General features: G+C 56.4%; 42 protein-coding genes (1 of these 42 only partly in view). 16 read left to right on the top strand and 26 right to left on the bottom strand.

Translation table 11 applies throughout. The features are described from left to right. Window positions 1-289: 289 nt before the first annotated feature. The gene (locus AC2FGB_RS15725) at window positions 290-1,033 is read left to right on the top strand and encodes a LytTR family DNA-binding domain-containing protein (protein WP_271950522.1); all 744 of its coding nucleotides are present in this window, start codon (window positions 290-292) and stop codon (window positions 1,031-1,033) included. A gap of 6 nt (window positions 1,034-1,039) precedes the next feature. Here AC2FGB_RS15725 and pdeM read toward each other — a convergent pair whose 3' ends face one another. The 15 genes from pdeM to AC2FGB_RS15650 all read right to left on the bottom strand — a co-directional run bounded on the left by pdeM (window position 1,040) and on the right by AC2FGB_RS15650 (window position 16,267). Further along, the gene (pdeM, locus tag AC2FGB_RS15720) at window positions 1,040-1,702 is read right to left on the bottom strand and encodes a ligase-associated DNA damage response endonuclease PdeM (RefSeq protein WP_142638200.1); all 663 of its coding nucleotides are present in this window, start codon (window positions 1,700-1,702) and stop codon (window positions 1,040-1,042) included. Window positions 1,703-1,744: 42 nt separating this feature from the next. Beyond that, window positions 1,745-4,156, bottom strand: a complete 2,412-nt coding sequence (locus AC2FGB_RS15715; protein ID WP_496694280.1) for a ligase-associated DNA damage response DEXH box helicase — start codon at window positions 4,154-4,156, stop codon at window positions 1,745-1,747. Window positions 4,157-4,196: 40 nt separating this feature from the next. Then, window positions 4,197-5,504: a DUF8689 domain-containing protein gene (locus AC2FGB_RS15710; RefSeq protein ID WP_142637954.1), complete on the bottom strand. Its 1,308-nt coding sequence runs from the start codon at window positions 5,502-5,504 to the stop codon at window positions 4,197-4,199. A 118-nt stretch (window positions 5,505-5,622) separates the two neighbouring features. Continuing rightward, a complete protein-coding gene (locus tag AC2FGB_RS15705) occupies window positions 5,623-6,159 on the bottom strand; it encodes a prepilin peptidase (protein WP_496694279.1) in 537 nt (178 codons plus the stop codon). A gap of 3 nt (window positions 6,160-6,162) precedes the next feature. Further along, the gene (locus tag AC2FGB_RS15700) at window positions 6,163-7,014 is read right to left on the bottom strand and encodes a tetratricopeptide repeat protein (RefSeq protein WP_142637958.1); all 852 of its coding nucleotides are present in this window, start codon (window positions 7,012-7,014) and stop codon (window positions 6,163-6,165) included. A gap of 29 nt (window positions 7,015-7,043) precedes the next feature. Then, a complete protein-coding gene (locus AC2FGB_RS15695; RefSeq protein WP_185956705.1) occupies window positions 7,044-7,625 on the bottom strand; it encodes a tetratricopeptide repeat protein in 582 nt (193 codons plus the stop codon). Window positions 7,626-7,631: 6 nt separating this feature from the next. Then, the gene (locus AC2FGB_RS15690; protein WP_142637960.1) at window positions 7,632-8,609 is read right to left on the bottom strand and encodes a type II secretion system F family protein; all 978 of its coding nucleotides are present in this window, start codon (window positions 8,607-8,609) and stop codon (window positions 7,632-7,634) included. Between the two features lie 10 nt (window positions 8,610-8,619). Beyond that, window positions 8,620-9,588: a type II secretion system F family protein gene (locus AC2FGB_RS15685; RefSeq protein ID WP_142637962.1), complete on the bottom strand. Its 969-nt coding sequence runs from the start codon at window positions 9,586-9,588 to the stop codon at window positions 8,620-8,622. An 11-nt stretch (window positions 9,589-9,599) separates the two neighbouring features. After that, window positions 9,600-11,042, bottom strand: a complete 1,443-nt coding sequence (locus AC2FGB_RS15680; protein ID WP_142637964.1) for a TadA family conjugal transfer-associated ATPase — start codon at window positions 11,040-11,042, stop codon at window positions 9,600-9,602. A gap of 24 nt (window positions 11,043-11,066) precedes the next feature. Next, the gene (locus AC2FGB_RS15675) at window positions 11,067-12,302 is read right to left on the bottom strand and encodes a CpaE/TadZ family protein (RefSeq protein WP_281973278.1); all 1,236 of its coding nucleotides are present in this window, start codon (window positions 12,300-12,302) and stop codon (window positions 11,067-11,069) included. Between the two features lie 194 nt (window positions 12,303-12,496). Continuing rightward, the gene (locus AC2FGB_RS15670) at window positions 12,497-13,126 is read right to left on the bottom strand and encodes an OmpA family protein (RefSeq protein WP_282027744.1); all 630 of its coding nucleotides are present in this window, start codon (window positions 13,124-13,126) and stop codon (window positions 12,497-12,499) included. Window positions 13,127-13,143: 17 nt separating this feature from the next. Beyond that, on the bottom strand, window positions 13,144-14,550 hold the full coding sequence (locus tag AC2FGB_RS15665) for a type II and III secretion system protein family protein (RefSeq protein ID WP_142637970.1): 1,407 nt from the start codon (window positions 14,548-14,550) through the stop codon (window positions 13,144-13,146). A 194-nt stretch (window positions 14,551-14,744) separates the two neighbouring features. Continuing rightward, window positions 14,745-15,626: a Flp pilus assembly protein CpaB gene (cpaB, locus tag AC2FGB_RS15660; RefSeq protein WP_271950513.1), complete on the bottom strand. Its 882-nt coding sequence runs from the start codon at window positions 15,624-15,626 to the stop codon at window positions 14,745-14,747. Window positions 15,627-15,769: 143 nt separating this feature from the next. Next, window positions 15,770-15,979, bottom strand: a complete 210-nt coding sequence (locus AC2FGB_RS15655) for a hypothetical protein (protein WP_142637974.1) — start codon at window positions 15,977-15,979, stop codon at window positions 15,770-15,772. Between the two features lie 81 nt (window positions 15,980-16,060). Continuing rightward, window positions 16,061-16,267 (bottom strand): hypothetical protein, encoded by a 207-nt coding sequence (locus tag AC2FGB_RS15650; protein ID WP_142637976.1) that lies wholly within the window; start codon window positions 16,265-16,267, stop codon window positions 16,061-16,063. Between the two features lie 352 nt (window positions 16,268-16,619). On the opposite strand from AC2FGB_RS15650, the gene AC2FGB_RS15645 reads away from it, so the two are divergent. Beyond that, the gene (locus AC2FGB_RS15645; RefSeq protein WP_271950510.1) at window positions 16,620-17,486 is read left to right on the top strand and encodes a lytic transglycosylase domain-containing protein; all 867 of its coding nucleotides are present in this window, start codon (window positions 16,620-16,622) and stop codon (window positions 17,484-17,486) included. 43 nt (window positions 17,487-17,529) lie between these two features. Here the strand turns inward: AC2FGB_RS15645 and AC2FGB_RS15640 are convergent, their stop codons facing one another. The 5 genes from AC2FGB_RS15640 to tldD form a co-directional block, all read right to left on the bottom strand. Then, window positions 17,530-18,156, bottom strand: a complete 627-nt coding sequence (locus AC2FGB_RS15640; protein WP_142637980.1) for a 3-oxoacid CoA-transferase subunit B — start codon at window positions 18,154-18,156, stop codon at window positions 17,530-17,532. Then, entirely contained in the window at window positions 18,156-18,860 is a 705-nt protein-coding gene (locus AC2FGB_RS15635) for a CoA transferase subunit A (protein WP_142637982.1), read from the bottom strand. Before AC2FGB_RS15635 ends, AC2FGB_RS15640 begins: the two co-directional genes overlap by 1 nt. A gap of 91 nt (window positions 18,861-18,951) precedes the next feature. Beyond that, complete coding sequence (topA, locus tag AC2FGB_RS15630) at window positions 18,952-21,585, bottom strand: type I DNA topoisomerase (RefSeq protein WP_496694278.1); 2,634 nt, start codon at window positions 21,583-21,585, stop codon at window positions 18,952-18,954. Window positions 21,586-21,735: 150 nt separating this feature from the next. Continuing rightward, window positions 21,736-22,866 (bottom strand): DNA-processing protein DprA, encoded by a 1,131-nt coding sequence (dprA, locus tag AC2FGB_RS15625; RefSeq protein ID WP_496694277.1) that lies wholly within the window; start codon window positions 22,864-22,866, stop codon window positions 21,736-21,738. 238 nt (window positions 22,867-23,104) lie between these two features. Next, window positions 23,105-24,526: a metalloprotease TldD gene (gene tldD, locus AC2FGB_RS15620; RefSeq protein WP_142637988.1), complete on the bottom strand. Its 1,422-nt coding sequence runs from the start codon at window positions 24,524-24,526 to the stop codon at window positions 23,105-23,107. Window positions 24,527-24,702: 176 nt separating this feature from the next. On the opposite strand from tldD, the gene coxB reads away from it, so the two are divergent. The 11 genes from coxB to AC2FGB_RS15565 all read left to right on the top strand — a co-directional run bounded on the left by coxB (window position 24,703) and on the right by AC2FGB_RS15565 (window position 34,667). Further along, the gene (coxB, locus tag AC2FGB_RS15615) at window positions 24,703-25,614 is read left to right on the top strand and encodes a cytochrome c oxidase subunit II (protein ID WP_142637990.1); all 912 of its coding nucleotides are present in this window, start codon (window positions 24,703-24,705) and stop codon (window positions 25,612-25,614) included. A gap of 87 nt (window positions 25,615-25,701) precedes the next feature. After that, window positions 25,702-26,658: a heme o synthase gene (gene cyoE, locus AC2FGB_RS15610; protein ID WP_496694276.1), complete on the top strand. Its 957-nt coding sequence runs from the start codon at window positions 25,702-25,704 to the stop codon at window positions 26,656-26,658. After that, window positions 26,655-26,816: a cytochrome c oxidase system small membrane protein gene (locus AC2FGB_RS15605; RefSeq protein ID WP_185956706.1), complete on the top strand. Its 162-nt coding sequence runs from the start codon at window positions 26,655-26,657 to the stop codon at window positions 26,814-26,816. The genes cyoE and AC2FGB_RS15605 overlap by 4 nt, the downstream gene beginning before the upstream one ends. Then, entirely contained in the window at window positions 26,816-27,391 is a 576-nt protein-coding gene (locus tag AC2FGB_RS15600; protein WP_142637994.1) for a cytochrome c oxidase assembly protein, read from the top strand. The genes AC2FGB_RS15605 and AC2FGB_RS15600 overlap by 1 nt, the downstream gene beginning before the upstream one ends. Before the next feature lie 22 nt (window positions 27,392-27,413). Then, the gene (locus tag AC2FGB_RS15595; RefSeq protein WP_142637996.1) at window positions 27,414-28,229 is read left to right on the top strand and encodes a cytochrome c oxidase subunit 3; all 816 of its coding nucleotides are present in this window, start codon (window positions 27,414-27,416) and stop codon (window positions 28,227-28,229) included. 155 nt (window positions 28,230-28,384) lie between these two features. Further along, entirely contained in the window at window positions 28,385-29,062 is a 678-nt protein-coding gene (locus tag AC2FGB_RS15590; RefSeq protein ID WP_496694275.1) for an SURF1 family protein, read from the top strand. Beyond that, a complete protein-coding gene (gene thrC, locus AC2FGB_RS15585; RefSeq protein ID WP_496694274.1) occupies window positions 29,059-30,447 on the top strand; it encodes a threonine synthase in 1,389 nt (462 codons plus the stop codon). The genes AC2FGB_RS15590 and thrC overlap by 4 nt, the downstream gene beginning before the upstream one ends. Further along, complete coding sequence (locus AC2FGB_RS15580) at window positions 30,444-31,706, top strand: M16 family metallopeptidase (protein ID WP_496694273.1); 1,263 nt, start codon at window positions 30,444-30,446, stop codon at window positions 31,704-31,706. Before thrC ends, AC2FGB_RS15580 begins: the two co-directional genes overlap by 4 nt. Continuing rightward, window positions 31,706-32,290, top strand: coding sequence for a GNAT family N-acetyltransferase (locus AC2FGB_RS15575; protein ID WP_271950493.1), 585 nt, complete (start codon window positions 31,706-31,708; stop codon window positions 32,288-32,290). Before AC2FGB_RS15580 ends, AC2FGB_RS15575 begins: the two co-directional genes overlap by 1 nt. Window positions 32,291-32,394: 104 nt before the next feature. Then, window positions 32,395-33,213: an MBL fold metallo-hydrolase gene (locus AC2FGB_RS15570; protein ID WP_496694272.1), complete on the top strand. Its 819-nt coding sequence runs from the start codon at window positions 32,395-32,397 to the stop codon at window positions 33,211-33,213. 38 nt (window positions 33,214-33,251) lie between these two features. Continuing rightward, window positions 33,252-34,667 (top strand): FAD-binding oxidoreductase, encoded by a 1,416-nt coding sequence (locus tag AC2FGB_RS15565; RefSeq protein WP_496694271.1) that lies wholly within the window; start codon window positions 33,252-33,254, stop codon window positions 34,665-34,667. Between the two features lie 12 nt (window positions 34,668-34,679). Here the strand turns inward: AC2FGB_RS15565 and AC2FGB_RS15560 are convergent, their stop codons facing one another. Continuing rightward, entirely contained in the window at window positions 34,680-35,219 is a 540-nt protein-coding gene (locus AC2FGB_RS15560; protein ID WP_142638010.1) for an adenine phosphoribosyltransferase, read from the bottom strand. 312 nt (window positions 35,220-35,531) lie between these two features. Between AC2FGB_RS15560 and AC2FGB_RS15555 the strand changes: the two genes are divergently transcribed. Then, window positions 35,532-35,705, top strand: a complete 174-nt coding sequence (locus AC2FGB_RS15555) for a hypothetical protein (RefSeq protein ID WP_496694270.1) — start codon at window positions 35,532-35,534, stop codon at window positions 35,703-35,705. A gap of 4 nt (window positions 35,706-35,709) precedes the next feature. Here the strand turns inward: AC2FGB_RS15555 and AC2FGB_RS15550 are convergent, their stop codons facing one another. The 3 genes from AC2FGB_RS15550 to AC2FGB_RS15540 form a co-directional block, all read right to left on the bottom strand. Next, complete coding sequence (locus AC2FGB_RS15550) at window positions 35,710-36,339, bottom strand: LysE family translocator (protein ID WP_142638012.1); 630 nt, start codon at window positions 36,337-36,339, stop codon at window positions 35,710-35,712. A 51-nt stretch (window positions 36,340-36,390) separates the two neighbouring features. Next, window positions 36,391-37,407: a DUF418 domain-containing protein gene (locus tag AC2FGB_RS15545; RefSeq protein ID WP_496694269.1), complete on the bottom strand. Its 1,017-nt coding sequence runs from the start codon at window positions 37,405-37,407 to the stop codon at window positions 36,391-36,393. Between the two features lie 100 nt (window positions 37,408-37,507). Beyond that, window positions 37,508-38,380, bottom strand: a complete 873-nt coding sequence (locus AC2FGB_RS15540; RefSeq protein WP_496694268.1) for an S-methyl-5'-thioadenosine phosphorylase — start codon at window positions 38,378-38,380, stop codon at window positions 37,508-37,510. Window positions 38,381-38,681: 301 nt separating this feature from the next. On the opposite strand from AC2FGB_RS15540, the gene AC2FGB_RS15535 reads away from it, so the two are divergent. Next, window positions 38,682-40,316, top strand: coding sequence for a SulP family inorganic anion transporter (locus tag AC2FGB_RS15535; RefSeq protein WP_142638018.1), 1,635 nt, complete (start codon window positions 38,682-38,684; stop codon window positions 40,314-40,316). A 30-nt stretch (window positions 40,317-40,346) separates the two neighbouring features. On the opposite strand, the gene AC2FGB_RS15530 is transcribed toward AC2FGB_RS15535, so the two are convergent. Both AC2FGB_RS15530 and AC2FGB_RS15525 read right to left on the bottom strand, forming a co-directional pair. Continuing rightward, window positions 40,347-40,985, bottom strand: a complete 639-nt coding sequence (locus AC2FGB_RS15530; RefSeq protein WP_496694267.1) for a CatB-related O-acetyltransferase — start codon at window positions 40,983-40,985, stop codon at window positions 40,347-40,349. Continuing rightward, a complete protein-coding gene (locus AC2FGB_RS15525) occupies window positions 40,985-41,590 on the bottom strand; it encodes a flavin reductase family protein (RefSeq protein ID WP_496694266.1) in 606 nt (201 codons plus the stop codon). The genes AC2FGB_RS15530 and AC2FGB_RS15525 overlap by 1 nt, the downstream gene beginning before the upstream one ends. A gap of 71 nt (window positions 41,591-41,661) precedes the next feature. Between AC2FGB_RS15525 and AC2FGB_RS15520 the strand changes: the two genes are divergently transcribed. Beyond that, window positions 41,662-41,990, top strand: partial view of a GNAT family N-acetyltransferase gene (locus AC2FGB_RS15520; protein WP_142638024.1) — the 5' portion only. It continues 166 nt past the right edge of the window; the window shows 329 of its 495 coding nt (coding positions 1-329); it begins with the start codon at window positions 41,662-41,664; its stop codon lies beyond the right edge, outside the window.

Raw genomic sequence — 41,990 nt, 5'->3', positions numbered from 1 at the left:
ACAATCGCATGCCTGCTGGCCAACACCCTGACCGCCGCATGCCGCGCAAACAAACTCCCCGAACCAGAAGGCCTGACTGTGTGACCCATAGCGGACAGTCGTGCATGTAGATTTTCAGGGCCGGGGAACTCCCCGGCCTAAAATTTGTTAATATGTAAACTAAGTGTGAGATTACGGGCATTGAATGTGCCTGTATTGGTGATAAACTTTCTATTCCAGCCGGTTACGTTGTAATATGGCAAGTCCCCGGTAGTATTGGCTGGACCCGGAGAGTTGTTGTCGAGTGTTTATGTTCACGAAACTGCGCCCAGTTTTCGCCGAAATAGTAGGGTACCGGTTGATTGCCGGGCTGGTTTTCCTTCTGCTATTGTCCTTCGTATTCCAACCATTTCAGGCCATCGAAGTAACCTTTCCTTGGCGCTTGGCCTTCTGGATCGGGGTGATGGCGCTGGCGCTAGGAGTGACCTGCGTCGCAAGAAGATTGTTGCGTAGGTTGTTCGCTGAGACCGAGTTTTCTGGGCGCGACCTTGTGCTGATATCTTTGGTTTTCGTCCTTTTCGTTCCAAGCCTTTGGTTGATGGTCTGGTTGCTGTTTTCGGCCAACGGACTGCCGTGCCCGGATATGTTATCCGTAACATCTTATGGCGCCTTGCTGTCGGTGGGCTTGATCCTGGTGCGGCGTGAGGCATCGAAACCTCAATCCGAATATGCTGAAATTCCGCTGCCGCGCATGTACAAGCGGTTGCCGGGATCCTTTCAGGGCCGGGTCTATCGCTTGACGGTCCAAGACCACTATGTGGATGTGGTGACTTCTGAGGGCACGTTTACGATCCGGTCGCGTTTTACCGACGCCATAGAGGAAATGGAACCTATACCGGGCCATTGCACGCACAGATCGCATTGGGTTGTCGATGACGCCATTGCTGGGGTCGAACGTAAGGGTGGCAAGATCATGTTGCGCCTGAAGAACGAAGAGCTTGTTCCGGTCAGCAGGAAATACCGTCCGTTCCTAGAGGAAGATGGTCTGATCTGAGCCGCCCTATCTGGGCATTGGGATCATTTGCGGGATTTTCCCTGTCAGGATCGCCATTGCCTGATCGCTCATCAAGGCGTCCAGAACGTGATCCGAGCTAAAGAGCCCACCAGTATAAGTCCCATAGGCAGGCAGGATCAGACGCGCCTGATCCATCAGGAAGGCGGGGCGGGTGATGGAACGACCGCGAACCCGCACGCGCGCCTTGGGGTGGTAATGTCCCGAAACCTCAGCCTTGCCCTTGGGTTGCGCAATATGACGAAAGACCAGAGGGTCAACCGCATATTCGGCCAAATGGCTTCCGCCCAGATCTACCGGGCCGGGGTCATGGTTTCCTTCGATCCAGACCCAGCGGCGACCGGCCTGCATCGCCGTAATCTGCAGCCTGTCGGGCACACTCAAGGCGTTTAGGGCATCAAGATCATCAAAACTATCCCCAAGGCAAATAACGATGTCAGGCTGCGTGTGCTCGATATCTGCGGCCAATCGGGCCAGGGTGTCCTGGCTGTCATAGGGGGGTAATGTCGTGCCGCCCCGGCGCGCCAAACGCTCGGATTTACCCAGATGCAGATCGGACACGCAAAGCACGCTTTTGTCGGGCCACCAAAGGGCACCAGACCCAAGCGCGAGCAGATTTTGCCCGGCTAAACAGATCGAAACTTCGTTCATGTTACGTTCTTTGCGACGTTCCGCTATCGCGTGCAAGAGGTTTTAGCAGGATTTCAGCCCAGCCTCTTGCAATAGGCGCGCGCTTTCTTCCGCCAGCAAGCGTTCTTCAGCAGCACCTTTGACGGGTACCTTGCCAACCTCAAGAAACAGTGGTGCAGCCAGAGGTGAAACCCGATCCAATCGCATCAGATCTATACGTCCCCCGATCCGCTCGATCAGTGCCTCGATCCGCCCGAAATCGACGAGACCGCGCATGGCCTCTTCTCGGGTGATTTGCATTAACAGGTGATCGGGATCGTATTTCAGCAAAGTATCGTAGAGGATATCTGAGGAAAACGTGGCCTGCCGACCACTTTTGCGCTGACCGGCCATGTTCCGTTCGATCAGCCCTGCAATCGTGGCCGAGGCACGAAAGGTGCGCTTCATCACGGCATTGCCCGCCAGCCAGGTTTCCAAGCCGTTGCGCAGCGCGTCGGGCTGAAATAGCGGACGCGGGTCTATCACCGCGTCCAACCCCCAGATCAGGGTTGCATAGTCGGTGGCAACAAAGCCCAGCGGTGCAAGGTCCGTTTCTTCCATCCGTTTGGTCAGCAACAGCCCCAGCGTCTGCTGGGCGTTGCGACCTGCAAAACCATAGACACACAGGTTTTCGCGCCCATCGTTGGGGAAACTTTCGATCAGTAACCTTTCACGTTGAGGTAGGCGCGAGATATCGCGCTGCAACGCCAGCCAATCCGCGGTATGCGCGGGTAACTGGGGCCAATCGGGCTGTGCAAACAGCCGCAGGATACGGTTGCTCAGCTGCGTCGAGGTCGCAAATTTGGTGCCTGAAAACGTTGCGATCTTGGGCTTCTTATCCGCTCGGCGGCTGACTTCGACCGTCATCTCGCGCAATCCCTCATAGCGCACGATCTGGCCGCCGATCAGAAAGGTATCTCCGTGGGTCAGCGAGGCAGCAAAGGCTTCTTCGACCTCTCCCAGAGGTTTGCCCCTTCGATTGCGTTTCAGGCGGACTTTCAACGTATCGGTGTCCTGAATCGTGCCAAGGTTCATGCGGATACGCTGCGCAGCACGGGGGTCACGCAGCTGCCATTGCCCATCTGGCCGTAGCTGAAGCCTTTGCCACCGATCATAGGCGCGCAGGGCATAGCCCCCGGTTGCACAAAAGTCCAAACAGGCGTCGAACTCTGCTCGGGTCAACCCGGCATAGGGCCCCGCTGCGGTCATTTGCCGGAACAGGTCATCGGCCAAGAATGGCCCGGATGCTGCGGCAATCAGGATATGTTGACACAACACATCGCGTGGACCTGCGCCGCGGGGATCACCGTCCAGATCATGAGCTTTTACAGCCTCAAGTGCCGCTATGCATTCCACAACTTCGAAGCGGTTTGCGGGCACTAACAATGCTTTGGAGGGGGCGTTGTATCTGTGATTTGCGCGCCCGATGCGCTGAACCAGCCTTTTGACGTTTTTGGGCGCCCCGATCTGAATGACCAGGTCGACATCGCCCCAATCAATACCAAGATCCAGACTGCCTGTGCAGACGATCGCGCGCAGCTCACCGCGAACCATTGCGGCCTCGACACGTTCGCGTTGCTGCCTGTCCAGACTGCCGTGATGAATGCCAATCGGCAGCCCGTCTTCGTTGGCAAGCCAGAGGTTGTGAAAGAAAATCTCGGCCTGTGCGCGGGTGTTGTGAAAGATAAGCGTCGTCTTATGCTTCCGGATCTGGTCCAGAACGGCAGGGATGGAATAGGCCGCGCCACCGCCCGACCACGGAGGCATTTCCGGCGTTTCCAACATTTGGATATCGGGGTCAGGCCCAGGATCGGCCTCAACGATCCGGCAGGGATCAGGGTGACGTGCCAGAAAACGGGCAATCGCATCGGGGTCTTCGACCGTGGCAGACAGGCCCACCCTGCGCAGGTCCGGGCAGAGCCCCTGCAGACGGGCCAGCGCCAGCATCAGCTGGTCGCCACGCTTGCTTTCAGCTAGGGCGTGGATTTCATCGACAACCACTCGTTGCACGCCCTGAAACATCCGCCCGGCGTCTTCGTAAGAGGTCAGCAGGGCCAGGCTTTCAGGTGTGGTCAAAAGGATCTGCGGTGGGTCAACCCGCTGACGCTTTTTCTGTGTGGCTGAGGTATCTCCGGTGCGGTCCTCAATCCGGACGGCCAGGCCCATTTCCTCGGCTGGGCCACGCAGGTTTCGCCGGATATCTGCCGCCAGCGCCTTGAGAGGGGAGACGTAGATTGTATGCAGGCCATCATGGTCCCGCTCTGCCAGATCGGCCAGCGTGGGTAGAAATCCGGCCATTGTCTTGCCCCCGCCGGTGGGGGCTATCAGCAACGTCGCCGGTTCAAGGGCCCGGTCGTACATGTCCTGCTGATGCGGGTGGATGGACCAACCTTTGTCTTCAAACCAGTCAGTAATCCGGGCGGGAATCTGCGTCATAAAGGCAGATTACCCGGCCCGTCAGCGAAATGGCATTAGGTTATTTGACGATTTTCTCATCTTTGACGAACATGTTGGCCCAAGCGCGTTCAATTAGATCGGGGCTCATCTGATAGGGGATGCCCTCGAATTCGCAGATCGAGATCATCTGATCAATCAGGAATATCGGCTGATAGTTCGCATAGATGTTGTCGATGGTCGGGTATTTGACCTTTAGCAGATGGACCAATGCGGCCTCGTCCAGAGGCATCCCGCGTTTGCGGGCCACCATGGCGAAGATTTTCAGGAAGTTCTCTTGGTTCGGACCGTCAATCTTGATCTTGAAGAAGATCCGGCGCAAAGCGGCTTGGTCAAAGATCTCGTTGGGGTGAAAGTTGGTCGAAAAGATGACCAGCGTGTCAAAGGGCACTTCGAATTTTTCACCCGATTGCAGGCCAAGGATATCCTTGTTCTCTTCCAGTGGAACAATCCAGCGGTTGATCAGGGCCTGAGGTGGTTCCTGCTGACGGCCAAGGTCGTCAACGATAAAGATGCCGCCTGTCGATTTCAGCTGCAGCGGGGCCTGATAGGTCCGCGCCGTAGGGTTATAAACCAGATCGAGCATGCTGAGTGACAGTTCACCGCCAGTCACAACAGTTGGTCTTTCACATTGGACATAGCGCGAATCAAACCGCTTGCGGCGGCGCAAGCTATTGGGGTCATCTGCTTCTTGTTCGATGGCTGTGTGTACAATCGGGTCATACACCGTGATCACCTGACCAGCGTATTCGATGGCATATGGGACATAGACATTATCGCCCAACGCATCCCGAATACCGTTCGAGATAGAGGATTTACCATTACCCGGAGGTCCATACATCAGGATTGATCGGCCTGCACTGACCGCGGGTCCAAGGTGGTCCAGCAGGCTGTCAGGCAGAACCAGATGTCCCATTGCCCCGGTCAACTGGTCGCGGGAAACCTGGATATTCCGGATCGACTGGCGTTTTACCTGCTCGCGGTACACATCCAACGGGACGGGCATGGCGCCGAAATATTCGGACTGGCTCAGCGCATCCAATGCACGCGCTTTGCCCGCATCGGTCAGTTGATACCCCATCTCATTGCCGCTGTTGGCGTTCAAAGTACCGGTTGCTTCCAGCAGCTTTTGTTCGCGGGCAAGGTCGATCAATTCCTGTGTGACAGATCCCGGCAAGCAGATCGCTTGGGCAACTTCGGAAACCGTATCTACGGTTTTACGAAAGATAGTTTTCAGCAGGATATCCCGCATCATAACAATAGGAAGCTGCATATCGCCCAACCCCTTTGGGGTAGGGGGGGCCATTACCGAGGTTGTCTGCATATTCATGAGCGTTGCCCGTCTAATTCAGTATTCACGCCAATAGCCCTGAAAAGGGCCCTTTGACGAAAATTTGGCCGGGCTTTGTGTCAGTTCCAAGGCGGGGACAAGGCGGACTGATGATAGTTTACGAGCCGTAAACAGTTCCAAGTATCAGGTAGATGGCCAGGGTTGCACCAAGCGCGAAACCCATGGGAAACTGTTTGTCCCGACGCCAGCTTTCCCAATCTGGGGCAATAGCTCTGAGGGCGGTATGTTTGGCCAACCGATGCGTGACAAAGGCCGCCAAGGTGGTCGACATCAGGATCAACACTACCAATGTGAAATCGCCCATCCAAACAAAGGCTGAGGCCGCGGCTATGAATTTTGCGTCTCCGGCTCCCATAATGCCGGCTGCGTTGAGCAGAATGCCGATGACCAGCATTACAACTATATGTAACAGCTGCCACAAATAGGGTGGGAGGGACACAGAAAACGGGCCAGAAATCCAACCATCCGACCAGGGCGGCAGGACAAACAAACCGATGACCGCAAATACCAAGGCCAGTGCAACTACGGCGTGATTCTTGATGAGCATGTCACGCAGGTCGGTGAAGGCCACGTAATAGCAGATCGGCAGTACGAACGGCAAAAACCAGGCCGCAGCACCCGCTGGAATATGCATGTATCAGGCTTCCTCAAGCGCGCGCAGGGATCGAACGGCTTCGTCGTAATGTTGCGGATGGGTGGCGATCGCTTCGCGGAACAGGTTCTTGGCCGTCGCTACATCACCGCGTTTCACCGCCGAGATGGCCATTGTGTTCAACAACATCGCGCGTTCGACCTGAGACATGGGAACGACAGGCATGCTGTAATTGCCCTGTGCAGCCCGGGCGAGGACCAGATTGTTCTTTGCCGTGAATAGAGAGTTATCCTGTCGAATGGCCTCGGTGAATAACCGTTCGGCTTCGTCGTACTGGCCGCGCGTCAGCTTGGAATATCCCCAGTTGTTCATCACACCACCGGGGCGGGTCGTCAGACCCACGGCGGTTTCATAGAAATGATCCGCGCGTTTCCAGTTTTTTTGTGAATCCGCGACGACGGCTTCCAGGCGGTAGCGTTTGAAAGATTCAAAAGTCGGCGGGATCGAATCCAATGTCGATTTGGCCTGTGACCAGTTCCCGGAACGTACCAGAGAATCTGCGTATTCGACCTTGTCTACATTGGTCGCACCGCTCATCGTGGTGACTTTTTTCCAGGCGGCGGTTGCCTCGGTCGTCCGTTTAGCGCGCGCCAGTGAAATCGCCAGCCCACGTTGCAGGTCTATACGACCCGGGTTCTTGGCGGCGGCTCCCTGGAAATAGGTAACGGCTTCGTTCGGATCGGCGGCCGACAGAAGAACGTCGTTCAGGTTGGTTTCGTCAATGACGTTCACCTCCTGAAATGTACGCTCGACCTTTTCTTCCTCGGACTCTTTTTCACAGGCTGAGAGGATCAGCCCGCAGATTGCGATAGACGGAATCAAGAATTGTTGGCGCATTTTTGCGTCCCTTACTGCTCTTGCCTATGTTACGGGAGCTTGCGCAGCATGAATTGCCCGTCGCCTTGCTGCTCCAGTGTGTATTCTTGTTCTTGAGGGGTATTATTATCAGTATTTTCCATTTTTGCGAGAGCTAACCGCAGATTGTCCCGAATTGCGTCACTTTCGCCATTATCGAGAGCATAGGCCCGGCGAAAGACCTGAGCGGCCTCGGGGTATTCACCGATTTCCATCAGCAACACACCCAGGTTGTTCCAGGCGACAGACCATTCGGGGTCATCTTCAACCGCTCGGCGCAGCAGCGTTTCCGCCTGTCCAAGCCTCCGAAGGCCCAGATTTGCCGTCCCCATCGAGGTCAGGATCTGCGTTGTCATTCCCTGATTGAGCGCTGCGCGGATAAAGGCATCCAACGCAAGCTCGTATTCACCCGAAGCCATCAGCCGGTTGCCTACTGCAATCTGATCTTCGGCCGGGGCTTTACGATCAATGCCAGGTGCATCCAGATCCCCAGAGGACCCCGTTTCCGTGCAAGAAGCCACCGTGGCAAGAACCACGGTGGCCTGTAACACGCGGCGTATCCCCGTTTGGATGCACCTGGGTTTCAATTTCATAGGCTATTAGCCTCCGCCGAATTCAGCGATGCCTTTGGCCGAGGGTCCAACCAGAATGACCAGCAACGGTGGCACCGTCAGCATCATAGTGGCGAGTGTCATTTTGGTTGGCAACTTGTTAGCGGCCTCTTCGGCGCGCATCACGCGCTTATCTCGCATCTCGCCAGCGTAAACCCGCAAAGCTTCGGCGATGGATGTACCGAATGTTGCCGATTGGATCATCACCGTCACAAATGAGTTAACATCCTGAACGCCACAGCGCGTACCAAAATCGCGAAGAACCGTATCCTTGTCCTTACCGGCCTTCAATTCGTGGGCGACGACTTCAAATTCAAGCGAAATCTCAGGGTAGGAAGCTTTCATTTCACGTGCGACGCGAACAATGGCCTGGTCCAGCGACTGGCCAGCCTCGACACAGACCAGCATCAGGTCAAGAGTATCGGGAAAGCCTGCGGTGATCGCTTCTTGCCGTTCTGCGACCCTTCGGGTGATCCAATAGCGTGGCAGAAAATACCCGGCGGCCGACGGGACAAGAACTCGTATTATCATCTGCTGCGCGGTAAATTCCTGACCGTCGGAAAGGACAGTGACCAGCAAAACACCAATCACAATTCCGATGATGCCCAAGGAAAATTGAGCGAAGTGGAAGAACCGAACTGCGTCCTTTGATTGATACCCCGCCTGCCGCAGTTTCAGCTGCATGGCAGACAGTTCTTCCTTATTCTGTGGCTCAAGGAAGTTGGCAAACTTCTCAAGCTGCTCGTTTCGCCCGCTGGTTCTGAGCTTGTCCTTTTTGACCTTCTTATCCTGTCGAGGGGCTGCATTAGAACGCTGCAGTTTCTTAAGGGGATCTTCTGGCTGGCTCAGGATCAAGGGGACTGTGATCAAGATCATGAACAGTCCAAGTACACCAACCACGATCAGTGGACCGAAGGGGCCAAGGAGCTCGGTTAGAAAGTCATTTATTTGGGTCAGGATTTCCATGGTGGTGTCCTCAGACCTTGATGTCGGTTAGAATGCGCATGACGATCAGGTTCAGTGTCAGCATGATGCCGACAAAGAAACAGGCAGGAATGAACCATGGGTGATCCATAACTTCGTCATAGTACCCGGGGTCGTTCACCAAAATGAATCCCAGGCAGAACAGTGGAAATCCAGATAGGAATTTTCCTGACCATTTTGCCTCGGCTGTGATAGCGTTGACGCGCCGGAAAAGTCGAAAACGGGCCCGGATCACCTTGGCCAGACCGGCCAGAATTTCGGCCAGGTTACCACCGGATTGCTGTTGGATGCCGACGGCCACTGCCAAAAACCGTAGATCCTGCATATCCAGTCGTTGTGCCAGATCTTTGAGAGATTCACCGACGTCACGGCCATAGGCACATTCATCAGCGATAACTCCGAATTCAGTGGCGAGTGGATCCTGGACTTCATTTGCGACGATTTGAATGGTGGACACAAAAGGGTTCCCGACGCGAAGCGACCGAACCATCAATTCCACAGCATCTGGCAACTGTTCTTCCAGCATTGCCATACGCTTTTTGGCCTTGTTGTTTACCCACGCATAGACACCACCAACACCGATTGCGACCGAAATTGCGGCCCGCATTATGGTTTCCGTTCCCGTTGCAATGCTGAGCCCCATGAAGGCAAAGCCTGTCACCAACACCATAATCAGGATCAACTGACGGGGTGTGAAGGCGATGGCGGCCTTCTGAGCCTTGTCCGCCAATAGGGAATAGAGCGGAATACTCTGGGACTTCATATGCTGCTGCATTTCCTTGCGCAGCTGTTCCAGAACTTGTTCGCGCCCGACGCCTTTATCCAGCATGTCCAGACGGCGGTTCACGCGGCTGTTCAGACTGATGGATTTTCCGAAGGCAACCAGATAGATTCCTTCCACCAACGCAAGTACGCCTACGAAGATCGCGACGTAGATCAGTGCCTCCATAGGCAGTTGCATTTCAAGATCTCCTACATAGTCGTTGGTTCGTAAATCGAAGGGGGCAGATCATAGCCCCACAGACGGAAGCGTTCGGAGTAGTGGCTGCGAACGCCTGTCGCGGTAAAATGGCCAATGATCTTGTTGTCGGGCGTTAATCCAACGCGTTGAAAACGAAAGATTTCCTGCATGGAAATCACATCGCCTTCCATACCAGTGATTTCGGTGATCGAAGTCATACGCCGCGAGCCGTCCTGCAGGCGGCTTGCCTGAACGATCAGGTTCACAGCACTGGAGATCTGGCTACGGACGGCCTTGATCGGCATTTCGATCCCGGCCATCGCGATCATGTTTTCAAGGCGCGAAATCCCGTCTCGGGCCGAGTTCGCGTGGATCGTTGTCATCGAGCCATCATGGCCAGTGTTCATGGCCTGTAGCATGTCGATAACTTCCGAGCCCCGTGTCTCACCCACGATGATACGGTCGGGACGCATACGAAGGGCGTTTTTCAGACAGTCGCGGGGGCTGACTTCACCCTTGCCTTCGACGTTAGGCGGGCGGCTTTCCATCCGGCCAACATGAGACTGTTGCAGCTGGAGTTCCGCTGTATCCTCGATGGTCAGAATACGCTCGGCGTCGTCGATAAAGCTGGACAATGCGTTTAGCGTGGTTGTTTTACCGGAACCGGTACCGCCCGAAACGATCACATTCAGGCGTGTAGATACAGCAGCCTGCAGATAGGCGGCCATTTCTTCGGTGAAGGCACCAAAATTCACCAGATCATCAATGGCCAGCTTATCTTTTTTGAACTTACGAATGGATACCAGCGAGCCGTCAACGGCAATCGGTGGCACCATGGCGTTGAAACGCGAGCCATCCGCCAGACGGGCGTCCACATAGGGGTTGGATTCGTCAACACGGCGGCCCACGGCGGATACGATCTTGTCGATGATCCGCATCAGGTGCTTTTCGTCTTTAAATGTAACGTCGCTGATTTCTAGCTTACCGAACCGTTCAACGAAAATTTGCTGCGGGCCGTTGACCAGAATATCGCTGACAGAGTCGTCCTGAAGCAAGGTCTCGAGAGGGCCAAGACCGGTTACTTCGTCATACAGTTCCTTGTTCAGCTGCTGCCGGTCGTCGCGGTTCAGAACGATGTTGCGGGATTCCAGGACCTCACTGGCAATCGCACTGATTTCCGAGCGCAGCTCGGATTCTCCAGCTTTCTCAAGGGCCGCAAGGTTCAGGTTTTCAAGAAGCTCGCGGTGGAGTTCGATCTTGATTTCGCCCAGACGCTCTTTGCGCTTGCGTTCCTTGTCCGCCCCTACAACCTCGACCGCCTTTTTGGGGGTGGGTCGCCGGGCAACAGCAGTAGCGGTTGATGCTTGCTCCGCTGCAGGTGCAGGTGTGGCCTCGGGCGATTTAGCCGGTGCCTGGACCGGTTGTGCTTCGGGTTTTTTATATCTTGAAAACACGGCGGCTCTCCCTGTGGGATTGTGTTATGCGGCTTCGGCGCTACTGCTGCCCAGGCTGTGCAGCGACTTCGCAAGCTTTGCGATTTCCTTGCGCAGTGGGTTCTTGGCCGCAGCGTTGGCCAATGGCAGACCGTGATCACCGCTTTGCATCACGGGTTTGCCGCCATCCGGCAGTTGAAGATCAATAGAGATACCCAGGCTTTCACCCATGCGCTTGACCCGGCCCTTACCATTCAGATCGGTAAATTTCGGGGCGCGATTGAGAGCGAAACGCAACTTATTGAAGGGTAGTTCCTCGGCCTGTAAAGCGCGCTTGAGGCGCAATGCGTTCTGAGCCGATCGCATGTCCAGTTCTATCAGGGCAAAGTAAACATGGGCGGCCTGCAGTACAGTTTCCGACCAGTGAACCAATGTCGTTGGCATGTCGACGATCACATAATCGAAGTGCTTTCGTGCCTTTTCGATCACCCGTTCGATATCTTCTTGCGTAATCAGATCCAAAGGCACCATATCCGAAGGCGCAGTTAGCACCTGCAGCTTGTCCTCATAGGACTGAAGCGCCTGGTTGAAGACGTCATCATCCATTGCCGCCGTATCAGACAGCATCTCGAATACAGTTTCTCGACGGGGAAGATCCAGATAGGTCGAAACCGTTCCGTATTGCAGGTCCAAGTCAATCAAACAAACCGAAGGGGCCTCTTTGTCAGAGACCGTTGCCAGTTCCCAAGCTAGGTTGACGGCCATAGTCGTCGACCCGACCCCACCGGCAAGTCCCTGAATCACAAACAAAGCACCCTCTTTAGAGTCGCCAGCTGCACGTGCGGCATCTGATCCGGGAGCAACAGCGACGGGTTCGGGTTTGTTCATCCGGTCGATTGCTTCTTGCAATTCACCTTCTGGAAGAGGGTAGGGGACGAATTCGTCCGCGCCCTTGCGCAACAACTGATGCAGCGAAGCCGGGGTCACGTCCTCGGCGATCAGAACTATTTTGATATTTTTGTCTTTTGCCTGTGTGATGATTTCACCCATCAGTGACAGGTTGTCTTCATCCTCGCCATCAATGGCCAACGCGACAAATTGCAGTGAATTCGCCTCGGGTTGGTTGAAAAATGTCAGGGCTTCGGCAAAGCCGAGATCGCCCCAACGCTCACCCAAAGCGCCTTCCATATCTTCTATAAGCAGATCGAAATTCTGGACATCACGACTAATCGTGCAGGCCAGAATTGCGGTCTCTTCGTTTTGCGGCGTGGCGCTTGTCATTAACACAATCCTCGTCGAAGGGTAGGCGAACCATCCTGGCCCAGAGGACAGGATTGGCTTGCTGTCACCCTATTGCGGCCATTTTCGGACGCAGGTCACCCAATTGTTGAAAATGTGGCTTGGAACTTAGGCAAGAATTAGGCGCAAAAGAACCAATTGTAGGGAATTGGGCGACGATGTCGCCCAATCACAGTTTATTGTTCGCTTGTATCGCCAATAGCGGTTTCGCGGCGCAGCTGTGATTCATAAACCGCGCTTTCCACGTACTCACGATTGACGATAGCGGCGTATTTGCCATCGAGTAGCTGGGGCGCACGATCAACGAAGCCTGATACTTCGGTCACGGTGCGCCTGTTGCGACGGTCTCGATCCGGCGTAGCCACGAGAGGTCGAGACTTACCGAATGAAACAACCGCCTCCAACCGCGAGCGAGAGATACCCTGCCGCGTAAGGAACGCAACAGCCGCATTCGCGCGCCGCTGGCCCAGGCTTTGGTTATATGCCGTTGATCCAACAGCATCCGTATGGCCATAGACCCGGAACCGTGCCTCGGGGAACTGTTTGATCCAGTTCGCCTGACGCAAGAGTACTCGCTGAGCTGTTTCGTCCAGTTGAGCGCTGTTGAAATCAAAGTTGATCTGGGTCGGCACTTCGGCTGCGAACCGTTGGCCCAGGATCTGGGCATATGTCAGTTCGCCATTCATTACTTGAATGTTGTTCAGTGTCGCATTCCCGAACGCGCCCTGATCGGCTTCGTATCCGGCCTCACGCGTACATGCGGCGACAGCGACCGAAAGACCCAGTGTGATGATCCACTTCTGCATTGGTCCTATCCTCCTAATCAATCCAGGACGTAGCCGTACGAGCTACCGAAGTCCTGATTCGCGACTTCCGAAGCTGCACCGGCACCCAGACGTTCAGTCCGACCGACTTTGCCATTGACGAACAGATCAAATTCGCTGGGCGGTTTGACCCGATCCGTAGGCAGAGCCAGTGCCTCGCCACGAGTCGGCGACACAAGGTGGGCTGTGATGATGATCACCAGTTCACTTTGCTGACGCTGATATTCCGCGCTGCGGAAGAGGGCGCCAAGAACCGGGACGTCACCCAACCAAGGAATCTGGCTGTTCAGGTCGGTGAAATCATCCTGGATCAAGCCAGCGATCGCAAAGCTTTCACCATCGCGCAGCTCAACCGTTGTGCTGGTCTGGCGTGTGATGAAAGATGGAACATTATCACCTTGAATGGTGAAGTTCGACGAACCATCGATAGCTGACACAGCAGCAGCCATTTCAAGGTTGATCAGATCACCATCCACAACGCGGGGGATAAAGTCGATTTCAACACCGAAGGCTTTGTATTCAATCGCAATTACGCCGTCGTCCTGCGGTACCGGAATAGGAACTTCACCACCTGCAAGGAACGTCGCTTCCTGACCCGAAAGTGCGGATAGGTTAGGCTCTGCAAGGCTGCGCGCCAGTCCTTTGGACTCGAGCGCCTCCAGCAGCAGACGAACCTGTGTGGAGCCTGCGCCAAAGCCGAACAGAATTGCGCCGGTATTCGTCTGTACCGCCGGAATGTTGTTGTTCAGGGCATTTGCCAAAGCACCAGCATTGTTCAGCGTGTTGATACCGCCAGTCACATCACTGCCGCCGAAACCAAGCGATGCAGTCAGGCTTTTAGCCACCGACCGATTCATCTCGGCAAAGCGCACTTTCAGCATGACCTGCTGAACGCCGCCAACCGACATCAGGTTCGATACGCGCTCCGGTGCATAGCGCTCTGCCAGCTCCAATGCCCGCGCCAACTTGGCAGCGCTAGAAATTGTGCCAGAAAGAACGATACCGTCATTGGCGGTGCGAACTTCGATAGGCTCGGTTGGCAAAATCTGGCGCAGACGTTCTTTAAACTCGGTAACATCCGGTGCCACACGGACCCGAACATTAGCAAGTAGATTACCTGCGCCGTCGAACAATGTCAGGGTCGTCAGGCCAGGAGCCTTACCCAAAACATAGATAGTACGATCCGAAAGCGACGAAATATCAGCGATGCCTGCATTGGCGATGCTGAGTTCGGCAAACGGTTGCTCACTTTCCACAACTATTGCGCGGTTCATTGGCACATCAAGCGTTTCCGCTGTACCCTTCTTTACCACGCGAAGTGTTTCAGCCCAGGCAGCATTGCCGACTGGGCCAACTACGAGCGCCAAGCCCAATAGGGCTGCGCTTATCCAGGAACTTCTTTTCATGTGACCTGCCTCTCCGATCACGCCTCGTTTTATGCGGCTACTGCCTTATGTCTGATAACACTGCGCGAATTGAGAATTTATTGCAATAATCAATGGTTTCTGGAATTTTCCTTATGTGGACAATGCGCAACATGCGAACAAATTAGGGCCGCGCAATTCGCGCGGCCCCGGTCATGTAACGCACTGATTTTCTGTTAGTTTGTGCAGGGTGTTACTATTCCCGTATCGACGATCTCGGCACCGCGGCGCGTCTTGACCGTACAGACCTCTTCCGCGATTTTGGGTGCCACGGGGACGACATCTTTAATGCCCAGAAGTTTTCTTTGGTCAACCTCGACCGCGCTTGCGATTGTGTCGTCTTGCACGCCAACCAGCGCCAAAGACAGGCGGCCGGTGTTCTGAGCCTGAGCCAGTGCCGCGATTTGTTCCGGAGTAGCAGCGACCGTAACGGTGCGCGCGATCGTGGCTCCGGTCAGATCGGACCCGGCGCTCTGGTCAACAGCGATCAACTCAATGCTGGTTTGAATCAGGCGGGTGATTTCGCCGCGCGACCCATCGATTCCGCCACCATACGAACCGGTCCAATAAACATCGATACTGTCACCAGGGCGAAGGAAGCCGGATACGCCCGAAGCAACGTCCACGCTGATTGCAAATGCGCGCTTACCTTTCGCGATTCGTGATGTCAGACCCGCTGCCTCGCCTGGTTTGGTTACTTTGACCTCCATCAGGGCTTCGTCTTTTTCCATGGTCCTCAGAACGAAGCGGTCGCCACTGGCGTCCTCTGGAAAAAGGACGGCCATTTCGAGGAAGCTTCCTTCGGGAATTGCATCCTCAGGCCATTTCACGATCCGCACATCTTCGGCGACCAGACGCTCACCATATTTAAGAGCACGGTTCGAAACCAGAACGTCCACCGTCGGGACGGACTTAACATTTGCCAATGCTTCCTGAGCCGCCAAACGTTCTCTGGCCAATTCCGCCTGATACTGAGAAATATAGTCCCGCGCCATATAAACGGCTCCTCCTGCCAGAGCCACCCCAACAATCAGGACAAGTCCAAATACTGCACGCATGCGCGTTCCCTCGTTTATTTGTATGCGATGTCAGTCGTCATAGGGAATACGACTTCAACTGACTATTGGTTACAGGAGAATTGTGTCGAAAAGGGGGACAATGAAGTATTTTTTTGACGCCCGTGTCCTTAGTGCCAGAATGATCAATCTGATTCCGATGCCTGTTCCTGATTCGCAGAATAGACCTCGATACCGCGAAGTGCGTTACCCGTCTCGGTATCGACGTGTTGTACCCCGCCCGTCAAGTTGAATACGGTGACAAGTCCAAGGCCGACCAGCGCAGCAGTAAGCACCACCCAATCAACGGTGATTGCGCCATGTTCCCCGGATAAGAATTTTGAAATACCCTTCATCGCAGGACCTCGTCTTTTTTCTATAAAAAAGGGGGCCGCGATCTGACGAGCGCAGCCCCCTTCAAAATTCTATCTAAATAATTACGGGGTTGTTGGGCCCGCGTTAGGTGCAGTAACAACAACACCCGTCAGGGCGGTGTCAATGTCGCCAGCCAGATCGTCGACACCGTCGCTAACCTGTGTCCAAGCAACAGCGGCCAGGCCAACAACAGCTGCGGTCAGAACGACCCAGTCTACTGTTACGGCGCCGTCTTCGTCAGTGGTGAAGTTCTTGATGAACTTGATCATGTTACGTCCCTCCTAAAGGATCTAATAAGTCTAATGAACCTCGGCGTCTTCCAGAGCTTCGTCTCTCAGTCCGCTCCCGATCGTCTCGGTATGGCATTATGTTTGCCTGTTGGGCGTGGCAGGAATTGGGCCAAACCCCAAATTTTTGTGCCTCAGCTTAACTTTTTGGTAGCTTTCCGATTAACTAATTGAAATTAAAGAAATAAAAATAATCCCTTCGTACGAGTACCGATAAAACCCGATGCAAAATGGCGCCAAATGAGGCGAAATTGCCCCAATTCACATTGTTTTTCTGGCCTTACAGACAGATTCGGGGTTCAAATCGACGCAAAAGAGAACATGAGGCAGGCAAATGAATCTCCGGAACGCAATAACTTGCGCCGGCTTGGCGCTGGCAGTGGTGTCCGCACCTGTGTCTGTCCCCGCCAACGAAGTCGAACCGCGTGGCGTATATAAACGGATCAAAGCAGCCAAGCCCGGTCAGCGCCCGCGCATTACCGTTCAGATATCGCCTACAGAACATGCCTCAGCACCTTCGGCGCCCAGCACAGGGGCTGAGATCGTAGTTCCTGAGATTATCGCGAGGACACGTGTTACGCCTCCGGGGCTTCCGGGAATTTCACCGCAAAACAAACCCGTCGGGTCTTATAAAGCGTTCTGGGACAGGATCTCACCCGGGATAGATGAAGCCAGTTCGGGTCGTTTGCAGGATTCGATAAATGCGCTAGCCGCCATAAACGTAGCCTCGCCCCGATTGCAGACGCTTCAGAATATTGCTCAGCGGCAGGGGATCGACATTTTACGCTCGACCGTAGGGACAAATGTGTCGCCTGCGTTGGTGCTGGCCGTCATCTCGGTTGAATCGGCAGGCCGGGAGAAGGCGGAAAGTTCGGCCGGGGCGCAGGGGCTGATGCAGCTTATGCCCGCGACCGCGAAACGATTTGGGGTCGAGGACAGCCTTCACCCGGGGCAGAACATCTCGGGCGGAGTGAAATACCTGAACTGGCTGATGGAAGAGTTTGGAAACGACCCGATCCTGGTCCTGGCCGGATATAATGCGGGCGAGGGCGCGGTTCGCAAACATGGTGGTGTACCGCCTTATGCGGAAACACGGGACTATGTGCCCAAGGTTCTCGCGGCTTTTCAGGTGGCGCGAGCGCTGTGTTCGACACCGCCCGAGTTGATTTCTGACGGGTGCGTGTTTCAGGCTCTTAATTGACCAAGGCCCACACTGAAGTGGGCCTTGCCATTAGGTGAATTGATCAGTCGACAATCGTCGCCTGTGTCGCGGCGCGCATCTCATCTTCGCTGACACCATCTGCGAGCTCTACGATCTTCAGGCCGCCATCGACCACATCCAGAACTCCAAAATTGGTGATGATGCGATCCACAACACCCTTGCCGGTCAGCGGCAGGGTGCACTCTTTCAGCACTTTCGATTCACCGTGTTTGTTGGTGTGATCCATAACCACGATCACACGTCCGACACCTGCAACCAAATCCATCGCGCCGCCCATGCCTTTGACCAGCTTGCCGGGAATCATCCAGTTGGCCAGATCGCCTTTTTCATCCACTTCCATGGCACCCAGGATTGCCGCGGCGATTTTGCCGCCCCGGATCATGGCGAAAGACGTAGCGCTGTCGAAATAAGCAGTCCGAGACAGTTCGGTGATCGTCTGCTTGCCTGCGTTGATCAGGTCCGGGTCTTCGTCGCCCTCGAAAGGAAAGGGACCCATACCAAGCATTCCGTTTTCGGATTGCAGGGTGATATCCTTGTCGCCAACATAATTTGCCACCAGCGTCGGGATACCGATGCCGAGGTTTACATACATGCCGTCTTCCAGCTCTTGCGCCGCGCGGGCGGCCATCTGATTCCGGTCCCAGGGCATTATGCGTCCTCCTTCTTGCGGGTGGTGCGCTGTTCGATGCGCTTTTCGTGATTGCCCTGAATGATACGATGCACGTAAATTCCAGGTAGGTGGATCATGTCAGGGTCCAGAGAGCCACGGGGCACGATCTCTTCAACTTCGACCACACAGATCTTACCGCAAGTGGCGGCGGGCACGTTGAAGTTTCGGGCGGTTTTGCGGAACACCAGATTGCCGGTGTCGTCGGCTTTCCACGCCTTGATAATCGCCAGATCTGCAAAAATACCTTCTTCGAGAATATAGGTCTCGCCGTTGAAGTCCTTGTGTTCTTTGCCATCGGCGATAACGGTGCCTACGCCCGTTTTTGTGTAGAAACCCGGGATCCCGGCACCACCTGCGCGCATCCGTTCGGCCAGGGTGCCTTGAGGGTTGAATTCCAGTTCAAGCTCACCGCTGAGGTACTGACGCATGAATTCGGCGTTTTCGCCCACATATGAACTGATCATCTTTTTGACCTGCTTCGTTTGCAGCAGGATACCGATACCGAAATCGTCCACGCCCGCATTGTTCGAGGCAAAGGTCAGGTCTTTGGCACCCGAGGTCTTGATTGCCTCAAGCAGCAGCTCGGGAATCCCGCACAGGCCAAACCCGCCAGCGGCGATCAACATGCCATCCGAAAGTACGCCATCGAGCGCTTCGTTGGCATTGGCATAGATTTTCTTCATGGAAAACTCCCCCAATGAGATGGTGTTGGGCAGGTTGTGCCGTCACGTCACGGGGAAGTCAATGAAACCGGGCGAAGGGTGGTATTTCTACCTAACCGGCCTTCTTGGTTGTCTTCTTGGCGGCTTTTTTCTTGGGCCCCGCCTTTTTCTTGGTCCCTTTCAGGGCCGCGCGCTCATTGACCAGTTCGATGGCCATTTCCTGCGTTACGTCCTCGGGTTTGATGTCCTTGGGAATGGTCGCGTTGACCTTTTCCCACTTCACATATGGACCATAGCGCCCATCCAGAACCTGCATTGCGCCACCATCGGGATGTTCCCCCAGTTCTTTCAGCGCTTTGGCCGCAGCCCGGCGTCCGCGTCCCGGATTGGAGCGCTTTTCAGCAAGCAATTCGACCGCGCGGTTCATGCCGATCTCGAACACGTCATTGGGGTCTTTGAGGTTTGCATAAACCGGTTTGGCCTCATCCGCCAGCTGGTGCATCAGATATGGTCCGAACCGCCCGAAATTCGAGCTGATCATACCGCCCTCGGGGTGCTCACCAATCTGGCGGGGCAGGGATAGCAATGTCAGCGCCTTGTCCAGATCCATATCATCCTTGCTCCAGCCACGTGGCAGCGAGGCGCGCGGAGGTTTCTTGTTCTCAGGCGTTGGCTCTCCACGTTGAACATAAGGCCCGAACCGACCGGTCTTCAGCCAGATATCATCACCTGAATCTTCACCCAGCAGGCGCTCTTCACCCTCTGCACCTTCACCGGCGATAGGACGGGTATAGGTGCATTCGGGATAGTTGCCACAGCCGACGAACCCGCCAGTGCGTGAAGTTTTCAGGTGCAACTGGCCCGCGCCGCATTTCGGACAGACACGCGGGTCAGATCCATCCTCGCGTGGCGGATAGAGCTGCGGTGCCAGTGCTTCGTCCAGTTTGTCCAGCACTTCGGAAATGCGCAGTTCCGATGTCTCGCCAATCGCGGCCGAGAAGTCGCGCCAGAATTTGCTCAGCAGATCCTTATAGTCCCGATCACCTGCACTCACATCGTCCAGCTGTTCTTCCAGATTGGCGGTGAATTCATAACCGACATACTGACGGAAGAAGTTCAGCAGAAAAATCGTGACGATCCGCCCCTTTTCTTCGGGGATCAGCCGGTTCTTGTCCTTGCGTACATATTCCCGGTCCTGAATCGTTGTGACAATCGAGGCATAGGTCGACGGTCGCCCGATCCCCAACTCTTCCATCCGCTTGACCAGCGTCGCCTCGGTATAGCGCGGCGGCGGTTGAGTGTGATGTTGCAGCGCCAGAACTGATTCATTGTCTGACAGAATAGCCTTTTTCGCGGCCCGGTCCGTGCCATCGCTTGTCGCTTTGGTGAACTGATCCCGCAACGTGGTTTTAGAGAACCGTGCAGGGTCGCCCTGCATGATCTGGGGCAGGCGTTTGTCATCCTCATCGGCGACATCATCGCGGCCTTCTTCATAGACACGCATGAACCCGTCAAACATCACCACCTGACCGGTCGCGCGCAGGCCAACCTGCCCATCTTCGCTGCCGATTTCGACAGTTGTGCGTTCCAGCCGGGCAGCAGCCATCTGGCAGGCAATGGTGCGTTTCCAGATCAGGTCATAGAGCTTGCGCTGATCGTCGTCCGTTACCTTCAGTGCTTTGGCATCGCGGGTCATATCCGTAGGCCGGATGCATTCGTGGGCTTCCTGCGCGTTCTTTGCCTTGTTCTTATAGATGCGAGGGCTGTCCGGCACATATTCCGCGCCATAGCGGTCGGCGATGGTCTCGCGCGTAGCCGCCACGGCCTCGGGGGCCATGTCGATGCCATCGGTTCGCATATAGGTAATGTAGCCGGCCTCATACAAGCGCTGTGCCACTTGCATCGCGTGACGCGCACCCATGCCGAACTTGCGGCTGGCCTCTTGCTGCAGGGTCGAGGTCATGAAGGGTGCGCTGGGATTTCGAGCGGCGGGTTTCGCCTCGACCGAAGTGACACTGAGCGCGCGGCTGGTGATCGCCTGCACCGCCAGTTCGGCCTGGGTTGAGTTGGACAGATCGTGCTTGTCCAGCTTTTTACCGGCCAGTGTGACCAGGCGTGCTTCATAGGTCTGACCACGGGGTGTTTCGAACAGGGCGCGCACCGACCAGTATTCCACCGGTTTGAACGCCTCGATTTCCATCTCTCTCTCGACGATCAGGCGCAGGCAGACAGACTGCACGCGGCCTGCGGATTTTGCACCAGGCAGTTTGCGCCACAAGACGGGCGACAGGTTGAACCCCACAAGATAATCCAGCGCACGGCGGGCCAGATAGGCCTCGACAAGTGGCATGTCCACCTGACGGGGGTTTCGCATTGCCTCGGTCACTGCGTCCTTGGTGATGGCGTTGAAGGTCACCCGGCTGACAGGCGTATCCTTTTTGATCGACCGGCGTTTGGTCAGTGCTTCCTGCAAATGCCAACTGATCGCTTCACCCTCACGATCGGGGTCGGTGGCGAGGATCAGGGCGTTGTCTTCTTTCAGCGCGTCGGCGATGGCTTTGACATGTTTGCGGCTGTCGTTCCCGACCTCCCATTTCATCGCAAACTCATCCTCGGTATCGACCGAGCCATCTTTGGGCGGCAGATCTCGAACATGGCCGTAAGACGCCAGAACCGTGTAGTCCGGGCCAAGATATTTATTGATTGTTTTGGCCTTGGCAGGGGATTCTACAACAACTACAGGCATTTAAGGGGAAACCTCGCTCGACGGAATTGGCGCCTTCTATGAGTGTGCAAGATGTGTAGGGCAAGAGCGAATTGTCAATGCGTTCCTTCGAAAGCAAGGATTTATACGCGATTTCAATGGGATACCTGTGTAAGATTGGGTATCCAACACTCAGGCGGTCAATGACAGTAGACCCCCGGGTTGGCGTTGAATACGTCCGGCCAGTTCCAGATCGACCAAAACCGGGGCAATTTCACCCGCCGTCGCCTCAACATCGCGGATCAACTGGTCTTCGGCGATAGGAGAGGGGCCGAGCCGGGTCAGAATTAGGCGTTCCAGGTCATTGGTTGAGCATGGTGTGCGGGGTAAATTCTTTTGGAGCATTTGCTGGGGTTCGAATAGGTTCGCTTGCTGCGGTAGCGCTTCGATCACATCTTCTGCAGACCTTATCAAAGTAGCACCGTCGCGGATCAGCAGGTTGCAGCCAGCCGCGCGTGCGTCAAACGGGTGTCCGGGCACAGCCAGAACATCGCGCCCCTGGTCCAAGGCGTCGCGCGCTGTAATCAGGCTGCCGGATTTGGCGGCGGCTTCGACCACAATAACGGCCTTTGCCAGGCCCGAGATGATCCGGTTGCGACGCGGGAAATGGCGCGCCTGTGGCGTGACGCCCATGGGTTGCTCCGAGACGCGCAGCCCGGAACCTGCGATTTCAGCGGCAAGATCGGTATTTTCAGCAGGGTAAACCACGTCGACCCCCCCCGCCATAACGGCGATGGTGCCTGTTTCAACCGTGGCTAGGTGCGCCGCGGTATCAATCCCGCGGGCCAGGCCAGAAACGATCACATAACCCTGTTTTCCCAGATCGGTCGCCAATCCGCGCGCCATTCGCGCGCCCAGAGATGAGCAGTTGCGGGCACCGACCATAGCGACCGAGGGGCGCTGTAAAAGAGAGGTGTCCCCGATTGCCCACAACATTGGCGGAGCATCATTCAGATCATGTAAAGCGGATGGGAAATCGGCGGACCCTAGGCAAAAAAGCCGCGCATTGGCAGCTTTTGCGGCCTTGAGTTCCGCCTCAATCACGCCGGGCGGGCAGATTTCATACCCTTCTATTCCGGCAGCGCGTGCCATTTCCGGCAGCGCGGCCAGCGCATTCTGCGCCGAGCCATGTTCGCGAAGCAGCCGCCGAAACGTCGCCGGGCCCACTTTGCGAGAACGCAACAGACGAAGCCAGGAAAACCGATCCTCTTCCGTGGTGGGTGGGAGTGTGGGGTGATTGGAAGAAAGCTGCTCTTCGGTCATCCGTTGCTCCGTCTGATTGCAGAACTGGTTTACGGCTGCCAGGGTTAACAGCGTGTGAATCCCGTCAAATTTTCCGGATATATTTCGAGGCTCGGGTGTCTCAGTTGCGTAGGTTGTTGAAAAACAACGGCAAAAAATACAGCCGAGTCGGAAGTCGGAAAACACCTCTCCGCAAAGTATCAATGCATATCCAAAGCGGGCGTTAACCCTGCGCTTTGGAAGCAGTGACCGATTCTAATTAGGCCGCCGATCCGCCAATCGTCAGCCCATCCATCAGGACCGTAGGTTGGCCAACGCCCACAGGCACCCATTGACCATCCTTGCCGCAAGTGCCCATTCCCGGATCCAAGGCCATGTCGTTGCCCAACCCGCGAACGCGTTTGAGGGCAGAGGGGCCATCGCCAATCAATGTTGCCCCTTTGACCGGCGCGCCGATTTTGCCGTTTTCAACCCGGTATGCCTCGGTGCAGGAAAACACGAACTTGCCATTGGTGATATCCACCTGGCCGCCGCCAAAGCCAACCGCCCAGATGCCATCCTTTATATCGGCTACCAAAGCGGCGGGATCGGCATCGCCACCCAGCATGATTGTATTTGTCATCCGTGGCATTGGTTTATGGGCATAGCTTTGACGCCGCCCATTCCCGGTTGGCGCAACACCCATCAGACGGGCGTTTTGGCGATCCTGCATATATCCGGTCAGGATGCCGTCTTCGATCAGCACAGTGCGCGAACTGGGTGTGCCCTCATCATCGACGCTGATTGACCCGCGCCGGTCTGCGATTGTGCCGTCATCAACGACCGTAACACCTTTGGACGCGATCTGTTGACCCATCAGCCCGGCAAAGGCGGAACTGCCCTTGCGGTTGAAATCCCCTTCAAGGCCGTGGCCGATTGCTTCGTGCAGCAAGATGCCGGGCCAGCCAGGGCCCAGTGCGACCTCCATCACGCCCGCAGGGGCGGGAACAGCCTCGAGGTTGACCATGGCGATGCGAAGGGCCTCGCGGGCTTTATCCTGCCAGTCGGTTGGGTCGATCAGCCCGTCCAGGCCGATCCGGCCACCTCCACCGGTCGAGCCGCTCTCACGACGGCCGTTCTGTTCCACGATGACTGAGATATTCAACCGGGTCATGGGGCGGACATCGCGGACCAGAATGCCGTCAGGGCGTAGAATCTCAACCTCCTGCACCGCAGCAGCAATAGTGGCGCTGACCTGTACTACACGCGGATCAAGATCACGGGCAAAGGCGTCAATCTCGCGCAATGTTTCGATCTTGACGGGAAAACTGGCAGATTCGATCGGGTCTTCGTCTGTATAGAGGCGCTTGTTGGTGGCCCGGGGGGCATCAGCTAGCGTTCCGCCACCATCACCGACCGCAAGCCGCGCGGTCTCGGCGGCCCGTTTCAGGGCAGGAATCGAGACGTCCGTTGAATGCGCATAGCCTGCCACTTCGCCCTGCACGGCGCGCAGGCCGAAACCTTCGGACGCGTCATAAGAAGCGGTCCGCAAGCGCCCGTCATCAAAGACCAGAGACTCGGATTTCCGGCGTTCAACGTACAGTTCTCCGTCCTCGGCCCCGGCGGTGGCGGATTGCAGTACTGCAAGCGCTTCGTCATGTGGAAGAGCGCTTTCAAACGGGCGAAACGGGTCGTTGGGCATCTCTTGGGACCTTTCGAGTTTGATCCAGATCAAAAATAGCGTCTGTTTGACGCAAGCATTTTGCTTTATCTACCCGCAGGAATATGGTTTTTAACGCGGCCAAAGACAACGGGTGAGGTGTGGCCGATTCACACCTTTTCGCCAGGGACGCAAAGATCAAACGATCAGGACAGAAAATGAAGAACGCTTTGAAGCTTTCGGGGCTTATGACAGCCCTCTCCAGCCTTCCCGCCATGGCTCAGGAGCTTGAGATTATCGGTCAGCCGGTTGACGGCGGCATAGGATTCCAGCCTGCAGCCACAAGCCTTGCCGAGGGGATTCATCGCCTGGATAATATGATTCTGGTGATTATTACCGCGATCTGCATATTCGTTGCGGGCCTGCTGGTTTACTGCATCATGCGTTATAACCAACGCGTCAACCCGACCCCGGCGCGATTCTCGCACTATACTCCGGTCGAGATCGTCTGGACGTTGGGTCCGATTCTGATTCTAGTATTCATCGGTGCTTTCTCTCTGCCGGTTCTGTTCAAGCAGCAGGAAATTCCCGAAGGTGATGTCGTTATCAAGGTTGTCGGCAACCAGTGGTATTGGACATATGAGTATGTCGATCACGATTTTGCATTCGACAGCTATCTGCTCGGCCACCCAGCCACGTTGGACGAAGGTACTCGCCCCGCCGATGCGGACGTGACGGCATTTGTCCTGGATGACGCGATGCGGGCCAAGCTGGCAGACGCAGGGTATAGCGACGATGAGTGGCTGCTGGCCACCGACACAGCGGTTGTTGTCCCGGTTGGCAAGGTCATCGTGATGCAAGTTACTGCGTCCGACGTGATCCATTCCTGGACCATTCCGTCCTTCGGTGTGAAGCAGGACGGTGTACCCGGACGCCTGGCTGAGCTGTGGTTTGAGGCCGAAAAGGAAGGCATCTATTTCGGCCAGTGTTCGGAACTGTGCGGCAAGGACCATGCCTATATGCCGATCACTGTCAAAGTTGTCAGCCAAGAGGCGTATGACGCTTGGCTGAAAGGTGCGATCGACGAGTATGCGGGCCTGCCGCAGAATTATCAGGTCGCTTCGAACTGATTTCAATAAGGGCGGGATGCGTCCCGCCTGCTACAAGATGCAGGCTGTGCGAGAGATCGCACAGCCTTCGCCCCAAAAGGACCCGAGATGAGCGACGCAAGCATCAATGCAAGCCAAACGACCGCCCAAGCGTATGCGAATGAGGCCAGCTTTGGCGATTACTTCGCCCTGCTGAAGCCGCGCGTGATGTCGCTGGTTGTATTCACGGCGCTTGTTGGTCTGCTGGCAGCGCCGGTACCGGTACATCCGTTCGTTGGGTTCTGCGCGATATTGTTCATTGCCATCGGAGGTGGCGCATCCGGCGCGCTGAACATGTGGTGGGATGCAGATATCGACCGCGTTATGAATCGCACCAAAGGTCGCCCAATACCGTCGGGCAAGGTACAAGAGGGCGAAGCGATGGCCTTGGGCCTGGCACTGTCCGGCCTGTCGGTGATCATGTTGGGTCTTGCAACCAACTGGTTCGCCGGAGCCTTTCTGGGCTTCACCATCTTCTTCTATGTCGTTGTCTACACGATGTGGCTCAAGCGCTCGACGCCACAGAACATCGTGATTGGCGGCGCAGCTGGGGCTTTCCCGCCGGTCATCGGCTGGGTCGCTGCAACCGGATCCATGTCCGTTGAACCTTGGCTGATGTTTGCCCTCACCTTCATGTGGACGCCGCCGCATTTCTGGGCGCTGGCCCTGTTTATGCGGTCGGATTACGACGATGCGGGTGTGCCGATGTTGACGGTAACCCATGGTCGGCGGGCGACGCGCTGGCATATTCTGGTCTACACCGTTCTGCTGGCAGTGCTTGCGATTGGAACCGGCTTTTCGGCAATCGGCGGTCCGATCTATCTGACTGTCGCTATTGTACTGAACGCGTTGTTCCTGCGCGGAGCATGGGCAATATCGCGTCGGACCGAGGATGACTCCGAGGCTGATAACTTCAAAGTTGAGCGTGGCTTTTTCAAGCTCTCGCTGCTGTATCTTTTCCTGCATTTCGGCGCGATCCTTGCCGAAGCACTGCTGAAGCCTTACGGGCTGGGAGGCTGGGCATGAGCCTGCGCAAAAGCCATGAGTTGCATCAACGTCGGTTCAGCCGAAATCTGGGCGTTGGCCTGACGCTTGCTGCATTCATCGTGCTGATCTTTGGGCTGACGATCGTCAAAGTCTCAGGGACCGATTTTAACAGGGCCATGCAAGAGGTGCAGAACTGATGGCGCTCACGGGGCCGCAAAAAACCGTCGTGCAAACCGTCGGCGTTGTTGTTCTGATGGGCAGCCTCGCCTGGGCTTCGGTACCGTTTTACGACTGGTTTTGCCGGGTCACCGGGTATGGCGGCACAACCGGAGTGGCTGAAGCCGCGCCAGAGGACATCCTTGAGCGCACTGTTACCGTTCGCTTTGACGCCTCAAAGGCGAAAGACATGGCCTGGGAATTTAAGCCGGTCGAGCGCCAGATGGAAATCCGCATCGGTGAAACGGGCCTGGCCTTCTATGAGGCATATAACCCCACGGACCGCCCGATTGCCGGTCAGGCGTCTTACAACGTTGCGCCTTATTCGGCCGGTGGGTATTTCCAGAAGATCGCCTGTTTCTGTTTTGAAGAACAGGTGTTGCAACCCGGAGAACGGGTTCAGATGCCGGTGAGCTTTTTCGTCGATCCCGAAATGGTCGAGGATCTGGAAGCCAAATATGTGCATACGATCACTCTGTCGTATACATTCTACGAAATTGACCTGCCCGAGGGCTATGCCGCCCTTGATGTTCAGGCTGATACAAACAAGAACTAACGCCTGTAGGTGAGGGACGCTGATGGCACACGCAAAAAATCATGATTACCACATTCTGACCCCTTCGATCTGGCCACTGATCGGCGCCGCGGGCGGCTTTGTAATGTTGTTCGGGGCCGTCCTCTGGATGCACGGCGTCACCTCCTACATGTTCTGGGCCGGTCTTGTTGCGGTTCTTTACACCATGTTCGCCTGGTGGTCCGAAGTGGTGGCCGAAAGCCGTGTAGGCGATCACACGCCGGTCGTGCGCATTGGCCTGCGCTATGGGTTCATCCTGTTCGTGATGTCCGAGGTGATGTTCTTCTTCGCCTGGTTCTGGTCGTTCTTCAAACACCGTATGTACCCGATGTACGACTATGCGGGCACCGAGTACATCCAGCCGGATATCCACGCGGTTGACCCGTTCCACTTGCCGCTGATCAACACGCTGGTCTTGCTGCTTTCGGGCTGTGCCATCACCTGGGCACACCACGCGCTGGTGCATGACAATGACCGGAAGGCGCTGATCAACGGCCTCGCTATTGGTATCGTTTTGGGCATCGCATTTACCGCTTTGCAGGGCTTTGAGTACTACGAATTGCTGGCCCATGAGGGCTGGAAATTCGGTGGTGATCAGTTCTATTCGAACTTCTTCATGGCAACCGGCTTTCACGGCTTCCACGTGATTATCGGCACCATCTTCTTGTCGGTCTGTTTAATCCGGGCACTGAAGGGTGATTTCACGCCGGAAAAGCACGTCGGTTTCGAGGCCGCGGCCTGGTACTGGCACTTTGTTGACGTTGTCTGGCTGTTCCTGTTCTTCGCAGTCTATATCTGGGGACAAGCCCCTTTGATCTGACGTCGGACCGGTAACAAAATTGCAAAAGCCGCCCCCAAGGGCGGCTTTTTCTCTATCAGGGTGCAAGATTGCACCCGATACAAATGGGTGGTTGCAATTCAGTTCACACCGCCCTTAACAAGACGCCGGTTTCTGCAACAAGGTTTGACCCCGCCATGCGCCGCATAACTTTCCTGCTGATCTTCGGGCTCGCCGGTCTGGGCGTACTTGTATCGCTGGGCGTCTGGCAGGTACAGCGGCTTGGGTGGAAACAAGACGTGTTGGCCGAGATTAACGACCGGATCTCTGCCGAGCCTGTTTCCCTGCCGCAGCAGCCTTCCGAGACACGGGACAAGTACCTACCGGTTTTCGTCCAGGGTGAGATGCAGCCGGGTGAAATCCATGTTCTGGTTTCGGTGAAACAAGTAGGCGCTGGCTATCGGGTTATCCAAGCTTTCGATACTGGCGACCGGACTATTCTGGTCGATCGCGGTTTTATCCCAGCCACTGCCAAACAGGTTGAAAGACAAACCGGGCAGATCGAACTGACGGGCAATCTGCACTGGCCGGATGAGATCGACGGCTATACACCCGAGCCAGATGTGGATGCCAATATCTGGTTTGCCCGCGATGTTCCCAATCTTGCTGCAGCTCTGGGAACCGACCCGGTTCTGGTAATCGCACGATCCCGGACCGATCCGAATTTGACACCTTTGCCGGTGAATACAGCAGGCATCCCGAATGATCACCTGGGATACGCAATCACATGGTTTGGCCTGGCTTTGGTCTGGGCTGCGATGACTGGTTATTTCCTGTGGCGCGGTCGCGCCCCATCAGAAAGTGAAGCGCAATGAAATATGTCTCAACCCGCGGGCAGGCGCCCGAACTGAGTTTTGAAGAGGCGATGCTGACCGGGCTGGCCCGCGACGGAGGCCTGTATCTGCCCGCTGAAATCCCGGTCTTGAGCCACGATGAAATCGCCGCGTTGGCAGGACTGTCTTATGAGGACATCGCCTTTCGCGTGATGTGGCCCTATGTCAGCGGATCATTTGGGGAAAATGAGTTCAAACAGATCATTGCCCGCGCCTATAAAGGGTTCGGCCATGACGCCCGCGCACCGTTGAAGCAGTTGAACGAGAACCACTTCCTGCTGGAGTTGTTTCACGGCCCGACACTGGCCTTCAAAGACTTCGCCATGCAGCTAATCGGTCAGTTGTTCCAGGTGGCGCTGAAGCGTCGCGGGGATCGGGTGACTATCGTGGGCGCGACCAGCGGTGATACCGGTTCGGCCGCGATTGAGGCGTTCCGGGGGCTGGATGCGGTAGACGTGTTTATCCTGTATCCGCATGGCCGCGTTTCCGAGGTGCAGCGTCGTCAGATGACCACACCTGCGGACAGCAATGTGCATGCTCTGGCCGTCGACGGGGACTTTGACGACTGTCAGGCCGCGTTGAAGGATATGTTCAACGATTTCGACTTCCGTGACGGTGTGAAACTGGCGGGGGTGAACTCGATCAACTTTGCCCGCGTGCTGGCACAGATCGTCTATTACTTCTCAGCTGCGGTCAGCCTTGGCGCGCCACATCGCAAGGTCAGCTTTACCGTGCCTACGGGTAATTTCGGGGACATCTTTGCGGGCTACCTGGCCAAACGCATGGGCTTGCCGATTGACCGGTTGGTAGTGGCGACCAACCAGAATGACATTCTGCATCGGTGTCTGGCAGGTGAAGGGTATTTCAAGGGAGACACGATCCCTTCGATCAGCCCTTCGATGGATATTCAGGTCAGCTCGAACTTTGAACGGGCGCTGTATTATGCCTATGACGAGGATGGCAATTCTGTGGCTCAGCTGATGGACGAGCTGAAGACGGGCGGCTTCAATGTCGGCCAAGGCGCGATGGAAGCGTTGCGCGAAAGCTTCGACTCGGGCCGCGTGTCCGAAGAGGAAACACTGGCGACGATCACAGCCACGCTGGCCCACAGCACCGAACTGGTCTGCCCCCATACTGCCGTGGGTATCAAAGTTGCCGAGGAGCACCGCGACGCGAACGTCCCGATGATCACTTTGGCGACCGCACACCCGGCCAAGTTCCCGGCTGCGGTCGAGAAGGCGAGTGGCGTACATCCGCCTCTTCCCTCTCGCATGTCTGATCTGTATGAACGTCCGGAACGGGTGACCCGCATCGCCAATGATCTGGGCGCCCTTGAGGATCATATCAAAGGGCATATCGCCGAGTGACTGTCAGACAAGACCAACTGAAGAACGGCTTCCGTATCGTCAGTGAACATATGCCGGGGCTGCAATCTGCGGCCATAGGCATCTGGGTAACCGCCGGTGCGCGCAATGAGCGGATCGAACAGAATGGCATAGCCCATTTCCTTGAGCATATGGCGTTCAAGGGAACCAAACGGCGATCCGCGCTGCAAATTGCCGAAGCGATCGAGGATGTGGGCGGGTATATCAACGCCTATACTTCGCGCGAGGTGACGGCCTATTACGCGCGCGTTCTAAAAGACGATGTGGCGCTGGCGATGGATGTCATCGGTGACATCGTCCTGAACCCGATCTTCGATCCGCGCGAGATTGAGGTCGAACGCGGTGTGATCCTACAGGAAATCGGTCAGGCCTATGACACGCCCGACGATGTAATCTTTGACTGGCTGCAAGAGCAAAGCTATCACGATCAGCCCTTGGGCCGGACCATACTTGGCCCCACTGAACGCGTCAGCGCATTCTCGCGCGAGGATCTGTCGGGTTTCGTGGCCGAGCATTATGGCCCTGAACAGATGATCCTATCCGCTGCTGGTGCGGTGGATCACGATGCACTGATGAAAACGGCCGAAGAGATGTTTGGTCACCTGCAACCACGAAAGGGTTTGATCCCTGAAGTGGCCCGATTTACCGGTGGTGAGGCGCGGCAGGAGAAAGAACTGGAGCAAGCTCATTTCGCTTTGGCGCTGGAAAGCCCCGGCTATCGCGACGACGCGATCTATACCGCGCAGATTTATTCGACCGCGCTGGGCGGGGGTATGTCTTCGCGCTTGTTTCAGGAAGTGCGGGAAACACGCGGGCTTTGCTATACGATCTTTGCCCAGGCCGGCGCCTATGCCGACACCGGGACAACCACGATCTACGCGGGCACATCTGCGGATCAGATCGGTGAGTTGGCGACGATCACCATTGACGAAATGAAACGTGCCGCCGAGGATATGAGCCCCGAAGAGGTCGCCCGTGCTCGTGCGCAAATGAAGGCCGGAATGCTGATGGGGCTGGAAAGCCCCTCGAACCGGGCCGAGCGTCTGGCGCGTCTGGTGCAGATCTGGGGACGGGTGCCGTCGCTTGAGGATACAGTCGCCAAGATTGACGCGGTCAGCACCGAAGATGTCCGCAGCTTTTCTGAACAGATAGCAGCACAAGCGCCAGCGGCGCTGGCGCTGTATGGTCCGGTATCAGGTGCACCCACACTCGCGGACTTGCAGGAGAGGCGCGCGGCGTGATGCTTCTGGGCAGACGCAAGCTGAAACTTGAAACCGAGCGGCTCAGCTTGCGCCCGCCCGTGCACTCCGATTTTAACGACTGGGCGGCGCTGCGACGCTCGTCCAGAGACTTTCTGACCCAGTGGGAGCCGATCTGGGCCTCGGACCACTTGAGCCGGAAATCCTTTACTAACCGTGTCTACTGGGCGCAGCGCTCGGTTGCGAGTGGGACGGCGATTCCGTTATTTCTGTTCCGGCGATCTGATGACCTGCTGGTCGGTGCGATCACGCTGGACAATGTGCGCCGTGGCCCAGCACAGGCGGGGACCCTGGGCTATTGGACGGGCCAAGCCTTTGCTCGCAACGGGTATATGCGCGAGGCTATTGGCGCGGTGGTCCATCATGCCTTCACGCGTTTAGACCTGAGCCGGATCGAGGCGGCCTGCCTGCCCGAAAACAAACCCTCGCGCGGATTGCTGGAAAGCTCGGGCTTTAAATACGAAGGCGTGGCGCAGTCCTATCTGCAGATTGACGGGCGCTGGCGAACGCATGTGTTATATGCCTGCCTGCGGTCAGACCGGCGCGGGAAGACCGAAGCCGGGTAGGTGGCCTCGGTGAGGCCATTGGGGCTCTGCCCCAAACCCCGAGGTATTTTTGGCCAGATGAACTAGGGGCATGACTTGGCGGGCTCTTGCGCTACAATCACGTCATGCGCTGGGTGGTTTTTGCATTGATGGTGATCTCGGGCGGGGCTGTGGCACAGGAGCGGCGGCCAAGCCATTGCATCGCCATTGCGGATGCGGCACCAGGGATCGAATACCTGCATAAAGCGGGGTGGCAAGATCCGGTGCCGGAGTATTCCGTCCGGATCAGCTATGTCGCGCATGCGTCTTTTCTGATCCAGACACCGGGCGGGTTGAACGCCGTGACAGATTTCACCGGCTTCATCGGCGGGGCCAGTTTGATTCCCGATGTGGTGACGATGAACCACGCCCATGGCACGCATTGGACCGCGCATCCCGATCCTGCCATTCCGCATGTGCTGGAAGGGTGGGGCGTGTTCGGGGAGGGGATCGAACATCATCTGGATCTGGAAGAGATGTTGGTGCGCAATGTCTCGACCGATATCCGGTCCGTCTATGGCGGGGTCGAAGAACGTGGCAATTCGATCTTTGTGTTTGAGGTTGCCGGGTTGTGCATTGGGCATCTGGGTCATCTGCACCACATTCCGTCGGACGCGCAATTTGCGGCCCTTGGACGGTTGGATGTTGTCATGGCAGCGGTGGATGGTGGGACGACCATGCCGCTGCCCGAAATGATTACAGTTCTGAAACGGTTGAAGAGTTCGGTCATCATTCCGATGCATTGGTTTTCAGACTATTCGCTGGATCGGTTTCTGGCGGATGTCAGGGGCGATTTCCCGGTTGAGCGCGATGGCGTGTCGGAAATCACCGTATCCCTGCGCTCACTTCCGGACCGGCCAACGGTGGTTGTGTTAGAGCCGCAATACCTGATCGAGTTGGAATAGGGCTTGTCGGGACCTGTTGCCTTGGGCAAGGAATGGGCATGACCCTGAATCCCGCAGACGATCAATTCGCCCAATCAATTCGCGCCGCCTTGCCGGATGAAGTGCTGCGACCGGTCACCGCGCGATATCTCGAGGAGCCGCGCCGTCGGATTTCCGGGCAGGCGGGGGTGCTTGCGGTGCCCAGAACGGCCGAGGAGGTGGCGGTTCTGATCCGATTGGCTGCCGAGGCATCGGTCCCGGTGGTGCCATATGGGGGCGGCACCGGTGTGGTTGGCGGTCAGGTGACGTCGGACGGGCCTGCGCCTTTGCTGATCTCGCTAGAGCGGATGACAGCGATCCGGGCTGTCTATCCGACAGAGAATGTGATGATTGCAGAAGGTGGTGTGATCCTTGCAGATGTGCAGGCGGCTGCCGAAGGCGCGAACCGGTTATTTCCACTTTCCCTTGCCTCACAGGGGTCATGTAGGATCGGAGGGAACCTGTCGACAAATGCAGGGGGAGTTAACGTGTTGCGCTATGGAAACGCCCGTGACCTGTGTCTGGGCCTTGAGGCGGTTCTACCAAGCGGCGAAATTTGGCATGGGCTCAGCCGGTTGCGAAAGGACAATACCGGGTATGATCTGCGCAATCTTTTGATCGGAGCCGAAGGGACGCTAGGGATCATCACTGCGGCGGCACTCAAGCTGTTTCCCCGCCCTGAGGCGGTTGGAACGGCCATGGTTCAGGTCACCTCTGCCGAAGCGGCGGTTGATTTTCTGGCGCTGGCGCGGGACCTCATGGGGGACAGCGTCAGTGCATTTGAATTGCTTCACCAACAGGGTCTTTTGTTCCTGAGTGAGGTTCTGCCAGACACGCGGCAGGCCTTTGCCGAGCCGCCCGAATGGTCTGTACTGATCGAGATTGGCTTGTCGATGGGCCAATCACCTGAAACCGCGTTTGAGGTGCTGTACGAGGCCGCTGAGGCACGTGGGCTGGTCACCGATGCGGTGATTGCACAAAGCGAGGCGCAGCGGCAGGACATGTGGGCCGTGCGCGAGCGTATTCCGGATGCAAACCGGCTGATCGGGTCGGTCTCAAGCCACGATATCTCGGTGCCGATCTCGGCCATCCCAGAATTTATCCGGCGTGGTGCAGATGTTGTGGCCGCGCTTGGTCCGTATCGGGTGAACTGTTTCGGGCATCTGGGCGACGGCAACCTACATTACAATGTGTTTCCGCCAAACGGGCATTCCCGGTCAGAGTATGACGCCGAAAGTGCGAAGGTAAAAAGAGCCGTTCATGACCTTGTGCATGAGTTCCAGGGCTCTGTCAGCGCAGAGCACGGTATCGGGCGATTGAAGACCGAAGATCTGGAGCGATATGGCGATCCGGTCAAATTGAGCGCGATGCGGGCGATCAAATCAGCGTTGGACCCCAAAGGGATCATGAACCCCGGCGCGGTCCTGCGGCTGTAACTGCGGGATCGATCAGAGCCCTTCGAATTCGCACAGGACATGAACATCCATGCCCATCTCTTCCAGAACCTTGCGCCCGCCCAGTTCTGGCAGGTCGATGATGAAGGAACATGACACGATCTCGCCGCCCAGCCGTTCGATCAGTTTGATCCCGGCGGCGGCGGTGCCTCCGGTGGCCAGCAGGTCATCCACGACCAGAATTTTCTCACCCGGTTGGATGGCGTCATCGTGAATCTCGACAATGGCCTCGCCATATTCCAGCGTGTAATCCTGGCTGATTGTTGTGCCGGGCAGCTTGCCCTTTTTGCGGATGGGGACGAAACCGACGCTCAGCTGATGAGCGATGGCGCCGCCCAAAATGAAACCGCGCGCCTCAAGCCCCACGACCTTGTCGATCTGTTCGCCAGCATAGGGGTGCAACATCTGGTCAATCGCCATGCGAAACCCGCGCGGGTCCGCAAACAAGGTGGTGACATCCCGAAACATGATCCCTTCGTGCGGAAAATCGACGATGGTTCGGATGTAATCCTTGACTGACTTGTTTCTTGACATGACCAACCCCTTCTGGCGTCAAAACACGCTGGGTTGTTTGGCCCATCGGGGACGGTCATGCAAGAACAGAATGAATGTGCTGGCTTGCAATCTTCCTAGAACGTGCGATTGCCTATCTCTCCGAAAAAACCAGATAGGTTTTCCAAGACGTCGTCTTTTTTAGCCAATGCGCTGGTTCCGAAAAAGAATTACCTGAATTGAACACAGGCTACTTGCAAAGATTCCGCAAGGTTGTTAGCTGCCCATCATATGTTTTATATATACTAAGTATATACGTTTTATTTCTTCTGAAGTCTTTTGGAGACAAAGTGCATGTCAGGGACAGATTGTAAGATTTCAGTCAAAAAGGACAGCCAGCTGGTTCTGCGGTTGGATCGTGGCGAGCGCGATGCTTTTGTAGAGCTGTGCAGGGAACTCGACACGTCGGCGGCGCGGGAAATCAGGCGGTTTATTCGCGGATTTATGAAGGATCACGCTGTAGATTAGGCCCTCAGGCCGGGCGACGCAGGATTGACGTGGCGATCCCCATACCGATCAGGGTCAGCCCCCCGAAACGCGTCAATGCGCGAATGGTGCTTGCGCGGCCGATCATATGGCGCAGCCGATCTGCCAAAAGGGCATAGGCCAATGCGTTCAACCAGGCCAGCCCGACGAAAGTGCCTATCAGGATCGCGAATTGAGGGCCCAAAGGTTCGGCAGGGCGCAGGAATTGCGGCACGAAGGCGATAAAGAACGCAATCGATTTGGGGTTCAGGGCGGTTACAGCGGCCGCGTGACCAAAGACGCCTCGCGCAGTGATATCTGCGTCAGGTTCAACCGCTTGCAGCCCCGCCGATGGGGCGCTGCGCAGTAACTTGATGCCCAGCCAGACCAGATAGGCTGCGCCGACCCACTTTAGGACAGAAAACAACGTAGCTGAGGCCAGCACCAACGCCCCCAATCCCAGCAATGAGGCTGTCATGGCCACCAAATCGCCAACCGCCACCCCGGTGGCCGAGGCTACGGCAACGCTGCGGCCTTTGGACAGCGCATAGCTGAGCACCAGCAGAACAGTGGGGCCGGGGATCAGCAGCAAAGCGGTGGATGCGGCCACAAAGGCCAGCCAGATGTCAAAGGGCATGTGATCTCCGATTAAGATACGCCAGTATCAAGCTTTGGTGATGGGCAAAGGTCAAGCCCCTGAGGGCCGGGTCACGCGGTGCATCAACGCCTCAAGTGGTCCGCGTCTGAAGCGCAGGAACCATAGCAGCGCAAATCCTGAGGACAGCACGCAGAAACCCAAGGCGTAGCCAACGATCTGTGGCGCGCTGAGCGATCCGTCCAGCAGGCCGGCCTCTTCCAGAATGCCCATCCCGATTACGATATGCGCAATATAAAGCGTCAGGCTTTGCCGTCCGGGCGCAGTCAGCGCCATCGCGGCGCCCAGCCCCTGAATCCGCAGCCAGAGCTTTAGCAACAGGCCTATCACCACACAGGCGGTTCCAGCCCCGGCCAAAATGTAAAACGGCCCCGGAGGGATGGATTGAGTGCCCAGATAGGCGGCCAGGCCAGGATCGGTTGTCAGCTTTTGCGGAAACAGGGCCAGAACGGCTGCGCCAAATCCCCACATGATCAACCGGTGCTGAACACAGACCGTCTGTAGTTGCGATCGCCCAATCGCCATACCGATCAGCAAGAACGCTGCCCAAGGTAGAACGGGGTGCCAACCATTGAACAGCAAGTTTCGTACAAAGCCCGGTATCGTCCACAGGTCGGTATGGGTCAGGGAAACCCAGTCCCATCCCTGATTGTAGTCAAAGACAAGATTGGCGAGCACGGCCAGAACGACAACACCACCTGCGCCAAGCCACAACCCAATGATCGACGAGGACAGAAACGCCGCGCCGACAACAAAATACAATGCATAGAAATGCAGGATATCGGCCTCAAACATGGTCATGTTGATCAGGCCAAGTACGAACAGAAATGCAGCCCGTCGTAACAGAATTCCAGCAGAAAGGCTGGACAGGCCAATACCGATCCCGGCCAGAATGACAAACAATGCAGCAGCACGACCTTCCAGTGCATCGACAAGCGCCGATGCCCAGTCATCTGCCGGTTTGACCTGCGCCGCGATGCGAAAGTTCACCAGCACCATGCCGCAAAATGCCAGAAAGCGTGCGGCGTCCAGGGCCTCGAGCCGTTTCATTCCTATCCTCTTCGTTCCCTGCCGCCCGTACCGAACTTAAAAGGCTGCCTTTCGGTTAAGTACTGATGCGGCCGACCGGTATAGGCACTGATACCAATCGCTAGAGCACCCGCCCCGCGACTGCGTCCAGTTTCGCCAGCAGCGCCGGATCACGTTTTTCTGGCGCGGTCAGGATCGCGTATTCCAGCGCCCGGTCACACCCGTGCGGGCAGGGCAGGCGCTCTGCCCCCAGCAACTCTGGCAAGCCCTTGACCAGCGCCCGGCCTTTTTCGGCGTTCCCGGTCAGGGTGGCGATAATGGCGGTCACGTCGACCTCGCCATGGTCCGGGTGCCAACTGTCATAGTCGGTGACCATCGCGATCGAAGCATAACAAAGCTCGGCCTCTCGGGCGAGTTTAGCCTCGGGCATGTTGGTCATTCCGATCACATCGCAGCCCCAATGCTCGCGGTACATTTTGGATTCTGCCAGTGTCGAGAACTGCGGCCCCTCCATCGCCAGATAGGTGCCGTCGCGATGAACGGTGATGCCGGCGGCCTTGCCAGCAGTCTCACAAGCATCTGACAAGCGCGGGCAGGTTGGGTGTGCAACGCTGACATGGGCCACGCAGCCAGAGCCAAAAAAGCTTTTGTCCCGCGCAAAGGTGCGATCGATGAACTGGTCGACGACAACAAAATCTCCGGGCGCCATATGCTCGCGGAATGATCCGCAGGCCGAGATCGAGATCACATCCGTGATCCCCAGACGTTTCAGCGCGTCAATATTGGCGCGATAGGGCACGTCCGTCGGCGAATGAATGTGGCCACGCCCGTGGCGAGGCAGGAACGCCATCTCGATCCCGTTCAGCGCGCCGGTCAGTATTTGGTCCGAAGGTTTACCCCAAGGCGTTTCAACCGAGACCCATTGCGCATTCTCCAATCCGTCGATGTCGTAAATGCCTGATCCGCCGATGACGGCAATCTTGGTCTGGGTCACTGGTTTTCTCCGATTACGGTGCTTGTTCAATGATTTGTGCGCTGGGCTGCCTGGTTTGACAAGGGTGAACGCCCAGTGGTTCTATCACTTTTTCGCAGGGGTTCGGGTCGTTGCTATCCGAGCCAGGCAGAGCATCAAGCCAAGGTGTGACGGCAACGAACCGACATCAATTCACCTATTCGCGAGATATGTGCTATGCGTGCTGCGCATATCAGCCTCCCGCCTGATGCGGTGGCTCAAAAACCGGTTCACAGATAGAAGTCCCTTTTTCGCGCGAACCCATAAACCAACAGGACGCCCTATGCCCCGAGCTATGCTGGCAAGCTTTGCCAATCGTATCGCCAAACCTGATCTTCGTTGGGTTCCGGATGAGGGCCTGACCGTCTCGCGCCTTCGGATCGAGCTGCTGTCCGGCCTGACGGTTGCACTTGCTTTGGTCCCTGAGGCGGTGGCCTTTGCGTTTGTCGCGGGCGTGCATCCTCTGGTTGGTTTGTATGCTGCGTTCATGGTGGGGCTGATTACTGCACTGATCGGTGGGCGTCCGGGTATGATTTCGGGCGCAACCGGGGCCCTGGCCGTGGTGATGGTTGCCTTGGTGGCAGAACATGGGGTCGAATACCTCTTCGCTACAGTTGTTTTGATGGGAATACTGCAGCTGATCGCAGGGGCGATGCACTGGGGGCGTTTTATCAGGCTGGTACCACATCCAGTGATGCTGGGGTTTGTGAACGGATTGGCCATCGTGATTTTTCTGGCCCAGATGGGCCAGTTCAAAGTTCCCGGCAGCATGGAAAACACGGGCCATGGCATGAGCGGTGGCGAATGGCTTTCCGGTATTCAGCTTTTTACCATGTTGGGTCTGGTCGGCCTGACTATGGCGGTGATCCTTATCGTGCCGCGCATTACACGCATTGTCCCGGCGCCTTTGGCAGGGATCATGGTCGTCGCAGCATTGGTGATTGGTTTTGGACTGGACGTCCCACGGGTGGGCGATCTTGCCTCGATCGAAGGTGGCTTGCCGCCGTTCCACATCCCGATGGTGCCGCTGAACTGGGAGACGTTTGAGATCATCCTGCCATACGCCGTAATATTGGCAGCGATTGGCCTGATCGAGTCGCTTCTGACCCTGAACCTTGTTGGCGAAATCACCGGCAAACGTGGCGGTGCCTCGCAAGAATGTATCGCCCAAGGGTTTGCCAATGTGGCCACTGGCTTTTTCGGAGGCATGGGCGGCTGTGCCATGATAGGTCAGTCCATGATCAACGTGAAATCAGGTGGGCGTACGCGCATTGCCGGTATCGCAGCGGCGCTGTTCCTGTTGGTATTCATCCTGTTCGCCTCCCCTCTGATTGAGCAGATTCCATTGGCCGCTTTGGTCGGGGTCATGTTCATGGTGGTGATCGGGACCTTCGCCTGGAATTCGTTCAAGATCATGCGCAAAGTGCCTTTGATGGACGCGTTTGTCATCGTGCTGGTGACAGTCGTGACTGTGATGGAGGACCTGGCGGTAGCGGTTGTTGTTGGTGTGATCGTCTCGGCCCTGGCTTATGCTTGGAATAACGCCAAGCGTATCCATGCAATCACCCGCGATTCACTGACGGAAAAAGGCGCAAAGGTCTACGAGATTCAAGGGCCGCTGTTCTTTGGTTCGTCCGAGGGATTTGTTGAGATATTCGACGTTTCAAACGACCCGGAAACCGTGATTGTCGATTTTGCCGAAAGCCGTGTGGTGGATCAGTCGGCATTGCAGGCCATCGAGAACATCGCTTCGAAATATGAAGCCGCAGGAAAGCGCGTCATGCTCCGCCACCTCAGCCGTGACTGTCACAAACTGCTGAACAAGGCAGGCCATTTGATGGTCGACAGCGACGATGACCCCGATTACGCGCTGGCGGTCGATTATTCTGTTCGCACCGGCATTCTGGGTGGGCACTGATTGTGAAAGGCGGCCAAATGGGCCGCCTTTTTAGGGGGCTAAACGCTCCAGCATATCGACGTTTCCGGACAGCAGAGCACTTTCGGCTTCGGTAATCAGATCAGTTGGCCAATCCCACCACTTCAAAGCAAGCAGCCGGCCGATTGTACCGGCCTCAAACCGATACCGTCGTACTTCTGCAGGATTGCCTGTCACGATTGCATAAGGCGGTACTGTTCCGCGCACGACGGATCCTGCACCGATAATGGCGCCATCTCCGATTTTAGCGCCAGGCATGATCAAGGCACCGTATGCGATCCAAACGTCATTTCCGATCACGGTATCGCGCCTGTCAGGTTGATATTCCAACAGCTTTTCGGGATCGAAAACGGGAAAAGGATAGCATGTCGCCCCGCTCATGGCGTGATTGGCCGATGAAGTGATGAACCGGACGCCGTGGGCGATTTGACAGAATCTACCCAAGCCAAGTTTTTCGCGGGAAAACGGGAACAAATAAGGGGCAAGGCGTTGCGCCCAATCCTCTGGTGCGTCGAAATCCGACGCATAGCTGTATTCACCGGCTTCTATTCTGGGGTGGTCGATAGCCTGAGACAGGAAGACCGTACCCGGGTGGTCCGAGCCGTCAGGCAATGTGATTGGGTATCGGCGCGATGCGTCAGGTAAAGGCATTAGTCATCCGGTCTTGAAAGACTGAACAGCTCGGACGCAACCGAATAATCCCGGTAGCCAAGCCGTGCCAGTGGTTTGAAAGACGTCACATCGAATTTGCCATCCCGCATATGGTCGTCGTTCAGATGCACTCCTGTCACTTCGCCAAACACAACCCGGTTCGCCTGTCCGGGCAGGGTCACGATCTGCGTGAGCTTGCATTCCAATGCGGCTGGGGCACCTTCGACACGGGCGCAGGGGATGGTCTCGCATTCGATTGCGGTAAGGCCGGCGTGTTTGAACTCGTCGACATGTTTGGGCAGCGCGGCTGAACTGGCGTTCATTGCGTCGCGGTGGGCGTGGGCGACAACGTTCACGCAGAATACGCCTGTTGCCTCGATATTGGCGATGCTGTCTTTTCCACCGTCCTGATCGGCCTTGGTTCCGGTCGAGGCAAACATGACCTGCGGGGGTGTGTAGGCCACACCATTAAAGAACGAATAGGGCGCGAGGTTGTTGGTCCCATCCGCGCCACGGGTTGATATCCAGCCGATCGGGCGCGGGGTGATAATGGCGTTGAACGGATTGTGTGGCAGGCCGTGGCCGTCTTCTGGGCGATAGAACATAAGGTCTCCAAGCGTTTGCCCAAGGCGTAACGAAGTGCTAGGGCGAATTCCAGCTAGGAAAAGAGGGCAGAGTGCAGCAATTCGTGATCAGGCCGGAGGAGCCGGACGATTGGTGGGAGGTCGAGGCTTTGTACGATCTGTGCTTTGCGCCCGGGCGCGAGGCGCTGTCTTCGTACCGCCTGCGCGATGATGTTCCGCCAATGTCAGGCTTGTCACAAGTGGTGCGGGACGGGCAGGATATCCTGGCAGGTGCAATAAGATTCTGGCCCGTGCATGTTGGCGATCAGGACGCGCTGCTTTTGGGCCCTGTGGCCGTCCACCCGACCCATCAAGGTGAAGGACTGGGTGGATTTTTGATCCATGAAGGATTGCGGGCCGGGCGAACCAAGGGTTGGGACAG

It is taken from the genome of Ruegeria sp. CDSC021 (genome assembly GCF_059610845.1).
This window is presented reverse-complemented; position numbering and strand designations above follow the sequence as displayed.

What these genes read in the sequence shown, in the direction of transcription:
- AC2FGB_RS15695 (WP_185956705.1), bottom strand. Translation starts at nt 7,625, where the DNA reads ATGAAATTGAAACCCAGGTGCATCCAAACGGGGATACGCCGCGTGTTA.
- AC2FGB_RS15690 (WP_142637960.1), bottom strand. Translation starts at nt 8,609, where the DNA reads ATGGAAATCCTGACCCAAATAAATGACTTTCTAACCGAGCTCCTTGGC.
- AC2FGB_RS15685 (WP_142637962.1), bottom strand. Translation starts at nt 9,588, where the DNA reads ATGCAACTGCCTATGGAGGCACTGATCTACGTCGCGATCTTCGTAGGC.
- AC2FGB_RS15665 (WP_142637970.1), bottom strand. Translation starts at nt 14,550, where the DNA reads ATGAAAAGAAGTTCCTGGATAAGCGCAGCCCTATTGGGCTTGGCGCTC.
- AC2FGB_RS15700 (WP_142637958.1), bottom strand. Translation starts at nt 7,014, where the DNA reads ATGCGCCAACAATTCTTGATTCCGTCTATCGCAATCTGCGGGCTGATC.
- AC2FGB_RS15675 (WP_281973278.1), bottom strand. Translation starts at nt 12,302, where the DNA reads ATGACAAGCGCCACGCCGCAAAACGAAGAGACCGCAATTCTGGCCTGC.
- thrC (WP_496694274.1), top strand. Translation starts at nt 29,059, where the DNA reads ATGAAATATGTCTCAACCCGCGGGCAGGCGCCCGAACTGAGTTTTGAA.
- AC2FGB_RS15655 (WP_142637974.1), bottom strand. Translation starts at nt 15,979, where the DNA reads ATGAAGGGTATTTCAAAATTCTTATCCGGGGAACATGGCGCAATCACC.
- AC2FGB_RS15555 (WP_496694270.1), top strand. Translation starts at nt 35,532, where the DNA reads ATGTCAGGGACAGATTGTAAGATTTCAGTCAAAAAGGACAGCCAGCTG.
- AC2FGB_RS15595 (WP_142637996.1), top strand. Translation starts at nt 27,414, where the DNA reads ATGGCACACGCAAAAAATCATGATTACCACATTCTGACCCCTTCGATC.
- AC2FGB_RS15645 (WP_271950510.1), top strand. Translation starts at nt 16,620, where the DNA reads ATGAATCTCCGGAACGCAATAACTTGCGCCGGCTTGGCGCTGGCAGTG.
- AC2FGB_RS15575 (WP_271950493.1), top strand. Translation starts at nt 31,706, where the DNA reads ATGCTTCTGGGCAGACGCAAGCTGAAACTTGAAACCGAGCGGCTCAGC.
- AC2FGB_RS15545 (WP_496694269.1), bottom strand. Translation starts at nt 37,407, where the DNA reads ATGAAACGGCTCGAGGCCCTGGACGCCGCACGCTTTCTGGCATTTTGC.
- AC2FGB_RS15560 (WP_142638010.1), bottom strand. Translation starts at nt 35,219, where the DNA reads ATGTCAAGAAACAAGTCAGTCAAGGATTACATCCGAACCATCGTCGAT.
- AC2FGB_RS15635 (WP_142637982.1), bottom strand. Translation starts at nt 18,860, where the DNA reads ATGAAGAAAATCTATGCCAATGCCAACGAAGCGCTCGATGGCGTACTT.
- topA (WP_496694278.1), bottom strand. Translation starts at nt 21,585, where the DNA reads ATGCCTGTAGTTGTTGTAGAATCCCCTGCCAAGGCCAAAACAATCAAT.
- pdeM (WP_142638200.1), bottom strand. Translation starts at nt 1,702, where the DNA reads ATGAACGAAGTTTCGATCTGTTTAGCCGGGCAAAATCTGCTCGCGCTT.
- AC2FGB_RS15670 (WP_282027744.1), bottom strand. Translation starts at nt 13,126, where the DNA reads ATGCAGAAGTGGATCATCACACTGGGTCTTTCGGTCGCTGTCGCCGCA.
- cpaB (WP_271950513.1), bottom strand. Translation starts at nt 15,626, where the DNA reads ATGCGTGCAGTATTTGGACTTGTCCTGATTGTTGGGGTGGCTCTGGCA.
- AC2FGB_RS15600 (WP_142637994.1), top strand. Translation starts at nt 26,816, where the DNA reads ATGGCGCTCACGGGGCCGCAAAAAACCGTCGTGCAAACCGTCGGCGTT.
- AC2FGB_RS15710 (WP_142637954.1), bottom strand. Translation starts at nt 5,504, where the DNA reads ATGAATATGCAGACAACCTCGGTAATGGCCCCCCCTACCCCAAAGGGG.
- dprA (WP_496694277.1), bottom strand. Translation starts at nt 22,866, where the DNA reads ATGACCGAAGAGCAGCTTTCTTCCAATCACCCCACACTCCCACCCACC.
- AC2FGB_RS15550 (WP_142638012.1), bottom strand. Translation starts at nt 36,339, where the DNA reads ATGCCCTTTGACATCTGGCTGGCCTTTGTGGCCGCATCCACCGCTTTG.
- cyoE (WP_496694276.1), top strand. Translation starts at nt 25,702, where the DNA reads ATGAGCGACGCAAGCATCAATGCAAGCCAAACGACCGCCCAAGCGTAT.
- AC2FGB_RS15590 (WP_496694275.1), top strand. Translation starts at nt 28,385, where the DNA reads ATGCGCCGCATAACTTTCCTGCTGATCTTCGGGCTCGCCGGTCTGGGC.
- AC2FGB_RS15650 (WP_142637976.1), bottom strand. Translation starts at nt 16,267, where the DNA reads ATGATCAAGTTCATCAAGAACTTCACCACTGACGAAGACGGCGCCGTA.
- AC2FGB_RS15525 (WP_496694266.1), bottom strand. Translation starts at nt 41,590, where the DNA reads ATGTTCTATCGCCCAGAAGACGGCCACGGCCTGCCACACAATCCGTTC.
- AC2FGB_RS15565 (WP_496694271.1), top strand. Translation starts at nt 33,252, where the DNA reads ATGACCCTGAATCCCGCAGACGATCAATTCGCCCAATCAATTCGCGCC.
- AC2FGB_RS15535 (WP_142638018.1), top strand. Translation starts at nt 38,682, where the DNA reads ATGCCCCGAGCTATGCTGGCAAGCTTTGCCAATCGTATCGCCAAACCT.
- AC2FGB_RS15530 (WP_496694267.1), bottom strand. Translation starts at nt 40,985, where the DNA reads ATGCCTTTACCTGACGCATCGCGCCGATACCCAATCACATTGCCTGAC.
- AC2FGB_RS15705 (WP_496694279.1), bottom strand. Translation starts at nt 6,159, where the DNA reads ATGCATATTCCAGCGGGTGCTGCGGCCTGGTTTTTGCCGTTCGTACTG.
- coxB (WP_142637990.1), top strand. Translation starts at nt 24,703, where the DNA reads ATGAAGAACGCTTTGAAGCTTTCGGGGCTTATGACAGCCCTCTCCAGC.
- AC2FGB_RS15715 (WP_496694280.1), bottom strand. Translation starts at nt 4,156, where the DNA reads ATGACGCAGATTCCCGCCCGGATTACTGACTGGTTTGAAGACAAAGGT.
- AC2FGB_RS15640 (WP_142637980.1), bottom strand. Translation starts at nt 18,156, where the DNA reads ATGCCCTGGGACCGGAATCAGATGGCCGCCCGCGCGGCGCAAGAGCTG.
- AC2FGB_RS15725 (WP_271950522.1), top strand. Translation starts at nt 290, where the DNA reads ATGTTCACGAAACTGCGCCCAGTTTTCGCCGAAATAGTAGGGTACCGG.
- AC2FGB_RS15570 (WP_496694272.1), top strand. Translation starts at nt 32,395, where the DNA reads ATGCGCTGGGTGGTTTTTGCATTGATGGTGATCTCGGGCGGGGCTGTG.
- AC2FGB_RS15605 (WP_185956706.1), top strand. Translation starts at nt 26,655, where the DNA reads ATGAGCCTGCGCAAAAGCCATGAGTTGCATCAACGTCGGTTCAGCCGA.
- tldD (WP_142637988.1), bottom strand. Translation starts at nt 24,526, where the DNA reads ATGCCCAACGACCCGTTTCGCCCGTTTGAAAGCGCTCTTCCACATGAC.